Source organism: Chryseobacterium kimseyorum, assembly GCF_025971945.1.
Taxonomy (GTDB): domain Bacteria; phylum Bacteroidota; class Bacteroidia; order Flavobacteriales; family Weeksellaceae; genus Chryseobacterium; species Chryseobacterium kimseyorum.
Genome location: NZ_JAPDHW010000007.1, coordinates 173,015 through 214,495 on the forward strand (window position 1 = coordinate 173,015; position 41,481 = coordinate 214,495).

General features: G+C 36.8%; 35 protein-coding genes (1 of these 35 running past the window's edge). 13 read left to right on the forward strand and 22 right to left on the reverse strand.

Annotated elements, in window-relative coordinates; all coding sequences use genetic code 11:
- Window positions 1–400: the 3' portion of a response regulator gene (locus tag OMO38_RS11760; RefSeq protein ID WP_264750368.1), read on the forward strand. Its footprint begins 245 nt before the window's first position; the window shows 400 of its 645 coding nt (coding positions 246–645); its start codon lies off the left edge, out of view; it ends in the stop codon at window positions 398–400.
- A 592-nt stretch (window positions 401–992) separates the two neighbouring features.
- On the opposite strand, the gene OMO38_RS11765 is transcribed toward OMO38_RS11760, so the two are convergent.
- Both OMO38_RS11765 and OMO38_RS11770 read right to left on the reverse strand, forming a co-directional pair.
- Window positions 993–2,753 (reverse strand): SdrD B-like domain-containing protein, encoded by a 1,761-nt coding sequence (locus OMO38_RS11765; RefSeq protein WP_264750369.1) that lies wholly within the window; start codon window positions 2,751–2,753, stop codon window positions 993–995.
- Between the two features lie 199 nt (window positions 2,754–2,952).
- Window positions 2,953–3,723 (reverse strand): DUF3108 domain-containing protein, encoded by a 771-nt coding sequence (locus tag OMO38_RS11770; protein ID WP_264750370.1) that lies wholly within the window; start codon window positions 3,721–3,723, stop codon window positions 2,953–2,955.
- Between the two features lie 154 nt (window positions 3,724–3,877).
- On the opposite strand from OMO38_RS11770, the gene OMO38_RS11775 reads away from it, so the two are divergent.
- Together OMO38_RS11775 and OMO38_RS11780 are read left to right on the forward strand one after the other, a co-directional pair.
- A complete protein-coding gene (locus tag OMO38_RS11775; RefSeq protein ID WP_264750371.1) occupies window positions 3,878–4,933 on the forward strand; it encodes an NAD(P)/FAD-dependent oxidoreductase in 1,056 nt (351 codons plus the stop codon).
- Window positions 4,934–5,019: 86 nt separating this feature from the next.
- On the forward strand, window positions 5,020–5,349 hold the full coding sequence (locus OMO38_RS11780) for a 2Fe-2S iron-sulfur cluster-binding family protein (RefSeq protein ID WP_264750372.1): 330 nt from the start codon (window positions 5,020–5,022) through the stop codon (window positions 5,347–5,349).
- 102 nt (window positions 5,350–5,451) lie between these two features.
- On the opposite strand, the gene OMO38_RS11785 is transcribed toward OMO38_RS11780, so the two are convergent.
- From OMO38_RS11785 to OMO38_RS11800, 4 genes are all read right to left on the reverse strand, one after another.
- On the reverse strand, window positions 5,452–6,033 hold the full coding sequence (locus OMO38_RS11785) for an LOG family protein (protein ID WP_264750373.1): 582 nt from the start codon (window positions 6,031–6,033) through the stop codon (window positions 5,452–5,454).
- A gap of 275 nt (window positions 6,034–6,308) precedes the next feature.
- Window positions 6,309–7,754, reverse strand: a complete 1,446-nt coding sequence (locus tag OMO38_RS11790) for an aminoacyl-histidine dipeptidase (RefSeq protein ID WP_264750374.1) — start codon at window positions 7,752–7,754, stop codon at window positions 6,309–6,311.
- Between the two features lie 147 nt (window positions 7,755–7,901).
- Complete coding sequence (locus tag OMO38_RS11795; protein WP_264750375.1) at window positions 7,902–8,393, reverse strand: hypothetical protein; 492 nt, start codon at window positions 8,391–8,393, stop codon at window positions 7,902–7,904.
- 94 nt (window positions 8,394–8,487) lie between these two features.
- A complete protein-coding gene (locus OMO38_RS11800; protein WP_264750376.1) occupies window positions 8,488–9,090 on the reverse strand; it encodes an LURP-one-related/scramblase family protein in 603 nt (200 codons plus the stop codon).
- Between the two features lie 180 nt (window positions 9,091–9,270).
- Between OMO38_RS11800 and recR the strand changes: the two genes are divergently transcribed.
- Both recR and OMO38_RS11810 read left to right on the forward strand, forming a co-directional pair.
- A complete protein-coding gene (gene recR / locus OMO38_RS11805; protein WP_129536255.1) occupies window positions 9,271–9,882 on the forward strand; it encodes a recombination mediator RecR in 612 nt (203 codons plus the stop codon).
- A gap of 1 nt (window position 9,883) precedes the next feature.
- On the forward strand, window positions 9,884–10,723 hold the full coding sequence (locus OMO38_RS11810; protein ID WP_264750377.1) for a glycosyltransferase family 2 protein: 840 nt from the start codon (window positions 9,884–9,886) through the stop codon (window positions 10,721–10,723).
- 54 nt (window positions 10,724–10,777) lie between these two features.
- On the opposite strand, the gene secG is transcribed toward OMO38_RS11810, so the two are convergent.
- The 3 genes from secG to OMO38_RS11825 all read right to left on the reverse strand — a co-directional run bounded on the left by secG (window position 10,778) and on the right by OMO38_RS11825 (window position 14,663).
- On the reverse strand, window positions 10,778–11,128 hold the full coding sequence (secG, locus tag OMO38_RS11815; RefSeq protein WP_264750378.1) for a preprotein translocase subunit SecG: 351 nt from the start codon (window positions 11,126–11,128) through the stop codon (window positions 10,778–10,780).
- A gap of 123 nt (window positions 11,129–11,251) precedes the next feature.
- Entirely contained in the window at window positions 11,252–13,297 is a 2,046-nt protein-coding gene (locus OMO38_RS11820; protein WP_264750379.1) for a M16 family metallopeptidase, read from the reverse strand.
- Between the two features lie 52 nt (window positions 13,298–13,349).
- Entirely contained in the window at window positions 13,350–14,663 is a 1,314-nt protein-coding gene (locus OMO38_RS11825; protein ID WP_264750380.1) for a M16 family metallopeptidase, read from the reverse strand.
- 159 nt (window positions 14,664–14,822) lie between these two features.
- Between OMO38_RS11825 and OMO38_RS11830 the strand changes: the two genes are divergently transcribed.
- The 6 genes from OMO38_RS11830 to OMO38_RS11855 all read left to right on the forward strand — a co-directional run bounded on the left by OMO38_RS11830 (window position 14,823) and on the right by OMO38_RS11855 (window position 24,324).
- Window positions 14,823–16,691: a PAS domain-containing sensor histidine kinase gene (locus tag OMO38_RS11830; protein ID WP_264750381.1), complete on the forward strand. Its 1,869-nt coding sequence runs from the start codon at window positions 14,823–14,825 to the stop codon at window positions 16,689–16,691.
- A complete protein-coding gene (locus OMO38_RS11835; RefSeq protein ID WP_264750382.1) occupies window positions 16,684–17,052 on the forward strand; it encodes a response regulator transcription factor in 369 nt (122 codons plus the stop codon). The genes OMO38_RS11830 and OMO38_RS11835 overlap by 8 nt, the downstream gene beginning before the upstream one ends.
- 275 nt (window positions 17,053–17,327) lie before the next feature.
- A complete protein-coding gene (locus OMO38_RS11840) occupies window positions 17,328–19,658 on the forward strand; it encodes an ATP-dependent helicase (protein WP_264750383.1) in 2,331 nt (776 codons plus the stop codon).
- Between the two features lie 123 nt (window positions 19,659–19,781).
- Window positions 19,782–22,490 carry a TonB-dependent receptor plug domain-containing protein gene (locus OMO38_RS11845; protein WP_264750384.1) on the forward strand — a complete coding sequence of 903 codons (2,709 nt, stop codon included), beginning with the start codon at window positions 19,782–19,784 and terminating at the stop codon, window positions 22,488–22,490.
- A gap of 622 nt (window positions 22,491–23,112) precedes the next feature.
- The gene (locus OMO38_RS11850; RefSeq protein ID WP_264750385.1) at window positions 23,113–23,940 is read left to right on the forward strand and encodes an alpha/beta hydrolase; all 828 of its coding nucleotides are present in this window, start codon (window positions 23,113–23,115) and stop codon (window positions 23,938–23,940) included.
- 39 nt (window positions 23,941–23,979) lie between these two features.
- Entirely contained in the window at window positions 23,980–24,324 is a 345-nt protein-coding gene (locus OMO38_RS11855) for a hypothetical protein (RefSeq protein WP_264750386.1), read from the forward strand.
- Window positions 24,325–24,377: 53 nt separating this feature from the next.
- On the opposite strand, the gene OMO38_RS11860 is transcribed toward OMO38_RS11855, so the two are convergent.
- The 4 genes from OMO38_RS11860 to OMO38_RS11875 all read right to left on the reverse strand — a co-directional run bounded on the left by OMO38_RS11860 (window position 24,378) and on the right by OMO38_RS11875 (window position 28,625).
- Window positions 24,378–26,219, reverse strand: a complete 1,842-nt coding sequence (locus tag OMO38_RS11860) for a carbon starvation CstA family protein (RefSeq protein ID WP_191738208.1) — start codon at window positions 26,217–26,219, stop codon at window positions 24,378–24,380.
- A 241-nt stretch (window positions 26,220–26,460) separates the two neighbouring features.
- Window positions 26,461–27,459, reverse strand: a complete 999-nt coding sequence (locus OMO38_RS11865; RefSeq protein WP_264750387.1) for an alpha/beta hydrolase — start codon at window positions 27,457–27,459, stop codon at window positions 26,461–26,463.
- Between the two features lie 22 nt (window positions 27,460–27,481).
- On the reverse strand, window positions 27,482–27,865 hold the full coding sequence (locus OMO38_RS11870; RefSeq protein ID WP_264750388.1) for a DUF3037 domain-containing protein: 384 nt from the start codon (window positions 27,863–27,865) through the stop codon (window positions 27,482–27,484).
- On the reverse strand, window positions 27,852–28,625 hold the full coding sequence (locus tag OMO38_RS11875; protein WP_264750389.1) for a HipA family kinase: 774 nt from the start codon (window positions 28,623–28,625) through the stop codon (window positions 27,852–27,854). Before OMO38_RS11875 ends, OMO38_RS11870 begins: the two co-directional genes overlap by 14 nt.
- Window positions 28,626–28,788: 163 nt before the next feature.
- Between OMO38_RS11875 and OMO38_RS11880 the strand changes: the two genes are divergently transcribed.
- Window positions 28,789–29,637 carry an alpha/beta hydrolase family protein gene (locus tag OMO38_RS11880; protein ID WP_264750390.1) on the forward strand — a complete coding sequence of 283 codons (849 nt, stop codon included), beginning with the start codon at window positions 28,789–28,791 and terminating at the stop codon, window positions 29,635–29,637.
- A 35-nt stretch (window positions 29,638–29,672) separates the two neighbouring features.
- Here the strand turns inward: OMO38_RS11880 and OMO38_RS11885 are convergent, their stop codons facing one another.
- From OMO38_RS11885 to OMO38_RS11925, 9 genes are all read right to left on the reverse strand, one after another.
- Entirely contained in the window at window positions 29,673–30,281 is a 609-nt protein-coding gene (locus OMO38_RS11885; RefSeq protein WP_264750391.1) for a hypothetical protein, read from the reverse strand.
- 18 nt (window positions 30,282–30,299) lie between these two features.
- The gene (locus tag OMO38_RS11890) at window positions 30,300–31,121 is read right to left on the reverse strand and encodes a flavin reductase family protein (RefSeq protein ID WP_264750392.1); all 822 of its coding nucleotides are present in this window, start codon (window positions 31,119–31,121) and stop codon (window positions 30,300–30,302) included.
- A 127-nt stretch (window positions 31,122–31,248) separates the two neighbouring features.
- The gene (locus OMO38_RS11895; RefSeq protein ID WP_264750393.1) at window positions 31,249–31,656 is read right to left on the reverse strand and encodes a GxxExxY protein; all 408 of its coding nucleotides are present in this window, start codon (window positions 31,654–31,656) and stop codon (window positions 31,249–31,251) included.
- A 107-nt stretch (window positions 31,657–31,763) separates the two neighbouring features.
- A complete protein-coding gene (gene fahA / locus OMO38_RS11900) occupies window positions 31,764–33,011 on the reverse strand; it encodes a fumarylacetoacetase (RefSeq protein WP_264750394.1) in 1,248 nt (415 codons plus the stop codon).
- 130 nt (window positions 33,012–33,141) lie between these two features.
- The gene (locus tag OMO38_RS11905; RefSeq protein WP_264750395.1) at window positions 33,142–33,606 is read right to left on the reverse strand and encodes a hypothetical protein; all 465 of its coding nucleotides are present in this window, start codon (window positions 33,604–33,606) and stop codon (window positions 33,142–33,144) included.
- A gap of 69 nt (window positions 33,607–33,675) precedes the next feature.
- A complete protein-coding gene (hppD, locus tag OMO38_RS11910; RefSeq protein WP_264750396.1) occupies window positions 33,676–34,806 on the reverse strand; it encodes a 4-hydroxyphenylpyruvate dioxygenase in 1,131 nt (376 codons plus the stop codon).
- Window positions 34,807–35,036: 230 nt separating this feature from the next.
- Window positions 35,037–35,819, reverse strand: coding sequence for a hypothetical protein (locus tag OMO38_RS11915; RefSeq protein WP_264750397.1), 783 nt, complete (start codon window positions 35,817–35,819; stop codon window positions 35,037–35,039).
- A 109-nt stretch (window positions 35,820–35,928) separates the two neighbouring features.
- A complete protein-coding gene (locus OMO38_RS11920) occupies window positions 35,929–37,203 on the reverse strand; it encodes an acetyl-CoA hydrolase/transferase family protein (RefSeq protein WP_264750398.1) in 1,275 nt (424 codons plus the stop codon).
- 201 nt (window positions 37,204–37,404) lie between these two features.
- Window positions 37,405–38,592, reverse strand: coding sequence for a homogentisate 1,2-dioxygenase (locus OMO38_RS11925; protein WP_264750399.1), 1,188 nt, complete (start codon window positions 38,590–38,592; stop codon window positions 37,405–37,407).
- Window positions 38,593–38,918: 326 nt separating this feature from the next.
- Between OMO38_RS11925 and OMO38_RS11930 the strand changes: the two genes are divergently transcribed.
- Window positions 38,919–40,982, forward strand: a complete 2,064-nt coding sequence (locus OMO38_RS11930) for a TonB-dependent receptor plug domain-containing protein (protein WP_264750400.1) — start codon at window positions 38,919–38,921, stop codon at window positions 40,980–40,982.
- The last annotated feature ends 499 nt before the right edge of the window (window positions 40,983–41,481 follow it).

The window sequence follows — 41,481 nt, forward strand, 5'->3', positions numbered from 1 at the left end:
AATTAAGATTTTGATTTTTACAGGAATTGACGAAACTACACAGGCTTTAAAATATATTAATGCAGGCGCTAACGGTTTCCTCAGCAAGATGAGTGAGGAAGATGAAATAGAAAATGCATTGAAAAATATGATGCAGTTCGGCGAATATCTTTCTCCGGTTACGCAACGTTTATTATTGAGTTCTCTGAGAAATCCAAATATGGCAAATCCTATATCGCGGCTGACGGAAAGGGAACTTCAGATCGCAAAATTGTACACTGAGGGCTTTGGTAATCTGGAAATTGCCAATCAACTGGATGTAAAACAGAATACCATCAGCACAGTTAAAAAAAGAATTTTTGAAAAGCTTGAAATTGATAATATTGTTGAACTCATTCAGTTAATGAATGCCAATAAATAGCATTACTGAATCCTAAATATCATCATCTCAATTTTACAGAATAATAACAAACAGAATCATCGCCGGTTCTGTTTTTTGTAGATAAATATCTACAGACTGAGCGATATATATCTAAGCTGTTTATGCTAAATGTATTTCTATATGTTGGTATTTTTGTATCAAGATAATAGATTATTTAATCATATCTGAAAAATAATGTGAGGTTTGGTTCAAAAAGCACAAATGATGAAATTTCAAACGTCATATTAAAACACAAATGATGAAAACAAAGTGTCAAAATACTGAGCCGAAAGGCTCGGTATAAGATACTAAAAAATGAAACACAAATTCATGTTGGCTTAAAAGCCACAAATGATGATTTTTTATATAACCAAGCACCAATGATGAAAAATTCGAGTGTCGGAAGCAGAGCCGAAAGGCTCTGCGAAAGATACTTGAAAACAGAAACACAAATTTTAAAGATTCTAAAAACACAAATGATGAATCCTTTAGTATAATTACAAACTCAGAGTTTGTTACCGATACAAGGAAAGGCCAAAGCAAGAATATTGTTTTGGCCTACTTTTTTTACAGCAATCTTGAATATTAACCGTTACTCATTACAATCCCTGGTTATGCATCGCCCGGTAGAATTGCTGTACAATTTAACGCATGAAGCACTGATATCATAGATGATCATTCCATCTTTAGGATCAGTGATTAAAGCTGAATTCTGAATTCTTGTAATGACGAATCCTTTCTGATTAGATTCCAAAGCAACGAATCCGTTGGGAATATTTTCCGGCCATTGAGGCAACTTAATCTTTTGGGTAGAAATCCCCAGTTTCGTAGGGGTACCAATTCCTGTAGTCTGAGGTTTGGTACAGTGTTTAAAGATGGTTAAAATAATATTGGCTACATTACTTTGTAGACCTGCTGTATCAAAAATAGTATAGCCTGTCACCGGAACACTTCCTATAAAACCTGTTTGAGGAGTAAAGGTAAGCAGTCCCGAATTGTTTAAACTCCAGGTTCCTGTTCCTGTTACCGTAAATCCTTTCACATTACCACCCACTACAACAATTGATGTGGCATTAGGCGGAGGTAAAAGATTAATGGAAGATGCTACTACCGATCCCGCGTTAGGATCGACGTCATTGGATGTGAGATTTATAGTTATGGGTTTGTTTTTTTCTCCACCCTGAATGTCATTATTCGCAGTAGGCGGTTGATTGATACCGAAATTTTGATTCTGAATGGCAACATCATTCAAGGTGACATTGATCTGGTTATCGGTATTGTTGTCAGTGGCTCCCACAATGGTAAATCCTGCAGGTGTCTGCAGTTCTATCCTGTAATTTCCCGGAAAAACACTGGAAAAAATAAATACCCCGTTGGCCGCTGTGGTAACTGTATTCACCAAAACATTCGATGCGTTGTAAAGTCTAACCGTCGCTCCCGCATATCCATTTCCATCCGGAGTTCCTGCGTTATTGTCATTAAAAACAGTTCCGGAAATAGACTGCATAACTCCCATTGATGCTTTGTTGTAAGCTGTAAAAGCAATATCACTTACTCCAGAAAACTTCTGGATAAAGTATCTTACTGAGGTGGCATTAGAAACGGTGATTCCGAAATCACTCCAGTCAAAAGCCATCATTCTCAAAGGTCTGGTTCCGTATAATCCTGCCTGATAGGTTGGAGTAGGGTTGGCAGGACTGTAAAATTTGAACGCACCGTTCGCCATAGCAGGAATCGAGGTTGAGAAATTAATATTAACTGCATTACCAACAAGAGTATTAGCCATATTGGTAAAGCTGTAATTGTCATTGGCATCACTTACCTGACCAACCTGTGTAAAAATAATATCGGGAACACTGTCACCAATTGATGCAGGGTTAATGTCAGAAATCTGATACTGAATTTGGGTAGAAGAAGGAAAATTAAATATGGCAGTGCCTATATCTAAACCCTGTGCTCCATCCGTAATGTAGGATAAGAGATTATTGTTGACAGGTACAGGGCTCACGTTTCCGTCACCACCACCATAGCTGCTGGCTACACCAATATAGGTGCTGCTACTCGGACTTGGCGAAGAAGTTGCCGGAAAAGCCTGAAATACCTGAGGAGAAAATCCGACAGTGTTGGCTGTCAGTTTGCCGTCATTTACTCCCGTGGAATAGTTGGTCCCATTCCATGAGAATGCTAAAAGATTATGGCTTGTATTGGGAGCTACCGAGTTGTTGGTCTGGGAATCCCAAAAGTTATTATAATCTGTATAAATTCTGGTAATGCCCTGTCCGAAAATAAGTTCTGAACAACAGAATAAGAAGACAATAAGAAAGTCTCTTATGGATTTTTTTTTAATCATCATTTGTTTTTTTATGGTTTTGATTTATTTAAATCAAATCATAATGCAAATATATCAAAATGTATAGATAGGGATAAGGACAGAAATGTTAAATTTTTAATTGCTCAAAAAAAACATAAGTAATTAAATAACTTTTGCAGGGATCGTCTAAGTTTGTGGTAAAAAAAATGCCGGTCAGAATTGCCGGCACTAAATTTATTTTTTATTTGATGAACTTCAGTGGATACTTCACATTTTTATAATCATCAAGACTCGCTTTTAAGGAACCTACAGCAAGTTCTGCTTTTAAGAGCAAAGGGATGTGATTATTATCATTGGAAACCCACATCGTAACGCCTTCTTTTTCTTTAAAAACGCGGCCGCTTTTCACAGATGGAATAATTTTTAACGCACTGATCGTCCCGAATTTTGTCTTTAAATTTTCTGTTCCCACCACTTTCAGCTGAAACGGAAACATTTCATCATCGATCCAGACATTCATATTAAATACAGTTCCCGTTCTAAGTTCTGAAGGGGTTTTGCTTCGTAAAAAATAAAAACATGAAAGCATATCCTGAACTCCTTTTACAGACTTTATGGTCTTAGAGCCATTGGCAGGAGTTTTTTTGTCTGTTAAAACCAAGGTATGATTATCGTGATTGAATACAGTCTGGAAATGCTGTGAATAACCTCCTTCTTTTACATTTCTTACATAATAACTGGGAAGTTCTGTCTGCATATTGATATAACTTTCATATAGATCTTCAACTTTAAAAAATGCTTTCACAGCGCCGGTGGTTGAGCCTGTACCTTTTACATACAGGTGAGGAACACCTTTGTAGTTTGTTTTTTTTGCGGTAAGATTTGCTGATCCTGCAGTTAGAAAACCGTAATGAATTCGAAGTGTTAAAGATTCTCCATCACTAATATTTGTGATCTGACCCTGACCGAAAAAGAATACAAATATTGCCGTTATATACAGTAATTTCTTCATAATTTAAATTTTACAAAAACACTGCCAAATGAAGTGCAGGTTTTATACGTACGAGATTTGATAAATCTCAGTTTTTTATTTAATGGTGTTTAAATATGCTTCGCATTAAAATTAGTAAATTTGCAGTTACATACAATTAAATTATCATCATATTATGATTACTACAGATATATTAATTATCGGAGCGGGACCAACCGGACTTTTTGCTGTATTTGAAGCAGGTTTGCTAAAAATGAAATGTCACATTATCGACGCACTTCCTCAACCTGGAGGGCAGTTGGCAGAGTTGTATCCTAAAAAGCCGATTTTTGATATTCCGGGTTATCCTTCTGTTAACGCTGGGGAATTGGTAGATAATTTAATGGAGCAGATTAAGCAGTTTCAGCCAGGATTCACTTTGGGAGAAACGGCAATTTCTTATAAGAAAGTTGATGAAGAATGGTTTGAAGTGATCACCAATAAAGGAACTGTTCACAGATGTAAAGCAATTGCCATTGCAGGTGGTTTGGGAACATTTGAACCGAGAAAACCGACGATGGATAATGTGGCAGACTATGAAGAAAAAGGTCTTGAATATTTCGTGAAAGAGCCTGAGCATTTCAGAAATAAAAAAGTGGTCATTGCAGGAGGTGGAGATTCTGCCTTAGACTGGAGTGTTTTCTTATCCAATGTTGCCAGTGAAGTAACATTAATTCACAGAAGAAATGAGTTCCGTGGAGCTTTAGATTCTGTAGAAAAAGTTCAGGCTTTAAAAGATCAGGGTAAAATCAAACTGATCACTCCAGCCGAAGTTACTGCTATTAAAGGTGATGGAAAAGTCGAAGCAATTACTGTTGTAAGAGACGGAGAAGAGCCAATGGATATTGAAACGGATTATTTCATCCCATTATTTGGATTGACTCCAAAATTGGGTGAGATTGCTCAGTGGGGACTGAATATCGAGAAAAACGCCATCGTTGTAAACAATGCTTTAGATTATCAGACCAATATCGAAGGAATCTACGCTATTGGGGATATCAATACTTATCCTGGAAAACTGAAGTTGATTCTCTGTGGTTTTCACGAAGCGACATTGATGTGTCAAAGTGTTTATAACAGATTAAATCCGGGTAAAAAATTCGTTTTAAAATATACAACCGTAAGTGGAGTAGACGGTTTCGACGGTAGCCGTAAAGAAGCTGAAAAAGCGGTGGTAAAGAAAATAGATTAATTTGGTTTTTAGGTTTTGTTGCCGGTTGCCAATATACATTTCTGGAAACCGTCAACGATTAACCATCAACTAACAACTTAATTAAAATGAGCGATATAAATATTAGAATTACTGACAGGGAAGGACTGACTCACGATATTGTGGCTCCTACCGATATGTCGATGAATTTGATGGAGATCATCCGTTCTTACGAATTGGCAGAAGAAGGAACCATCGGAGTTTGTGGAGGAATGGCGATGTGTGCCTCATGTCAGGTTTACGTAATCAAAGATCCCGGACTTGAGCCGATGGGTGATGAAGAAGATGCCATGCTTGGTGAAGCGTTTCATGTAGAGCCCAACAGCAGACTGGGTTGCCAGCTCCACATTGCAGATGCGATGGAGGGTCTTGAAGTAGTGATTGCTCCTTATCCTTAACCAGATTAGATTGTTTAAATATAAAAAACACCCCTCGAATTTCAATTCAAGGGGTGTTTTTATAGGGCAATATTTTTATTAAATTGGGTTTGGATCTTTTATTTATATCTCCTCTTTAGAAATCCACTTTCCGACAGCCGGAGCCTGATAATTTCTCATTTTTTCTAAAAGCTCATCAATATTGTCGCTCACCAAAAGCATTTCCTGATTGATCTGTTTTAAAAATCCTTTATCAACCATGGTCTGAACCATTTTAATTAAATCATCGTAAAAACCGTCGATATTGAGAACAGCAATAGGTTTTTTGTGAAGTCCGAGCTGTGCCCAGGTAATCATCTCGAAAAACTCTTCCAGAGTTCCGTAGCCGCCGGGAAGTACAATAACGCCGTCGCAGAGGTCATTCATTTTGGTTTTTCTCTCGTGCATACTTTCCACCAAAATCAGTTCGGTAAGATGTGTATGCGCAATTTCTTTAGACTGCAGAAAGTGCGGAAGAACGCCAATTGCTTTTCCGTCTTCCTGAAGAACGCCGTCAGCAACTGCACCCATCAGTCCGACATTGGCGCCGCCATAAATAAGCTGAATATTTTGTTTTGCAAATGTCTGTCCGAGCAGAGTTGCCTGCTCCTTATATTTTTCATCCGAACCGAAACTCGATCCGCAAAATACGGTGATGCTTTTCATTGATTTGAATTGCTTGTTATATTTTTAGTTTAATATGAATGTCGAAAAATTAGTAATCACTTAGTTTCTTAATGGCTTGTTTGTCATTGACTACGTCGAATCTTAGATTTCCGGGGGAATCTAAACCGTTTTATTTCAATGTGCTTAGATTCCTGCGGAATGACAAAGTGAGTTCTGAATTTAGCATGGTGATTAAAGGCGGACAAGCATAGATTAATTTAGAAAAATATCCAAAATCAATCGACTTTGGATATTTTAAAAATGTATTTATAATTTTATTTCAAAGGAATATTCGCTAAAATATCTTTTGTGAAACTCCAGAATTTTTGGGTTGAAGGGATATTGGCTTTTTCATCCGGCGAGTGTGCTCCTCTTATGGTTGGTCCGTAGCTTACCATTTCCATTTCAGGATAATTGGCACCGATAATTCCGCATTCCAATCCTGCATGACATGCAACAACATGTGGTTTTTCGGCAAATTTTTCGGTGTAGATTTTTTCCATCATCTGAACGATTTCAGAACCTGGTTTTGGTTTCCAGCCAGGATAAGAGCCACTGAATTCGACATTCATTCCTGCAAGTTCTGAAACGGATTTTAATTGTTCAGCCACAGAATCTTTAGAGGAATCTACGGAAGATCTTGAAAGATTTAAAATTTTCAATCCACCTTCTTTTAATTCTAATCTTGCAACGTTGTTTGATGATTCTACCAAATCCTGAACATCAGGACTCATTCTGTAAACACCGTTGTGAAGCGATTTTAAAACTAAAATAATCTTTTTTGAATCTTCCAACGAAAGCGCTTTATCTGAACTTGTGGAATTTTCAATGTTAATCTGAAGTCCGGCCTCGATCGAAGCAAATTCTTCTAAAATTTGTTTTTTAATTCCTTCGGTAATATTTTCGATGAATTCTCCTGAATTTCTCACAGCAATCAAAGCCACAGCTTCTCTGGGTATAGCATTTCGCAAACTTCCACCATCGATAGAAATCAACTGTATGTTTTCGTCTGCTAAACCTTTGTAAAGGATTCTCCCCAAAATAATATTGGCATTACCGAAACCTTTGTGAATATCCATTCCGGAATGTCCGCCCTGCAGGCCTTTCACTTCGATTCTCACTACCTGTCCGTTTGCAGTCTCAGTAGAATAAGTCTGATTGATTGTAACATCAATTCCACCTGCACATCCGATGTCGATCTCATCATCTTCTTCTGTATCTAAATTTAGAAGAATCTGTCCGGTCAATTGTCCGGGTTTTAAACCTAAAGCTCCGGTCATTCCCGTTTCTTCATCGATGGTAAACAAGGCTTCCAGATCAGGATGTGGAATATCTGTGCTTTCAAGAACCGACATAATGGTTGCCACTCCCAAGCCGTTGTCAGCACCTAAAGTAGTACCTTTTGCCTTTACCCAGTCACCGTCAACTTCCATCTGAATTCCCTGTGTTTCAAAGTCGAAATTCACATCATTGTTTTTCTGGCAAACCATATCCAGATGCGACTGCATTACGATTGATTTACGATTTTCCATACCAGGAGTGGCAGGTTTTTTAATGATGACATTTCCTACTTCATCAACTGTAGTTTCTAAACCTAAATTTTCACCAAATTCTTTGATGAAAGCAATTACTCTTTCTTCCTTTTTTGACGGTCTCGGAACAGCATTCAGTTTGGAAAAATTCTTCCAGATAATCTGCGGTTCTATGTTTGATAGTTCCATAAAATTTATTTTTATCAAAATTACGGATAAAAAAAATGCTCCCGAAATTCAGGAGCAGTATTTTTGCTATATACTAGATGCTGACGCCAGTTGTTTGATGACCTATATTAAAAAGCCAATCGTCAAAAGCCAATCGCCATCCACCAATTAACATCCACACTCTCCATAAATCGGGATCACCGTCTTGCTTCCGTCCGGTTTTTCAATGGTTAAAGTTCCTTCAAAAAGCAAAACTTCTTCGTTCTTTATTTTCTTTCCTTTTACAGAAATTTTATAGTTTTCGTTTTCAATTTCTTTGGTCAGTTCTTCATCTACTTCCATATCGCTTGAGGAAATCAAATTCATGGCGATTCGTTTTCCGTCGAGTTTCATGTAGGCTGTTTTTCCTGCATCATCGGCATAAATGTATTTTTCGTTTTCAAAATCTGCTTTGTTCTTTGCAAAATAGCACGAACATTCTTTGATTTCTTTCGGAAAAGGAAATACATCTACCAGTATATTGGCAGGTTGAGAGTCTGTTTCTGCAGAATCCTGAACGATATTTACGGAATCTTTTTCTGTTGGATTTGTAACGGTTTCTTTCTCCTTTTTACAGGAAACCAACATAAAGGCTGAAAAGAAAATGATTAAATATTTCATCTGTTAAAAGTGCTATAATTTATTATATTTTTAGACGGTCATGAATTCAAAATATGAGCCAGTGCAAAAGCAAAAGGAAAATGTCCGGAGCTATCTATCCTCTGGCTCTTTCAAGCAATACCATCATCAATAATGATAAAACCACCAAACTTTCGTCTTCATCATCAATATCAATCAGTCTGTCTAGCTGGAATCTTCTGCCGAACATTGATGGCATCTTTTTTAATTTAAAATATTCTTTGCCGTCGATGCCTTTCACGGTGTAAGAAGGATTTAGGAAATATCCGGTAAACATTCCGATGACAGGAATTTCGCCGACCATTCCGTCGAAAAATTTCACCCACGCATTGTCTTCAGCTACAGTAAATTTTGCCTTATCGTTCTCGTCTAAAACTTCATAAGTTGATTTCCAGATAGAGCGCACTCCTTTTCTTGCCAATCTCCCGAAACTCTTTCCAATTGTATCTTTGATAGAGTATGATGCATTAAAATCAATCCATTGGTTTGCCTGAATTCTGAAAAGTTCTTTGGTTTTGCTTTCGTCATTGAAAACGATGACGTCTTCTTTCAGTTTAAACATTTTCTGGCGAACATAAGCTACTGACTTTCCATGCTTGTCTGTAATGTTGAAATCGCTGGCAAGAGTGGTGATTTTAAATTTAAAATCCAGCGGATAATTGAGATTGTTAAGAATCATTGTAGTTTGTTTTCAGTTTAATATTTTGATGATCAAATATAATGGTTTTTTCAATGTTATGAATGATAAGTTGATGATACTGATTTGGATCATATAAAAGAGTTTAAATGGATGGAATTATCCTGGTAAATGATCTTTTTCTATTCAGATTTTACAACTATAATTCTTATTTTTGTACTTATGGATTACCCAAGTAAAGTATTGGCAAAAGCAGTTGAGGAAATTTCCGGGCTTCCGGGTATTGGGAAGAAAACCGCTTTGCGTCTTGCACTTCATTTACTTAAACAGCCTAATTCCAGAGCGACAAGTTTAGGAACTTCTATCATCAATCTGGTGAATGAAATTAAATACTGCAAAGAATGCCACAATTTTTCAGATTTTGACATCTGTGAAATCTGCAGCAATGAAAAACGCAGTGACGAACTAATTTGCATTGTAGAAGATGTACGTGACGTGATCGCCATAGAAAATACCGGAAAATACCGAGGGAAATATTTGATTCTTGGTGGAAAGATTTCTCCGATGGAGGGCGTAGGACCTCATCAGCTGAATATTCCGAGCATTGAAAAGAAATTGCAGCAAGGTCAGGCAAAAGAATTTATTTTTGCATTGAGTGCGACGATGGAAGGCGATACTACCGCTTATTACATTTACAAGAAATTCAAAAATTCAGGGATTCAGTTTTCAAGTATTGCCAGAGGGATTTCCGTAGGCGATGAGTTGGAATATGCTGATGAAATTTCTCTGGGAAGATCAATTATCAACCGACTTCCATACAACGAAAAGGATTAAAATGGCTAAGAAACTTTCAATCATTATCGTTAATTACAATGTGACTCAACTTCTGAGAAACTGCCTTATTTCTATTGAGAAATATGCCGAAAATGTCGATTATGAAATCATAGTTATTGATAATCGATCTACCGACAGCTCATGGGGTGATCTTATTCCCGAATTTCCAAAGGTGAAATTTATAGCATCAGAAAAAAATGAAGGTTTTGCAATTGCTAACAATAAAGCAATAAAAACTGTAGAAGGAGAATATCTTTTAATTTTAAATCCGGATACTGAGCTGGAAGGTTTTTATTTAAATGAAATTTTAAATTTTGCTGATTCAAAAACTGATTTCGGTTGTCTGGGCGTAAGAATGCACGATGCAAATGGAAATTTTCTTCCGGAAAGCAAACGTTCAGTTCCCGACATGTTCAATTCTTTCGAAAAACTGTTTACCAATTTTAAAAAGAAAAATACAAAATCCTATTACCGAAATGATATTGGCGAATTTGAAATTGCAGAAGTAGAAGTCATTACCGGAGCATTTTTCTTAGTTAAAAAAGAGGTTTATGAAAGGGTAGGAGGTCTCGACGAAAAGTACTTCATGTATGGTGAAGACATCGACCTGTGTTATACTCTGCTTAAAAATGGGTATCAGAATTATTACTACGGAAAAGCTTCTATCTTACATCATAAAGGTGAAAGCACGGTGAAAGATGAGGTGTATCTCGATAGATTTTATGGAGCCATGCAGATTTTTATTGATAAATATTACAGAGAAAGCAAACCTGTGCAATATTCATTTCTGAAAGCAGGTCTTAAGCTGAGACATAAAATAGAACTTATTAAACTTAAATAAAAAAGCAACTCAAGTAAATTGAGTTGCTTTTGTTTTATATCGAAAAATATTTTCTTATTTAGTTGCCGGAACACTTACCGGAGCTGTAGTCGTAGAAGCAGGAGCTGTTTGCTTAACAGGAGCTTCGGTTTTTGTTGGAGCTGTCTGAATTGCCGGAGCAGACTGTTTAGGTTTCCCTGTAACAACTACGCTGATTAAGATAAGAACGATAATTACCGCTCCTAAAGTCCAGGTTGACTTCTCCATAAAGTCGTTGGTTCTCTGTACGCCAAACTGTGCAGAAGATGCACCTCCGAATGTACTTGAAAGGCCGCCTCCTTTAGGATTTTGAGCCATAACAACGATTACCAATAAAATGCTGGCAATCATAATAAGAACCATCAATAGTGTAAATATAGTATCCATTAATTCTAATATCTTTTTGAATGGGCAAATTTAATGTTTTTTTACAGAACGGCAAAATAAAGATTTCACTAAAAACGAAAAGCGGAGACAATTGTCTCCGCTTTTCAGATTGTATTAATAATCTTATTTAAAATCAGTGTCTTTAGCCTGATTTACTTCGTAAGATTTTACGTTCATAGTCATATCCATGCCCATTTGATTGACAGTAATGGTGTAAGGCATCTTCACACCTGCAACATCTTTGTAATCAGCGTATACTGTTGGAACTGTCATTTTTTGTCCCTGAGCATCTACAGTTTCAGTTTCTCCAGTTTTAAGACCGGTTTTTACGCTGTAGTAATATGCTTTGTCAGCGGTTTTGATCGCATAAGAATCTTCTCCACCTATCTTCTCAATTCCTGCTAATTTATAATCTGCAGATTTTGAGAAAGCTAATTCTTCGAAAAGTTCAGTATTTTTCAAGTTATCCGCAATCTCTTCTTTGGTCATCTGAACTTTCTGTCCTTGTTGCTCTGAGTATCCAGCTTTACCATCAAAAACTTGTTTTTGAAGTGTCATCGCTCCCATTGATACTATAGTAAGTTCTTTACCACCCTGAGCTTTTACCGTTTTAAAATCGATCGTTTGACCCTGCATAGACATAGAAGCATTCATTGTGTAAGATGAAACTTTAGCTAAGTTTGCTTTTCCACCAATTGCTGTAATGTATTTATCAACAACCGAAGCAACAGTCACACTAGCATCAACTTTTTGAGCAACTGGTTTTCCGACAGGGTTTGCGTTTGCATCAAAATATTTTACAGGATAACCTAATTTTTCTAAACCTTCAGAAATGTCAGAAGCTTTACCAGCAATGAAAATTCTGCTTTGGTTCGGCATTACTGTAGCTTTCACCGCAGTAGAAACGTCTGCAGCGGTTACTTTATCAATTGATTTCAAATAATTGGTATAAAAATCAGCCGGAAGATCATTTACTTTTTGGCTTACAGCAAATCTTGCAATTGTTGCAGGCTGTTCCAGTGACATAATAAAGCTTCCTTTTAATTTAGCTTTTGCATTTGCCAATTCGTCAGCTTTTACGGTAGAAATTCCGTTGATTTCATTCATGAATTCTTTTACCGCTTTATCAGTAACTTCATTTCTTACACTTGCTTCTGCTGAAAAATCAGGAGAATATTTGCTGGCGCTTATGTTTGAGTAAGCTCCGTAAGTAAATCCGTTTTTCTCACGAAGATTCATGAACAATCTTGCTTCACCGCCACCGCCAAGGATGTAATTTGCAATGGTAGCAGGGAAATAATTAGGATCTTTCATTTTCAAATTGTTGATGTTTCCAACAGAAACTACCGATTGCACGGCAGTAGGTACATCAACTACATTGATTTCGGTTTTAGCCACATTTGAAGCAGGCTCTAAAGCTGCGAAAGTTGTATTCGCTTTCTTCCAGTTGCTGAACGCTTTTTCAACCAATGGTTTAACCTTGTCAAATTTCACGTCACCTACAATTACTAAATAAGCATTATCCGGCGCGTAGTATTTTTTGTAAATATTCTGAACATCAGCCAACTGAATTTTGTTCAAAGATTCTACTGTTTCAAATTCTCCTCTCGCCGTATTTTTTCCGTAAATCAAAGCATTTGAAACTCTTGATGCAATTGAAGAAGCACTTTTCTCTTCACTTTTGATAGCTTCAATTGATCTTTCTTTTGATTTTTGAATTTCATCAGCAGAAAATTTAGGATTGATAATCGCATCTGCCATTAAACCTAAAACTTCAGGGAAATATTTTGAAAGTGAATTAGAAGAAGCACCTGCTGAATTAAAACCTAAATTGGCTCCTAAGAAATCTATTTTCTTGTTAAATTCGTCTTTGCTTAAAGTCGTTGTTCCGTTACCAAGCTGGTCTGCCATGATTTCGCTTACTCCTACAACATCGCCTTCATAGTAAGGCTGTCTGTCCATAGAAAGGCTCATGTTTACTCTAGGTAATTTGTTATTTTCAACAACCATTACCGTCAAGCCGTTTTTCAGCTGGAAAGTTTTTGGCTGTGCAATGTTGATCGAAGGAGTTGGTCCTGCTTTCGGCATTGCATTAAGGTCAATTTTTTGTGCAGAAAGCATTCCTGAGAATAAAAATGCTACTGCTATATAAGTGAATTGTTTTTTCATTTGTAAAAATTTAAAGGGTATAATTATTTAAAAACGTTGAGCTTTTAAATGATTATTTTTTTTCAGGTACGTAATTAATGATTACTCTTTGGTTAGAATTCAGATACTTTTTCGCAGCATTCTGCAAATCCTGCTTAGTGATTGATCTGTAAATTTCAATTTCTTTGTTGATCAAATTGGTATCTCCCATCAAAACGTGATTGGTTGCTAATGAAGCAGCGATTCCCTGAATGCTTGAGTTAGAATTTACAAACTGATTTTCAAACTTGTTTTGAAGTTTCTGATAATCTTCCTGAGAAATCAACGTTGTCTGAAGTTTTTTAATTTCAACATCAATGTCTGACTGTAAAGTCTGTCTCGTTGTAGCTCCCATAGGAATTGCAAAGAAACCAAATACCCCGTAATCTTCCATTCCAAGATTAAATGCCTGAACTTCTAATGCTTTTTTCTCCTGATCTACCAATTTTTTGTAAAGAACAGACGATTTTCCGCTGCTTAAGTAAGATGAAAGCATATTTAAGATATACGCGTCTCTGTCTTTATTTGAAGGAGTTCTGTACCCAAAAATATAAGCAGGTAGCTGGATGTTTGGATCGGTCACTGTTTTCTCAGTTTCCTGAGTAATTGGATTTTCTTTAGGGAAGTTTTTAGGAGTTACTGTTCCTTTTGGTATTCCTCCATAATATTCCTGAATCCACTTTTTTGTTTGTTCAGGTTTAATGTCTCCAGCAACAACTAAAGTTGCATTATTCGGAACATAATATTTTTTATAGAAATCTCTGAATTCCTGCAGTTTCGCACCGTTCAGGTCTTCAATTGATCCGATTACAGAACCACTGTACGGATGATTGGTGAAAAGATTCTGCTGAATGGCATTCGTCAGATTTCCGTAAGGCTGATTATCCATTCTCAATCTTTTTTCCTCTTTTACTACTTCTCTCTGTGTATCTACACCAATTTGATTGATTTCTGCATGACGAAGTCTTTCAGCTTCCATCCAAAGACCTAACTGCTCATTGTTTGATGGAAATGTTTCGTAGTAATACGTTCTGTCCATTGTAGTGTTGGCATTGTTTTGTCCTCCGTTTGAAGATACAATTTTAAACCAATCTCCTCTTTTGATGTTGGGCGTTCCTTCAAACAGAAGATGTTCGAAAAAATGAGCAAAACCAGTTCTGCCTTTGATCTCGTCTTTTCCACCTACGTGATACATTATAGCTGTAGTAACTACCGGTGCAGAATTATCCTGGTGAAGAATCACGTGCATACCGTTTGGTAAATCATACTCTTCGAATTTGATTTGTTGTGCATTCAGCATTACTCCAAAAAAAGCAGCAGCTGCAACACTAAAAAGTCGTTTTTTCATAAATAGAAATTGTTTTGTCAATGAGTGCCAAAAATACATGAAATGTTACAAATTTTTAACAAAATTTTGTAGTTTTAAAAGTTGAATTATGATTTGATTTCAATCATATATTTTCCAGCTATTAAAAATTAAATTTGAAGTTTATAAAAGCGCTCGGCAATGAAAAGTTTTTTAGAACAAAATATCTCACCCGAATCACTGATTACCCTCTTTAGCCAAGCTCCTGTTGCCATGTGTCTGTTGATCGGTGATGATCTCATCATCCAGAATGCAAATCCGCAAATCTTAGAACTGTGGGGGCGAGATTCTTCAGTGGTGGGAAAGCCATTGTTTGAGGCATTACCGGAAGTGAAGTCTCAGGGTTTTGTAGAGATTTTTGAGAATGTTTATAAGAAAGGCGAAACATTCAACGGCAATAAACTTCCTATTTTTTTAGAAAAATTCGGGAAACTTGAGGAGCATTTCTTTGATTTTATTTACGCGCCGGTTTTCAATGAAGAAAAGATGATTATTGGTGTGAGTGTTGTTGCAACGGAAGTTACCGCCCAGGTTGTCTCAGAAAGAAAATTAAAGGAAAGCGAGTACCGATTTGAAAACTTGATTAAAAATTCAGATTATTCCACCGCTATTTACAGAACAGATGATTTGTATATCGAGCTTGCCAATGATTTGATGCTTAAAACCTGGGGTAAAGATGCCTCAGTTATCGGGAAAAAACTTGAGGATGCTTTGCCTGAACTCGAAGGGCAGCCTTTTATTGGAATTCTCAAAGATATTTTTAAAACAGGAAAAGCTTATACTGCAACTGAGGATAGAGTAGATCTGGTGGTAGACGGAAAGCTTCAGACTTATTATTTTAATTTTTCTTACCAACCCTTGAAAAATGCCAATGATGAGGTGTACGCCATTCATAATATGGCGGTTAATGTTACCGATTTGGTAAAAGCAAGGGAAGAGATTCAGGCTAGGGAAGAGAAATTCAGAGATCTTGCAGACTCGATGCCACAGTTTGTATGGACTTCTGACCGGGATGGAAAGATGACTTACATGAACGAAAACTGGTACAGATATACAGGTTTCGATAAAAGTGAGGATCCGGCCGACGGTGTTAAAAGAGTGATGAAGCCAGGAGTTTTTGAAAAGGTTGAGATTGCGTGGGCAAGTAGTATAAAGACGGGCAAACCTTTTGAAATGGAATATGAATTTTTTGATCCCTCCAATCCCGATGCTTACCGATGGTTTTTGGGAAGAGCAACTCCCACCTTTGATGATAGCGGAAATATAAAGCAGTGGATTGGTACTTTCACAGACATAGATGATTTTAAACAATTACAAACTCAAAAAGATAATTTCCTCGGAATTGCCAGTCATGAGTTGAAAACTCCACTGACGAGTTTGAAAATTTATACTCAGTTTATAGAGAAAAACCTTGTCCGGAAAGATGACCTGAAAAATGCAGAAGTTGCCAGAAAAATGGATGGTCAAATAGATCTTCTTACCGTTTTAATCAGTGATTTGCTTGATGTAACCAAAATACAGAATGGCAAGATACAGTTAAACGAATCTGAATTTGATTTTGATCAGCTCACTGAAGAAATTGTTGCCGAACAGCAGATGACCTCAAGACATAAAATAGTTTTGTATCCTTCAGCAATTGGAATTATATACGCTGACCGCCACCGAATTTCGCAGGTGATGAGCAATCTGATCAGTAATGCCATCAAATATTCACCAGATGCAGATCAGGTAATTGTTGTTACAGAACTGAAAGATAATAACGTCATCTTCAGTGTGAAAGATTTCGGAATTGGAATTCCTCCGGATAAACACAGTAAAGTTTTTGAGCAATACTACAGAGTCAGCGGTTCAAAAGAACATACTTTTTCCGGACTTGGATTGGGACTTTATATTTCTTCAGAGATCATCAAAAGGTCTGGAGGACGTATTTATGTATCATCAACAGAAGAAAAAGGGTCTGATTTTTGCTTCGAAATCCCCAAAAGAAAAAAAGTACAACAAAATGCCTAACGCGACAAAAGTTTTAGTGGTAGATGACAGTCCTGCAATCGTTGATTCTATAGAGATGATGCTCGACTTTGAAGGATTTGAGATTGAAAAATTTTATAAAGGTTCAGATATGCTGAAAACTTTGAAAGCAGATTCTAAACCCAATGTGATCTTAATGGATATGTGGCTTTCTGGTGAGGATGGCAGAGATATATGTAAAGAAATTAAAGCAGATGAAGATCTGAAAGATATTCCGGTTCTCATTATGTCGGCAAGCCGTGGTTTGGAACAGTCAGCTTTAGATGCCGGAGCAGATGCTTTTATTGCAAAACCTTTCGACTTAGGTGATATGGTTGACCGATTAAAGACATACGCTAAATAGATTTACATTTAAATATAGATATCAATCAGCAGAATTTTATTCTGCTGATTTTTTTTCGATGCACTTCTGAATAATTATTTTCTTCAGTTAGTTTGAAAAAGTTTCATCTTTTAATAAAATGAAAAAGACCATCGGTATTTTTCGAAATAAAGCTTAAAAAATTGGTCATATAAGGGCAACAAAGATCAGGAACTTAAAAAATGCCAACATCTAATTTCAGAATTTGAATTCTCCTTATAATACACTAATTTTGTGTTCCCAAATTTTTTTGCTGTATGGATTATCTGAAAGGACTTAACGAATCACAATATGAAGCCGTTACCACAATACAAGGACCACTGATGGTGCTTGCTGGAGCCGGTTCCGGAAAAACCCGTGTACTCACAATGCGTATCGCTCACCTTATTACCAATGGTGTAGATCCTTTCAATATTCTGGCATTGACCTTTACCAATAAAGCGGCAAAAGAAATGAAGGAACGTATTGCGAAGGTTGTAGGCCAGAGCAATGCAAGAAGCTTATGGATGGGAACTTTTCACTCGGTATTTGCAAGAATTTTGAGAAGTGAGGCGCATTATTTAGGCTACCCTTCAAACTTTACGATTTACGATCAGCAGGATGCTCTGAATGTGATTAGAAAAGTGTTGAAAGACATGAATATCGATGCAGATTTGTACAAACCTAAAAAAGTTCAGGCAAGAATTTCCAATTATAAAAACAATCTGATTACCGTAAAGGCTTACTACAACAATCCTGAATTAATGGAAGCTGATGAAAAAGCCAATATGAAATTCATCGGTAAAATTTATGAAAAATACGTAGAAGCTTGCTATAAAAACGGATCTATGGATTTTGATGATTTATTGTTGAAAACCAACGAGTTGTTAACAAGATTTCCGGAAGTTTTAGCAAAATATCAGGACAGATTCAGATACATTCTGGTGGATGAGTACCAGGATACGAACCACTCGCAATATTTAATTGTGAAAGCTCTAGCTTCGAAATTTGAAAATATTTGTGTGGTAGGAGACGATGCACAGTCAATTTACTCCTTCCGTGGTGCGAATATTTATAATATTCTAAATTTCAAAAAAGATTATCCGGACGCAGTGACGGTTTCGTTGGAACAGAACTACCGTTCGACACAAAATATAGTGAATGCTGCGAATGTAGTGATCGCTAAAAACCTGCAGCAGTTTAAGAAAAACGTTTTCAGTGAAAATGAAGTCGGCGAAAAAATCAAAGTGTACCGTTCTCTTTCTGATGCAGATGAAGCTAATTTTGTTGCCGGAAATATTTGGGAGCTGAGCAACAGAGAACAGAAAAAATTCAGTGACTTTGCTATTTTATACCGTACGAACTCTCAGACAAGGGCATTTGAAGACTCTTTAAGGAGAAAAAATATTCCGTATAAAGTGTATGGAGGTCTGTCTTTCTACCAAAGGAAAGAAGTAAAAGATTTGATCGGCTATCTTCGTCTTTTGGTTAATGAAAATGATTCTGAAGCGTTAATGAGAGTTATCAATTATCCTACAAGAGGAATTGGTGAAACTACTCAGAACAGATTAATCGTTTTTGCAGATTCGCAAAATCTTCCGGTGTCTAAAATTTTAGATAATCTCGGAATGTATGCGCCGCAATTGAAATTTAATAATGGTGTTTTAACCAAGCTGAGCGACTTCTGGTCGATGATAAAAGCGTTTCAGGTTTTGCTTAAAACAGAAACAGCTTACAGCGTCGCGATGGAAGTGGCGAAGCGAAGCGGTTTGATTAAATTTTTAAAAGATGATCAAACACCAGAAGGTATATCTCGTGTAGAAAACGTTCAGGAATTGATGAACTCGATGCAGGGTTTCATTGAAGAGCAGATGCAGATTGAAGATGGTGACCCGAGTTTACCGAATTTCCTTGAAAACATTGCACTTTCGGCAGATACTCAAAGAAAAGATGATGAGGCAGACATGGTTTCATTAATGACGATTCACCTTTCCAAAGGACTTGAATTTCCGGTGGTTCACCTGGTAGGTTTAGAAGAAAATCTGTTTCCTAGTTTTATGAGTTCGGCAACCCGGGAGGATTTGGAAGAAGAAAGACGTTTATTTTATGTTGCCCTGACAAGAGCTGAGAAACAGGCATTTTTCTCTTACGCAGTTTCGCGTTTTCAGTGGGGAAAAATTACTGATGCCGAGCCGTCAAGGTTTTTGAGTGAAGTGGATGAAGAATATATTGAGTTTCTAAATCCGGCTATTGAAAAGAGATTTATCAATAACGCAGGGATTACTTCCAATATTTTTGATGAGCATCCTTCCGAAATGAAGAGCTTCAAAAAAATTGAAAAGAAAACAATCTCGAAAGCTGAAAGCGACAAGCCAATCGCTGAACCAAGAAAGTTAAAACCGGTAGCTACGGCGAAAATCATTAATCCAAGCGGAGCATCTTCGCAGGATATTGAAGTTGGCGACAAAGTGAGACACGACCGTTTCGGAATTGGGGAAGTGAAATTTTTAGATGGCACAGATCCGCAAAATATCAAAGCCAAAGTTGTTTTCTTACATGAAGGCGAGAAGAATTTGATTTTGAAATACGCTAAACTTACCAAAATTTAAAAAATAACATTTGACAATTATAATTTTTGTCTTTTATTAGTCTACTTTTTTTGTAGACTAATAAATATCATTTACATTTGCATCCTGAAAAAAAATAATTTTGAAATTTTAAATGTAGGATGTATGAAAAATAGAAAGACTCTCTTGTCAGCTTCGGCTTTATTTTTCTTGGGAACTTATGCAGCGGCTCAGGAAAAAGATACTGTAAAAACAGCAAGCGTAGAAGAAGTGGTAATTTTGGGCTCAAGAAGTGGAGCGAGATCAAAGGTCGACAGCCCGGTTCCTGTAGATGTATTTAATCTGAAAGAGGCATCGGTTGTTTTGCCGCAGTCTACAATAGGACAAATACTTAATGCCATTGCACCATCTTTTACCTCAACAATTCAGACGAATGCTGACGGAACCGATCATTTAGATCCTGCCCAGTTAAGAGGTTTAGGTCCGGATCAGGTTTTGGTTTTGGTCAATGGAAAAAGACGGCACACCTCAGCTTTGGTGAATGTCAACGGATCACCCGGAAGAGGGACGGTGGGAACTGACCTTAATGCAATTCCCTCTTTTGCCATCAGCAGAATTGAAGTTTTAAGAGACGGTGCTTCTGCGCAGTACGGTTCTGACGCTATTGCCGGAGTAATTAATTTAGGCCTAAAAAGAGATATTGGAAAGCTTACCGGACAATTAACGTACGGAGGAAATCTTACAACAACTGCAAATGACCATACCGGAGATTTTGATGGACAAAATATTCAGGTCGACCTGAATTATGGAAATAAAATAGGGAACAAAGGTGGTTTTTATAATATTACATGGTCTTCACAGTTCAGAAATCCAACTTACCGTGCAGGAACAGAAAGCGGATCTATCTATAACGCCTACAATGCCATCGAAAAGCGTGCTTTAAATGACGGTGTTAATCTTTCATCCCTGTTTACAAATATTGGAACGACACCTAACTCGCAGCAGCTGATTAATTATATTCATCAGTATGCGCAGGGTGTAGATTATTTTTCTCCACAATTGCAGAGTCAAATTCAGGGAGCCAATACTATTGCAGGATTGCAGAGTCTTTTAGACGCAAACGTTACAGATCAGGAATTAGCATACAGAGGTCTTTCTAGAAAAGATTTCAATATGCAGGTAGGTCAGTCAAAATTAAATAACAATCAGCTTTTTGCCAATATTGAAATTCCGATAAACGATGACTGGAAAGTATACACATTTGGTGGATACAGCTTCAGACACGGAACTTCAGGAGGTTTTTACAGAAGACCCAACCAAAGCCGTACTTTTACAGGCCTGTATTCTGATGGATATCTTCCTCAGATCGGAACAGATATTCAGGATTTATCTCTGTCTACTGGCATCAAAGGAGACTGGAATGGCTGGGATGTAGATTTCAGCAATACGTTCGGACGGAATTCTTTTGATTATACCATTGAAAATACAGGAAATACCTCTTTAAGATTTGCTTCTCCGAGTGAGTTTGATGCAGGAGGGCTAAGATTTTCCCAAAATACAATCAATTTAGATTTCTCAAAAAAATATGATGTCTGGAAAGGAATTAATGTAGCGTTCGGAGCAGAACACAGATATGAAAATTTCAAAATTACAGCTGGCGAGGAAGCTTCTTATGCGACCTATGATGCTGAAGGAAATTTATGGAACGGAACGACTCCGAGAGCGACAGATTTTTTCGGAAACGCACTTCCTGGAGGATCACAGGTCTTTGGCGGATTTAAACCGATTAACGCAGTCAACAAAAACAGACAGGCTGTTGCAGGATATGCTGATGTAGAATTAAATTTTACCGATTGGTTTTTGGTAGATTTGGCTGCCAGATATGAAAATTACTCAGATTTTGGCTCTACTTTTAATTATAAACTTGCTTCAAGAATTAAGCTAGCAAAAAATTTAAATTTTAGATTTGCAGGATCTACAGGCTTCCGTGCTCCTTCTATTCATCAGATATATTATAATGTGACGTCTACACTTTTTACAGACGGAACTTTGAAAGAAGTGGGAACTTTCAGTAATGATTCGAAACTGGCAGCGCTTTTAGGAATTCCTAAGCTTAAACAGGAAACTTCAAAATCAGCAAGTGCAGGTTTCACGTACAGAATTCCTTCGGCAAATTTAACGTTTACAGCTGACGGATATTTCACCAGAATTGATGATAGAGTTGTTCTTACAGGTCAGTTTCCGAGAACCGTTGCTCCCGAGGCTTTCGACGCTGAGGCCGTTAATGCTGCCCAGTTTTTCACCAATGCGATTGATACAGAAACCAAAGGATTGGATGTGGTAGTTTCTCACACCGCGCGATTTTCAGATCTAAAACTTGATAACAGTTTTGCATTAAATTTAAACCAAACCAGAAAAGTGGGCGGCATACATTCTTCCGGTGCTTTACAGGCAGCGAATTTAGAAAGCACATATTTTTCTGAAGCCGCAAGAATTTATCTTGAGGAAGCAGTGCCGAGAACCAAGGCAAGTTTATCTCACAACCTTACATGGAAGAATGCCACCTTTTATCTGAGAAATACTTATTTCGGAAAAGTAACAAGTCCAGATATTGTTGATGCAAACGGTGATGGAGTGATTTCCACCAACGAACATCAGTCTATTTCCGATAAAATCATTACCGATCTGTCTTTAGCATATCAGTTCACAAAAAGTGTCGGTTTTACAGCTGGAGTGAATAACTTATTTGATATTTATCCAACTCGAAATGTAACTGCATCAACCAATAATGATCAGTTTATCTATTCGCGTTCTACGTCCCAGTTTGGGCAGAACGGAAGATCGGTTTTTGCCAGACTTAATTTCAGTTTTTAACCGTTTACAGTTTGATTTTTAAAACGGGTTCAATTTATTTGAATCCGTTTTTTTTCTTTTTTAAATTTAAGCTTTGCTAAATTTATTTTTCCTGAAAATTGAAAGCGGTGTCGAAAATAGAATTATTTGTCATGGAAAGCTCTGTAAAGGCGACATTAATTATCTCCCACAGATCGCACGGATTTTCACAGATTTTTTTGAAATTATGCCTGAAAATCTCAATATTTTTTGCCGAAACATAATTCAGTCTTTCACAAGCCATAACGTGGCGACATCCATCAGCACAGGGTGAAGCCCTGTGAAGAAATGACACATCACAAAGTCAGCCCTGAAAGGGCGAAATCAATTTTTTTGCCCACAGATCTCACGGATTTTCACAGATTTTAATTTTGATAATCAAACCTCTACTTAATAATTCTAAAATCACAGTAAAATCTGAATCTCATCAGGAAAATCTTCGATTTTCAATCTTATGTGTTCTCTTCAACGCAAAGTTTTGATCTAAATCTTTGTGACTATGTGTCAAAATCTATTGCAGATCTTTAACAACATCTCATCATTAGTTACAATGCGAAAATGGTAAAAATCACAATTCGTATATTTAAGGTTCAAAATTTTAAAAATGAAAAAAATACTTATTCTGATCTTCGTAATTTTCTATTCCATATTATTATTTTCTCAGGAATATCAAACCATTTCAAACGTTCATTACTACGACGAAAAAACAAATCAATCCGATATATACATTAACGACAGATGTGTTTTAGATGTTTATACTCCGAAAAATGTAAAGAATTTTTCAACAATAATCTGGTTTCACGGTGGCGGAATTACGGGTGGCGAAAAACATCTTCCCGAAGAACTTAAAAATAAAGGAGTAGCCATCATTGCTGTCAATTACAGACTTTCTCCAAAAGTAAAGGCTCCGAAATATATCGAAGATGCAGCCGCAGCTACAGCCTGGGTTTTCAACAATATCAAAAAATACGGCGGAAGTGAAGACTTAATTTTCATTACCGGTCATTCTGCGGGCGGATATCTTGCTTCGATGGTAGGTTTGAATAAATCTTATTTAAATAAATATAAAATTGATGCAAATAGGCTTGCCGGAATTATACCGTTCAGCGGACAGATGATTTCCCATTTTACGACCAGAAAGGAAAAAGGAATTGATGAACTTGATGCCAGAATCGATGAAATGGCACCGCTTCATTTTATCCGTGCTGATGCGCCACCATTACTTTTAATTACCGGTGACCGTGAAAAGGAACTGATGGGAAGATATGAGGAAAACGCTTATATGTGGCGAATGATGAAGCTTAAAGGCCATAAAGAAACCGTTTTATATGAACTCGATGGGTTTGATCATGGTGGAATGGCTGTTCCCGCTTTTCCATTGCTTTTGAATGAAATTAAAAGAATTGAAAAACTAAAAAACATTCAGCGATGAGATATGCAATTGCCTGTGTTTTAATGACACTCTTTTCTTGTGAGAGTAGGGAGAACAAATTCAATTGTTGGTTCGTGGCAGTTAATCGGCTCAAAATACGGAACCGGAGCGGAAGTCATTGAGAAGGATATAGATTCTGAATATATTCTGACTTTTTATAATAATGGAAAATACAGAGAGTCAGTCAATGGAAAACAGATTGATGATCAATACCTGATCGACAAAGGAGATTTGATTGTTCTAATCAATTCCAAAACATCAGAGAGTAATTTTTATTCTTATAATTTTAAAGGCAATAAATTAATTCTTGACAAGGTCGATAAAGACGGAAGTTTAATATGTGATGAAGGATGCTCAACGATTCTAAAAAGGATTAAGGAATAAAAAAGAGGCGCAGTAAAAACCACGCCTCCCATTTCTATAGTTTAATAAGAAACTTATCTCTCAACCAATTCTTTCACATTCTCACCATAAAAATCGGTATGCGAAGTCTTCACCTGAAGCAGCTGATACCATTTTCTAAATGCTCCAACGAAAACTACGAGCATTAAAACCATCGCAACAATCGCTAATGTTGCCAGTAAATATTGCTGTTTTGGAATGTAAATATCCATCACCTGAATGTATCCAGCCCAAAATGTAATAATCGCCATAAAAACTCCTGGAATTGCGGAGCAAAGTGCATATTTTCCACGGTTTAACCTGATGAGCATTGTTGTGCAGACAATCAATCCGCACGCGGCGAGCAACTGATTACTGATTCCGAAGAGCGGCCAGATGCTGCTTACATTTCCGGTGAAAACCAGATAACCCCAGGCAAAAGTAAACAGTAAACTGCTGATGATAATCCCGGGAGTCCAGTTTTTATCATTAAATTTAGGAATGACTGAACCCAGCATTTCCTGTAAGAAGAATCTTCCCACTCTCGTTCCGGCATCGATCGCGGTTAAAATAAACACCGCTTCAAACATAATCGCAAAGTTGTACCAATAGGCCATCAGCTGATCCATGTACGGGATTTTATTAAAGATGTGAGCCATTCCCACGGCCAGAGAAACCGCACCACCAGTTCTTCCGTGCAGATCAATCCCAATTCTTTCAGAGAAATAATCGATATCAACGCCATGCAAAGCTGGATTTGCAGCCAAAAAAGCATCATACGTTTCTTTTGGAGTGTTGATTGCAAAATAATCTCCCGGCATTAATGTACATGCGGCGATTAATGCCATCAATGCTACAAAACCTTCCACAAGCATCGCTCCGTAACCTACAAACAAAATTTCTTTCTCTCTGTTCAGCATTTTAGGAGTCGTTCCTGTGGCAATCACTGCATGAAATCCTGAAATCGCTCCACACGCAATGACAATAAAAATAAAAGGTAAAACCGGACCACCGATTACGGGACCGCCACCATTGATAAACTGAGATAATGCCGGCATTTGAATGGTTGGGTGAATCACGATTACCCCAATCGCCAACATAATAATCGTTCCGATTTTAAGATAGGTTGAAAGATAATCTCTCGGAACCAAAAGCAACCAAACCGGAAGTACTGAAGCTAAAAATCCATATAGAGGAATGGCAATTGAAATCGTTGTAATGTCCCAGGTAAACATATTGTTCATAGTCTCATTCTGCATCAGACTGTGTCCGCCAATGATTCCTGCAATCAATAAAACTCCACCCAGAATACTTGCGAAAGTCACGGAGTTTTTTCTGTAGCGCATAATCAATCCCATGATAATCGCAATAGGCATTGTTATGACAACCGTGAACAATGACCACGAAGCTTCGTGCATCGCATTGATACAGGCCAATGACAATCCGGCAAGCGTTAAAATTAAGATGAATAGAATTGCAAAACCTGCAACAGTTCCCGTCGTTTTACCAATTTCTTTGGAGGCAATCGTCGCTAAACTTTGTCCTTTGTGTCGCACCGATGCGAAAAGTACCACCATATCGTGAACCCCACCACCCAGAACACATCCGATTAAAATCCAGATTGCACCGGGAAGATAACCAAATTGTGCTGCCAACACGGGTCCAACCAAAGGTCCAGCTGCTGCAATTGCTGCAAAGTGATGTCCGAAGAGTACATTTTTATTGGTGGCAACGTAATCTTTTCCGTCAGCAAATTCTACTGCCGGCGTCGTGTTTTTGTCATTTAAACGGAGAACTTTGTTCGCCAGGAAAATTCCGTAGAAACGGTAGGCTATTGCAAAAATGAGCAGTGATGTGAACACCAGAGTCAGTGCATTAATTCCATTTAGAAATTCCATATCTTTTCTGTTTTATGTGAATAAATAGTTAGGATTTCTGCTTATTTATTAATGATAATGTAAGCATTTGGCCAAGGTACTTATTTTCTATATAAAACAAATCAATATGTATATCAATTTAGCAAAGTTATATATTAAATTGAGCGATACTAATATTAAATTAATGATTTACAGATATTTAAATTATTGCTTCTTTTTGAAAAATACAGTTTTGTAATCCTGAAGTCATTGATGTATAATTTTACTTTTTTTGAGATACCATAAAATCTACCATCACAGTATTAAGCTCTTCCTGATAAGCTTTGTCGGTATCTTTAAAACCGTGATTCCCTTTTTTCACCACAATCAATTGATGCATTGTATCAGTTTTATTCAACATTTTATTCAACCTTTTTGAATGTCTGATCGGTGCAATCTTATCTTTATCGCCGTGAAGTATTAGTGTAGGAACGGGATTTTGAGTGTAATTTATTGGTGAAATGGTTTTACAGAACTCGATCACTTTTCTTCTTTCGGTATTAACGTCATAACCCGTCATTCCTTTTGCGATTTTCGTTCTGATGTCGATGATCTTTTTTGAAATTAAACCAACGATAAATAATAAAGGTTTGGGAGCTCTGGTGTGAAGAAGTCTGTTCATATCAGTCGGTCCGAAATTGTCAACAACATAGTTTACTCTGCCGGAATATTTCGAAAGCTCCTGATCTCCCACAAATTCACTGTCAGGCGTGTATGCTGAAAGAAGCGAAAGGTGAGCTCCTGCAGAAACTCCCCAATAACCAATGTTTTCTCCGTCAAAACCATACTGATCTGCATTTTTTCTTACCCATTTTACCGCATCTTTAGAATCTTCAATCGGTCCCGGAAAATGCACATCATCACTCACCAAACGGTAATTGACACTTAAAACTGCAAAGTTTTTTTCTGTCAGTTTTAAAATCGTCTGCTCGATATAGTTATCGGGAGCTATAACTTTATCTCCCAATGCCCACGCGCCGCCATGCAGAAAAATAACAACCGGTAGTTTTTCCTCTGCGGAATTTTTCGGTCTGTATATATCCAGTTTCAGATCTTTTCCCTGACCGTCTTTTTTGTAAGTAATATTTTCGGTGACGGCAGTTTTTTCCTGAAGTAGAGTGCTTTTTGCTGTCTGAGCAAATAATGATGCCGAAAGAAAGAAAATAAAAAACAGGTTTATAAAAAACCTGCTGATATTTGTATTGCTGATGGATGAATTCATAAAGTAAATTTGATGAGGTGTGTTATTTTACTAACTCCTCAAAAAGTTTACCAAAAGTTTTTTCCAAATCCTTAGATTTCCCCGGATGAGGTCTTGAAGTCTGAACTACAGCACTTCTCACGGCTGTCAGCCAACGGAATCTGTCCGGAATTTCCAATAGTGCAATCGGGCCACCATCTTTTTTTCCTTCCGCAATATTTTTAAAACTTTCCAGATTTTTGATGATGTCGTCATAATCCAGTTTACTTTTAATCAGTTTAAATTTATCGGGACACAAATAAAAATCCACTTTAATGAATTTCTCTCTCTTCGAAAACATCACCAGTCCGATGTTGAAAAATTCTTCTCTTTCAACCTTCGGCACCAGGCGGATGACGGCGTACTCGTATATTTTATCCTCTTGCATTTTTGGCTTCGTTTACAAAGATTTGTGAATTTTCAAGACGTGTTTTCAGGAAGTTAAAATACACTTCACGTATTTCATCCGGACTTTCTTCAGCATCATTCCAGTGCAGCCAGTCTTCAGGAATTAAATTGACAATCTCTCTGAAAATTGTTTCATTTAAAACTTCATGCGCAAACTTTTCAGCCTCATCCAATTGTGTTGCTTGTGGAAGCAGAACATGATCTTTCACATATTTAAACGGCGTCTTTGCCGCAGTATCAAAATTCTGCCACGAATGATGGAAATAGAATGACGCTCCATTATCAATAACCCATAATTCTTTATGCCACATCAGAAGATTGGTATTCTTAAAAGTACGGTCGATATTGGTAATAAAAGCATCGAGCCAGACAATTTTTGAAGCCAAAAGAGGGTCAACTTTTATACTTGAATCAAACGCAATAGATTCTGATAAATAATGTAAGCCTAAATTTAAACCTTCAGAAAATTTCAGCAAATCCTGAATTTCTTCATCGGCTTCCGTTCTCCCAAAATCTACATCGAGATTTGCGAAAACAAGCTCGGGAATTGGTAATCCTAAAGCCTGTGTGATCTTTCCACCTAAAAGTTCGGAAATCAACATTTTCACGCCATGACCTGCTCCACGGAATTTCAAGACATATTTAAAATCATCATCAGCCTCTGCCAAAGCCGGCAGTGAACCACCTTCCCGAAGAGGAAGAATGTAACGCTGTACAGTAACTGTTCTAAGATCCAACATAACGCAAAAATAAGATTTTTACCTGTGTTTAATTCTATTTTACTATTTTTAAGTAAATTAAATCTTAAATCACCTTTCGATAATTTCGCAGGAACCTGAATAATTTTAATTTTTTGAATTCCTGAGAATAAACAAGTTAATATTAACATTACAGACGAAAAATATGAACATCATCAAAAACCTTAATATACAGCTCTCAAATCCTGAAACAAAAGACTTTTTGGCAGACGCCTATTATCCGGAAGCTAAAACCAAACTGCCGTTAGTAATTTTCGTGCATGGTTATAAAGGTTATAAAGATTGGGGTGCCTGGAGTTTAATGGCTGAAAAATTTGCAGAGGCAGGATTTTTCTTTGTAAAGTTTAATTTTTCTCACAATGGGACAACATTGAGCAATCCGACAGGTTTTGATGATCTGGAAGCTTTTGGAAATAATAATTATTCGAAAGAACTTTCAGATGTAGATTTTGTTGTTAACCACTTCGTTAAAGATCCCAAAGTTGACGATCAGAAAATAATTTTGATAGGTCACAGCCGTGGAGGCGGGATTTCTATCATTAAAACCTGTGAAGATATTAGAATCAACGGATTGATTACTTTGGCAAGTGTCGATCATCTCGAAAGATTTCCGAAAGAAGAAGCTTTTGAAAACTGGAAAAATGAAGGAGTTTATTATGTTGAAAATGCAAGAACGAAGCAGCAGATGCCTCATTTTTATCAATTCTACGAAGATTTTGCCAGCGATCCTCACCGTTTTGATGTAGAGCGATCCATGGAAATGGCAAAAGCTCATGTTTTAATTGTTCATGGGACTTCAGATGAAGGAGTTAGTGTGAAAAATGCAGAGCATCTTCATATTCTGCATCCTAATTCCGAACTGTTTTTAATCGACAATGGGAATCATGTTTTTGGAGCGAAAGAACCCTGGGAAGAAAAGGAATTGCCAGAAGACCTGAATACAGTAGTTCAAAAATGCATTACGTTTATAAATGATAAAATTGTAAATGCTTAGATAAAAAGACAGCTCTATGAAAGCTGTCTTTTGTATTAAAGGGAAGTGTCAGTTTTTATCGCATTTTTCCTCACCGATTTTATTAAACTTCTGAAATTTTTCATGGTCATCATTTCGGTACGCGGAGTGAAAACAGTCACCTTCTGATCTTTATCTACGGCAACTTCTGAGTATGCTTTAAACGAATATATTTTTTTTAACGTGGTGATGTCATAAACATCCATCATCGCAAAAGTTTCGTTGGTTTTGTACTGACTCTGCATTCCAATGGTATTGTCTAAGGCATTTCGAACTTTAAACGTATAGACATTAACAAGGTAATTGTAATCGGAACTGTTTTTTAATACTTCAAGATCTTCTGGTTGGGGATCAGACGGAATGTGATTGTGAATGAGATTTTCAGATTTTGCAGTTTTCAGATCGGTAGCTTTTCCGCCACTCATTTCATTAAATAAGTGCAGAATCTCTTTACTCATCAACTCTCGGTGTTGCGAATTGACATCGGTGTTGATGTTGTTAATCAACCACTTTTTATCTTTTGAAAACACCAAAGATTTACTGTAAATACCGTAATCCTTTCTTACAGGGTAATAACATGACTGTAAGATGATCGCAGCACAAAGTAATAGAATAATATTTTTCATCAATGTACGGTTGTCAATTTATTTAACTAAAATTTTCCAGGCTTCATCGATTTTACTTTCAAGCAAAAATTTCTGAGCTTCCAGATGAATATTTTCGTCATCATGGCAATTTTCAGAAGGCAAGATTTCTACATTTGCCAGCATTCCCAAATCATTTCCTGTAAAAACTTTGCTGAATTTTATGGTATCAGGAAGCAGATCAAATCCAATACCTTTGGTAACCAAAGGTTTCGGGACTTCGAAAAGGTTATTTTCATTATTTCTCGAATACCAGTTTCCGCCCAAACGAGCGACCATATCCAGTTTTGCCTGATCTAAATTTCCTTCAGCATTCAGATATTCTTCTCTCATGTGAATTTTTTTAACCTCACAAATGACCAAATTTCCTGCGCCACCCTGATCTCCCAAAGATTTCACTTCTAAAACCTGACACTCAAAGTTGACTGGACATTCTTCAATCAATTTAGGCTTCACCAAATCTGCATCTTTCATTGTCAAACCGGATTTTACAAATTCATTGACATCATCTCCGTATTCTGTTGATGCTAAAGAAATCTGCTGTACAATTGGAAAGTTCACGGTTCCAATGACCACCTCAGGAACTTTCAAAACGTTTTCCAACGTATGTTTCGTCGTATTATCCCGAACTCTTCTCGATGGAGAAAAAATCAAAATCGGCGGAACGGTACTGAACATATTAAAAAAACTGAACGGCGATAAATTGCTGTTTCCGTCTTTATCAACCGTAGAAGCCAATGCAATCGGTCTTGGTGAAACGGCGGTCTGCATAATCGTTTGCAGTTGTACTGAGGATATTTCTGAAGGGATGAGTGTTTTCATAATTTTGATTTTACCACAAAAGTCACAAAAGCTTTAAGAGTTGTCAATACTGATTTTTTAAAGCTCAAAAAAGATTGTAGCTTTTTCGATACTGTGCAATGTAGGGTTAATTGTTTTCTTTCATAAATCATAAAAGCATTTCGTAATATTTGTTTACAAATGTTTCCTGACCTTGATGGTATAGATTCTTTACATTAAAATTGACTAGAATACCTTTGGGTTTTCGCAACAAATTAATATAATTTAAAACCTGTGCTCTGTGTATTTCATTTAACGAAGAAACAGATTTTATTTCAAGCACAATTTGGTCTTCAATCAAAAAATCACAAAAAAAGTTGCAATTGATTTCTTTTTCTTTATAAAAAACCGGCACTTGTAATTCAGATTTGTATTTAATATTTCTAAGCTTGAATTCCTCTTCTATGCATTTATGATATACACTTTCTAACAAACCGGCACCCATAATTTTATGCACTTCTATACAGGCTCCATTAATTTTATAAGTCAAATCTGTTAGATAGGATTGAGTGATCATTTAGTTTTATCTTGATTACAATTAAAAAGACAACTTTTTTGAACTTTATTTAGAAATCATTAAACTTTAAATATAAAAAATCTTTTGTGACTTTTGTGGTTAAATAATTATTTAGCAGGAATAATTTTACCGGAAACCTCCCCGAAACCTACTCTCACGCCATCTTTTTCAGCCCAGGCTTTCATAATTACGGTATCGTTGTCTTCAATGAATTTTCTTTCCTGTCCGTTGCTTAGGGTGATTGGGTTTTGTCCTCTCCAGGTTAATTCAAGCATAGAACCGTATGATTTTGGATCGTTTCCTGAGATTGTTCCACTTGCGTAAATGTCTCCAACTTCCAGATTACAGCCGTTCACCGTGTGGTGAGCCAACTGCTGTGTCATGTTCCAGTACATATATTTGTAGTTGCTTTCTGAAATCAGGTTATCTTCACCATTTTCTGGTTGGATGTAAACTTCCAGATTGATATCGTAATTTTTATCGCCTTCAAATTTTAGATAATCCAGAACTTCAGGATCTTGCGTTGGAGAAGTGGTTCTGAATGGTTCCAGAGCTTCCAGCGTTACCACCCATGGAGAAACAGATGAACCGAAATTTTTAGCCAAAAACGGTCCTAACGGAACATATTCCCATGACTGAATATCTCTTGCTGACCAATCGTTGAAAACAACCATTCCGAAGATCGCATTTTCAGCATCTTTTGTAGAAACGCTTTCTCCCATTTCGGTATTTTGATTGATAATGAAAGCCATTTCCAATTCAAAATCCAGCTGTTTGCAGGGACCGAAAACCGGTTTGTCTGCATCTGCGGGTTTCATCTGGCCTTTCGGACGGTTAATATCAGTTCCCGAAACAACAATAGACGAAGCTCTTCCGTGATATCCTACCGGTAAATGTTTCCAGTTGGGTAGCAATGCGTTTGCGGGATCTCTGAACATTTTCCCGACGTTGGTAGCGTGCTCGATACTGCTGTAGAAATCCGTATAGTTTGGAATGTGAATCGGCATAATCATTTTCACCTGATCCAAATCGTAGAATGCATCTTCAATGGTTTTTTCATCCTTAGATAATATCGAACCTTCCTGCAGTAATTCCTGAATTCTTAAACGAACCGCATTGGTTACTGATTTTCCTAATTCTATGAATTCATTTAAAGTATATGCTTCGAAAATATTGTCTTCTAAACCTTTGATTTCTTCGAAATAAGAAAGATCATACAAAAGTGCCAGATCAACAACCTGATCGCCGATTCTTGTACAACAGCCGATAAAGTCTTTGTTAAATACTGCAACTCCAAAAGGAATATTGTGTATCGAAAAGTCTGAATTTGAATTATATTCTACAAATGATTTCATAATGTAATAGTTTGATTTAAATTTAAAAGTGAGAATTCTTAACGGGCTTAATTACTTAGGAAATCAATAGTTTCCCCTGAAATTTATATAATCTGATTTAAAGCCAATCGTAAGAAGTCAAAAGTAAATGCTACTTTGTTTTTTTAGTGTAAGATTCTTCGTCAATCCACCGGTCTCTCGAATTGATATCGATCAGATAGATTATGTCCTTCTGTCTTGTTAAAAGAAGTGTTTTCGAAACAGGAATAGGAATCTTTTTGTTTTCAAGTTTATCAGCTCTTAATGAAATGATATTCTTTTTTCTGATGATGTCTCCCGAAAATACGTTCGATGTACTTTGTCCGGTCGCTTTGTCGTCAAACATTTCAACGTAGGTTGCATCGTTCCCTTTGATGATGATGAAATTTCTTTCTGTGTGATCATCAAAATTTTTGATAAGTACAAATTTCTTATTGTCTACACTTACGTTTTCAAGATGTTGGTTAATTCCTTTTCTCTCTTCAAGTCGACTGATGATTTCGTTGATGGCCGCGTAGTTTTGTGCCTTCGATAAAAGACCGATAAAAAACAGTGTACAGATGAATAATTTTCTCATAAGCTGTGTTTATAAAAAAGTTTTGTCAAGATGTGCATCCTGACAAAACTCTATATTGGGTTTAAAAAATTATAGATTTCCTCTTTTCTCCTGTTCTCTTTCTAGAGCTTCGAAAAGGGCTTTGAAGTTACCTGCGCCAAAACTCTGTGCGCCGTGTCTTTCGATGATTTCAAAGAAAAGGGTAGGGCGGTCTTCTACAGGTTTTGTGAAAATCTGAAGTAAGTAACCTTCCTCATCGTGGTCAATTAAAATCCCTAAGCTCTGAAGCTTTTTAAGATCTTCATCAATATGACCCACTCTTTCAGGAACCAATTCGTAATAAGCTTCAGGTGGAGCAGAAAGGAATTCTACACCTCTCTTTTTCAACTCAGTTACGGTGTGGATAATATCTTTTGTAGCAACTGCGATGTGCTGAACACCTTCTCCTTCGTAGAAATCAAGATATTCTTCAACCTGAGATTTCTTCTTACCTTCAGCAGGCTCGTTGATAGGGAATTTTGCAAAACCGTTTCCGTTAGACATTACTTTAGACATCAATGCAGAATATTCTGTGTTGATCTGCTTGTCGTCAAATGAAAGGATGTTTACAAAGCCCATCACTTTTTCGTACCACTCAACAGTCGGGATCATTCTATCCCAGTCTACATTACCAACGCAATGGTCAACGTATAATAATCCTGCTTCTTCAGGTTGGTAATCGCTTTCCCACTTTTTATAACCGGGCATAAAAGGTCCTGTATAGTTTTTTCTTTCGATAAACATGTGAACCGTTTCTCCGTATGTATAAATTCCTGACATTTTTACCTCGCCGTACTCATCTGTCAAAGTTACAGGTTCTAAATATGGTTTTCCACCTCTTTTGGTAGTTTCTTCGAATGCAGAATAGGCATCATCTACCCAAAGTGCCAAAATCTTCACTCCATCGCCGTGTTTTTTTACATGCTCGCTAACTGGTGAGTCAGATTTCAGACCTGTAGTAAGGATTAATCTGATCTTTCCCTGTTGAAGAACATAAGATGCACGGTCTCTTACTCCGGTTTCGGGACCTGCGTACGCAACAGACTGAAAACCAAATGCTGTCTTGTAATAATGAGCAGCCTGCTTAGCGTTTCCTACATAAAACTCAATGTAATCTGTACCATTTATTGGCAAAAAATTCTCAGCTTGAGCAATTTTTTCGGCAAATGTAAGTGTTGACATATTTTCTATTTTTACTTTTATTTAATGGATTGCAAATTACAAAATTCCTGTAAATAATTAAAAACATTATTGTTGTGTAACCGATTGCGTTATTTTTAATATATGTTAAAGTTCACTTAAGTATATTTAAGTTTAAGTTTGTTTTGTTATTTAATCTATATTTGTATTAGAAACTTGATGTTGAAAAGAGAATTATTTCTAACAAAGAAAGCCGTAATTGATTACGGCTTTTATTTTTTATTATTTAATCTTCCGGCGTCAGGATTGTAATTGTCCCAAATTTTCCAGACATTATCTATTTTGCGAATGAAATAAATCTGTGTATTGAGTTGATTTACAAAGTGTTCTTCTCCAGTTTCTCCCACTTTAAACAGGAGATTCCAGAATTCCTGAGTTTCTAAGATTTTTTTGTCTGGCTCATCTGTAACGATGTTCACATCAAAGATTTCAAAATTCGAACGGTTATTCTTTGTAACAAGCTCAAACTGCCTATCGCAAAGCTCACGGCTGAATTCTGACGCTCGCTCTAAAAATGGTGAATTGTCAAAAACAAGATCTTTAAATAATGCAAGTTTTAAGACAGGGAAATTTTTATACAGATTAAAAACTGTTTCACAATACCGATAAACAATGTCAGTTGAGAAAACGTCATCTTTTACTTCCTTGCCATTAACTTCATTTTCCCTTACATGATGTATGTACGCATTCAAATCTTTGAAACCTAAAAAAATACAAATCTTATCAAGCGTCTTTAGAAAGCGCAAATCATTATGGGTTTTATCCTGATAATCGTTTTCAAAAAAGCGTTGCAGAGTGATGTGTGATATGGTAAGTCCCAACTCAAACCTTTTATCATCTTTAAGTTCTTCTGATATGGCAAGTTCATCTTTAATGATCTCTGAAAGAATAATATAATGGCTTCTCTTCCACTGGTGAACTTTTCCTAAAACTGAATCCTCTACTTTAGGGTGTTTTACAACCTCTTCTTTTATCGAATTATAAATCGTCTTCAAATGTGTAATGTTTTTATAACAGATGTTTTCTGCAAAAAGATTGCCAAAAAAATTATCTATTTTATTTAAATGTACAGATTTTCAGAACAAAATTGAGTTTTTTATTTATTTAATGCTTAAATCTTTCGTAAGCCGCTCTCTCCAGCATTTCCCTGTCATCAGGATGCGCAATACTAATTAATTCCTGAGCTCTTTGTCTGAGGTTTTTTCCATATAAATAAACGCTTCCGTATTCGGTAACTACCCAGTGAATGTGACCTCTCGTTGTCACAACTCCCGCTCCCTGTTTCAGGAAAGGGACAATTCTGGAAACACCTCTTTTCGTTCTTGAGGTGATGGCAATAATGGGTTTTCCGTCTTCGCTTAAAGCGGCTCCACGCATAAAATCCATCTGTCCGCCGATACCGCTGTACTGCATGGTTCCGATGGAATCTGCGCAGACCTGCCCGGTTAAATCAATTTCAATAGCCGAATTGATCGCGACCATTTTTTTGTTTCTCATAATGTTAATCGGGAAGTTGACGTTGCTCACGTCATCAAAAGAAAAAACAGTGTTGTCATCTACATAATCGTACAGTTTTCTTGTCCCGAAACAGAAGCTCGTAATAGTTTTATTATCGTTGTAGCCTTTGTATTTATTGTTGATGACATCATTTTGAATTAAGTCGATCACACCGTCGCTCAGCATTTCGGTGTGAACACCTAAGTCTTTGTGATTTCCCAGACATTTTAAAACCGCATCAGGAATAGTTCCGATACCCATTTGCAAAGTCGATTTATCATCAATCAGTTCCGCCACATGTTTCCCGACAAGCATTTCGTCCGGGCCTACTTTTGCACCGTAATCTACGGTTGGAAGTTCTTCCTCATTCCAGACCAATTTATGAATTTTGCTGATGTGAAGCATTCCGTCACCATGTGTTCTCGGCATCAAAGGATTTACAATGGCAACAATGATTTTTGCAGTATCGACGGCTGCTCTGGCAACATCAACCGATGTTCCTAAAGTACAGAAACCATGTTTATCAGGAGGGGAAACTGTAATCAAAGCTACATCCAGCGGCAAAATATTTTTTCTGAACAAAATCGGAATTTCACTTAAAAAAACCGGAACAAAATCCCCACGGTCAGAATTCACAGCATCACGCACCGGCGTTGAAACAAAAAGTGAATTCACAAAAAATTTATCCTTGTACTCAGGTTTTGCAATCTCCACATTTCCCTGTTGGGTAATGGAAACCATTTCAACATTATCCAGACGGTGAGACTGTCTTGCCAGTTCGTCAATCAGGTGATTCGGAGTACATGCAGACCCGTGAAAAAACACACGGTTCCCACTTTTAATCGTATAAATAGCTTCCTCTGCGCTGATATAATTATACATATTGAAATTTTTTACTTTAATATCTTAAAGGTAAGTTTTATTATTTAGATTCAGTCTAAATATCTGGGTGTTTTGGTGGAGATATTTGTCATGTTTTACTCAATCTGTAAAAAAGAAAAGGATTGAATACTCACATTCAATCCTCAATATCTTTCATAAAATTTTATGCTAAAAGCAAGAAGCCAAATGACAGTCGCCAGACTATTCCTGCGATCTGTCCTCCAAACTATGATCCTCACTTTCCAGCCAAGAAGTTTTATAAGAAGGATCTTCCACTTTCATCGCTTCCTCAGTAATTTTCAACGGTCTGAATGGGTCAACCATTACCGCATATTCCTCAGTGTATTTTTTACCAATGCTTCTTTCCATCGCTCCTGGATGAGGTCCGTGAACGACTCCGCCAGGGTGAAGCGTGAAATCCATTAAATCGATATGGTTTCTGCTCATAAAATCGCCTTCCGTGTAGAATAAAACTTCATCAGAATCAATATTTGAGTGATTGTACGGAGCAGGAATGGCCAGTGGATGATAGTCGTACATTCTCGCACAGAAAGAACAAACCACAAAATTGTGCGCCTCAAAAGTCTGGTGAATGGGTGGCGGTTGGTGAATTCTTCCCGTAATCGGTTCGAAGTTTTTAATATTGAATTTATAAGGATAAAAATAACCGTCCCAGCCTACAACATCAAAGGGATGCGTTGCGTAGATAAAATCAGTGATCTGATTTTCTTTCTTTACTTTAATTAAAAATTCTCCCTTTTCGTCTTTTGGTTCAACAAAAGTCGGCGTGATAATATCTCGCTCGCAGAACGGAGAATGCTCCAAAAGCTGCCCGAATTCGTTTCTGTAACGCTTCGGCGTATAAATCGGAGAATGACTTTCCACTACAAAAAATACGGTGTCATCAGAATTTAATTCCACCTGATAAATTGTGCCTCTCGGAATAATCAGATAATCGCCAACTGAGAATTCAAGATTTCCTACAAAAGTTTTTAAAGTTCCGCTTCCTTCGTGTACAAAAAGAAGTTCGTCACATTCAGCATTTTTATAGAAATAATCCATCGAGTTTCTCGGTTTTGCCAATCCCATTTTAAGGTCATTGTTTACCAAAAGAAACTTTCGGCTGTCCAAAAAGTCATCTTCAGGCGTCACATTCATCCCTTTAAACATTCTCGGCGTCACGTTTTTATCAACTGCAATTTTTGGCGTCACGTCTTTTGCTTCGCCAATTGATCTGATTTGTGTCGGTCGGTGAACATGATACAACAAAGAAGAAATTCCGTGAAATCCTTCTGTACCAAATAGTTGCTCATAATAGAACTTGTCTTCCGGTGATTTAAAAATCGTATGTCTTTTTGGGGGAATATTTCCCGAATGATGATATCTCATTTTACTTTTTAATGTTGACTCTCAAATTTAATATTTTTTAATGAATTGTTTAGAAACATTTTTCACAGCAAATTTTTTAACCACAAAAGTCACAAAAGTTGATTGCTTAAGATTAAGTTTAATGAATGTTGCTGATAAGTTCAAATAAGCGTGGGAAATTTTCACATAAAGCTTTTTTGAACTTCTGCTTTCAAAGTTTTAAAGCTTTAAAAACGAAGAATGCTTTTGTGACTTTTGAGTTCGTTGAATTTTCGATTTGTGTTTTTATAAAAATAGTTTTGTTGTTCTAAAAATAAATGTTAGTTTTGTCTAACAATTTTAATTTCATGAAGCGAATATTATTTTTTGCCGTAATTTTTTCAGGTTTCTTTTACTCTCAGGAAAAGGATAGTTTAGATTTAAATAAAAATTCTGACTCAGTAAAAATTCCTGCAAAAAAGGAAAGAATGAAATTGATTGACGATGTGGTGATTACGGGAACAATAAAGCCTGTAAGTAAATCTAAAAGTCCGGTGAATGTGGAAATTTACAGTCAGAAATTTTTTCAGAAAAATCCCACACCAAGCGTTTTTGAAGCGATTGCAATGGTCAACGGTGTTCAGCCACAGTTAAACTGTTCGGTTTGCAACACGGGAGATATTCACATTAATGGTTTGGAAGGTCCGTACACGATGATTTTAATTGACGGAATGCCTATCGTCAGCTCGCTTTCCACGGTTTACGGTTTAAGCGGGATTCCCAACAGTCTGATTGAAAGAATTGAAGTGGTAAAAGGTCCGGCTTCGTCGCTGTACGGTTCTGAAGCGATGGGTGGCGTGATTAATATTATTACAAAAAATGCCCTGACTGCTCCAAAATTGAGTGTTAATCTGATGACAACAACGTGGGCAGAAAATAATTTGGATCTTTCAACAAAATTTAATGTCGGCAAAAACGCAGCGTCTTTACTCAGTTTAAATTATTTCACTTTTAATGAAAAAATAGATCAGAATAAGGATGATTTTACTGATGCTGCGCTCCAGAACCGAATATCTGTTTTTAATAAGTGGAATTTTAAAAGAAAAGAAAACCGAATGGCAAGTTTTGCACTGCGTTACCTGTACGAAGACCGTTTCGGCGGTGAAATGCAGTGGAATAAATCGCATCGTGGCGGCGTTGAAGTGTATGGAGAAAGTATTTATACGAATAGAGTAGAAGTGTTCGGGATGTATCAGTTGCCGGTGAAGGAGCAGATTTTCACGCAGTTTTCTTACAATTACCACGACCAGAATTCATTTTACGGAAATACGCCTTATGAAGCTCTGCAGAAAGTCGCCTTTGCGCAAACGTACTGGGACAAAAAACTGGGAAACCATGATTTTATTCTGGGCTTGACTTTCAAAAAGACATTTTATGATGACAATACTCCCGGAACACTGGGTTCGGATGAAGTCACCAATCAGCCGATGAAGTCGCCGATTTTTGGAACGTTTATTCAGGATCAGTGGGAGATTAATGAAAAAAATACGGTTTTGCTGGGTTACCGTCTTGATTACGATAAGATTCACCATTCTGTACATTCTCCACGTTTTGCATGGAAATTTTCGCCGAATCCTTATCATACTTTCAGATTCAATTTTGGAACGGGTTTTAGGGTGGTGAATTTATTTACCGAAGATCATGCGGCGCTGACGGGTTCGCGTGAGGTGGTGATTCAGTCGAATTTACAACCTGAGAAATCCATCAACGGAAATTTAAATTACGTCTGGAAAATTCCTGTCGGAGACCGTTTGGTTAACGTTGATGCTTCTGCTTTTTACACCTATTTCAGTAATAAAATTGTCGGTGATTTTGATTCTCAACCCGATAAAATTATTTATGATAATTTAAACGGCTACGGAATTTCAAGAGGTGCTTCGATGAACATTGATTTCAGTTTCAGTTTTCCTTTAAGTGTAAACCTGGGAGTTACCTATCTCGATGTTTATCAGAAATTTGATGATGAAAGAGAAAAATCACGTCAACTCCACGCGCCAAAATGGAGTGGAACGTATAATTTAACCTATAAATTTAAAAGTAATCTTGCCATAGATTTTACCGGACAGTTTTACGGACCAATGCGGTTACCGGTTTTACCGAATGATTACCGACCGGAATATTCTCCGTTGTATTCTGTAGCAAATATTCAGGTTTCAAAAGCGTTTGATTCAGGGTTTGAAGTGTATTGCGGAGTAAAGAATTTATTCAATTTTACGCCGAGAGATCCGTTAATGAGACCTTTTGATCCGTTTGATAATAATGTGAATGATCCGATTAATAATCCGAACAACTATACTTTTGATACGACATATGGATATGCGCCGATGCAGAGAATTAGAGGGTTTTTGGGTGTGAAGTATAATTTGAAATGATTTTTTAAACGCAAAGATTATTTGCTTTGCGTATGAGTTTGAGTATTGCAAAGGCAAATAAAATTTGCTTCGCGAAGCTTGAAAATACATTTACGAATGATTTTTTAAACGCAAAGATTATTTTGCTTTGCGTATGAGTTTGAGTATTGCAAAGGCAAATAAATTTGCTTCGCGAAGCTTGAAAATACAGTTAATAATGATTTTTTAAACGCAAAGATTATTGAATGTATTTGAAAATTTTAAGGGATGCAAAGGCAAATAAATTTGCTTCGCGAAGCTTGAAAATACATTTACGAATGATTATTTAACGCAAAGATTTTTAAATGCATGTGAAAATTTTGAGGGATGCAAAGGCAAATAAATTTGCTTCGCGAAGCTTGAAAATACAGTTAATAATGATTTTTTAAACGCAAAGATTATTGAATGTATTTGAAAATTTTAAGGGATGCAAAGGCAAATAAATTTGCTTCGCGAAGCTTGAAAATACATTTACGAATGA

Excerpts from the sequence above, each read along its gene's own strand:
- OMO38_RS11765 (WP_264750369.1), bottom strand. The coding sequence starts at position 2,753 with ATGATGATTAAAAAAAAATCCATAAGAGACTTTCTTATTGTCTTCTTA.
- OMO38_RS11795 (WP_264750375.1), bottom strand. The coding sequence starts at position 8,393 with ATGAAATATTTAATCATTTTCTTTTCAGCCTTTATGTTGGTTTCCTGT.
- OMO38_RS11920 (WP_264750398.1), bottom strand. The coding sequence starts at position 37,203 with ATGTATAATTATATCAGCGCAGAGGAAGCTATTTATACGATTAAAAGT.
- recR (WP_129536255.1), top strand. The coding sequence starts at position 9,271 with ATGGATTACCCAAGTAAAGTATTGGCAAAAGCAGTTGAGGAAATTTCC.
- OMO38_RS11885 (WP_264750391.1), bottom strand. The coding sequence starts at position 30,281 with ATGAAAAATATTATTCTATTACTTTGTGCTGCGATCATCTTACAGTCA.
- OMO38_RS11810 (WP_264750377.1), top strand. The coding sequence starts at position 9,884 with ATGGCTAAGAAACTTTCAATCATTATCGTTAATTACAATGTGACTCAA.
- secG (WP_264750378.1), bottom strand. The coding sequence starts at position 11,128 with ATGGATACTATATTTACACTATTGATGGTTCTTATTATGATTGCCAGC.
- OMO38_RS11890 (WP_264750392.1), bottom strand. The coding sequence starts at position 31,121 with ATGAAAACACTCATCCCTTCAGAAATATCCTCAGTACAACTGCAAACG.
- OMO38_RS11845 (WP_264750384.1), top strand. The coding sequence starts at position 19,782 with ATGAAAAATAGAAAGACTCTCTTGTCAGCTTCGGCTTTATTTTTCTTG.
- OMO38_RS11785 (WP_264750373.1), bottom strand. The coding sequence starts at position 6,033 with ATGAAAAGCATCACCGTATTTTGCGGATCGAGTTTCGGTTCGGATGAA.
- OMO38_RS11925 (WP_264750399.1), bottom strand. The coding sequence starts at position 38,592 with ATGAGATATCATCATTCGGGAAATATTCCCCCAAAAAGACATACGATT.
- OMO38_RS11870 (WP_264750388.1), bottom strand. The coding sequence starts at position 27,865 with ATGCAAGAGGATAAAATATACGAGTACGCCGTCATCCGCCTGGTGCCG.
- OMO38_RS11775 (WP_264750371.1), top strand. The coding sequence starts at position 3,878 with ATGATTACTACAGATATATTAATTATCGGAGCGGGACCAACCGGACTT.
- OMO38_RS11820 (WP_264750379.1), bottom strand. The coding sequence starts at position 13,297 with ATGAAAAAACAATTCACTTATATAGCAGTAGCATTTTTATTCTCAGGA.
- OMO38_RS11835 (WP_264750382.1), top strand. The coding sequence starts at position 16,684 with ATGCCTAACGCGACAAAAGTTTTAGTGGTAGATGACAGTCCTGCAATC.
- OMO38_RS11880 (WP_264750390.1), top strand. The coding sequence starts at position 28,789 with ATGAACATCATCAAAAACCTTAATATACAGCTCTCAAATCCTGAAACA.
- hppD (WP_264750396.1), bottom strand. The coding sequence starts at position 34,806 with ATGTCAACACTTACATTTGCCGAAAAAATTGCTCAAGCTGAGAATTTT.
- OMO38_RS11800 (WP_264750376.1), bottom strand. The coding sequence starts at position 9,090 with ATGATTCTTAACAATCTCAATTATCCGCTGGATTTTAAATTTAAAATC.
- OMO38_RS11850 (WP_264750385.1), top strand. The coding sequence starts at position 23,113 with ATGAAAAAAATACTTATTCTGATCTTCGTAATTTTCTATTCCATATTA.
- OMO38_RS11840 (WP_264750383.1), top strand. The coding sequence starts at position 17,328 with ATGGATTATCTGAAAGGACTTAACGAATCACAATATGAAGCCGTTACC.
- OMO38_RS11860 (WP_191738208.1), bottom strand. The coding sequence starts at position 26,219 with ATGGAATTTCTAAATGGAATTAATGCACTGACTCTGGTGTTCACATCA.
- OMO38_RS11830 (WP_264750381.1), top strand. The coding sequence starts at position 14,823 with ATGAAAAGTTTTTTAGAACAAAATATCTCACCCGAATCACTGATTACC.
- OMO38_RS11825 (WP_264750380.1), bottom strand. The coding sequence starts at position 14,663 with ATGAAAAAACGACTTTTTAGTGTTGCAGCTGCTGCTTTTTTTGGAGTA.
- OMO38_RS11780 (WP_264750372.1), top strand. The coding sequence starts at position 5,020 with ATGAGCGATATAAATATTAGAATTACTGACAGGGAAGGACTGACTCAC.
- OMO38_RS11770 (WP_264750370.1), bottom strand. The coding sequence starts at position 3,723 with ATGAAGAAATTACTGTATATAACGGCAATATTTGTATTCTTTTTCGGT.
- OMO38_RS11875 (WP_264750389.1), bottom strand. The coding sequence starts at position 28,625 with ATGTTGGATCTTAGAACAGTTACTGTACAGCGTTACATTCTTCCTCTT.
- OMO38_RS11790 (WP_264750374.1), bottom strand. The coding sequence starts at position 7,754 with ATGGAACTATCAAACATAGAACCGCAGATTATCTGGAAGAATTTTTCC.
- OMO38_RS11905 (WP_264750395.1), bottom strand. The coding sequence starts at position 33,606 with ATGAGAAAATTATTCATCTGTACACTGTTTTTTATCGGTCTTTTATCG.
- fahA (WP_264750394.1), bottom strand. The coding sequence starts at position 33,011 with ATGAAATCATTTGTAGAATATAATTCAAATTCAGACTTTTCGATACAC.
- OMO38_RS11865 (WP_264750387.1), bottom strand. The coding sequence starts at position 27,459 with ATGAATTCATCCATCAGCAATACAAATATCAGCAGGTTTTTTATAAAC.
- OMO38_RS11895 (WP_264750393.1), bottom strand. The coding sequence starts at position 31,656 with ATGATCACTCAATCCTATCTAACAGATTTGACTTATAAAATTAATGGA.
- OMO38_RS11930 (WP_264750400.1), top strand. The coding sequence starts at position 38,919 with ATGAAGCGAATATTATTTTTTGCCGTAATTTTTTCAGGTTTCTTTTAC.